Annotated in this window: 48 protein-coding genes and 1 pseudogene (2 of these 49 running past the window's edge); 30 read left to right on the forward strand and 19 right to left on the reverse strand. The window is 35.2% G+C overall.

The annotated features are described in order from the left end of the window. Positions 1 to 222: the start of a response regulator transcription factor gene (locus tag MKX31_RS01275; protein WP_064477129.1), read on the reverse strand. The gene continues 450 nt to the left of window position 1, outside the view; the window shows 222 of its 672 coding nt (coding positions 1–222); it begins with the start codon at positions 220 to 222; the stop codon falls past the left edge of the window. A gap of 329 nt (positions 223 to 551) precedes the next feature. Between MKX31_RS01275 and MKX31_RS01280 the strand changes: the two genes are divergently transcribed. Further along, complete coding sequence (locus MKX31_RS01280) at positions 552 to 674, forward strand: hypothetical protein (RefSeq protein ID WP_001068388.1); 123 nt, start codon at positions 552 to 554, stop codon at positions 672 to 674. A 355-nt stretch (positions 675 to 1,029) separates the two neighbouring features. Here the strand turns inward: MKX31_RS01280 and MKX31_RS01285 are convergent, their stop codons facing one another. Next, positions 1,030 to 1,536 carry a GNAT family N-acetyltransferase gene (locus MKX31_RS01285; RefSeq protein ID WP_000405878.1) on the reverse strand — a complete coding sequence of 169 codons (507 nt, stop codon included), beginning with the start codon at positions 1,534 to 1,536 and terminating at the stop codon, positions 1,030 to 1,032. Positions 1,537 to 1,766: 230 nt separating this feature from the next. Continuing rightward, a complete protein-coding gene (gene fdhD / locus MKX31_RS01290; protein WP_064477128.1) occupies positions 1,767 to 2,573 on the reverse strand; it encodes a formate dehydrogenase accessory sulfurtransferase FdhD in 807 nt (268 codons plus the stop codon). A gap of 300 nt (positions 2,574 to 2,873) precedes the next feature. Here fdhD and fdhF point away from each other — a divergent pair, with 300 nt between their 5' ends. From fdhF to MKX31_RS01325, 7 genes are all read left to right on the forward strand, one after another. After that, a complete protein-coding gene (fdhF, locus tag MKX31_RS01295) occupies positions 2,874 to 5,810 on the forward strand; it encodes a formate dehydrogenase subunit alpha (protein ID WP_064477127.1) in 2,937 nt (978 codons plus the stop codon). Positions 5,811 to 5,822: 12 nt separating this feature from the next. Further along, positions 5,823 to 6,305: a DUF1641 domain-containing protein gene (locus MKX31_RS01300; RefSeq protein ID WP_001040525.1), complete on the forward strand. Its 483-nt coding sequence runs from the start codon at positions 5,823 to 5,825 to the stop codon at positions 6,303 to 6,305. 155 nt (positions 6,306 to 6,460) lie between these two features. Then, complete coding sequence (locus MKX31_RS01305; RefSeq protein ID WP_340979754.1) at positions 6,461 to 8,332, forward strand: glycerophosphodiester phosphodiesterase; 1,872 nt, start codon at positions 6,461 to 6,463, stop codon at positions 8,330 to 8,332. A gap of 369 nt (positions 8,333 to 8,701) precedes the next feature. Beyond that, the gene (gene ald / locus MKX31_RS01310) at positions 8,702 to 9,835 is read left to right on the forward strand and encodes an alanine dehydrogenase (RefSeq protein WP_001219749.1); all 1,134 of its coding nucleotides are present in this window, start codon (positions 8,702 to 8,704) and stop codon (positions 9,833 to 9,835) included. A gap of 103 nt (positions 9,836 to 9,938) precedes the next feature. After that, positions 9,939 to 11,354 carry an amino acid permease gene (locus MKX31_RS01315; RefSeq protein ID WP_064477125.1) on the forward strand — a complete coding sequence of 472 codons (1,416 nt, stop codon included), beginning with the start codon at positions 9,939 to 9,941 and terminating at the stop codon, positions 11,352 to 11,354. 254 nt (positions 11,355 to 11,608) lie between these two features. Next, positions 11,609 to 11,986, forward strand: a complete 378-nt coding sequence (locus MKX31_RS01320) for an ArsR/SmtB family transcription factor (RefSeq protein WP_000918377.1) — start codon at positions 11,609 to 11,611, stop codon at positions 11,984 to 11,986. A gap of 23 nt (positions 11,987 to 12,009) precedes the next feature. Then, the gene (locus MKX31_RS01325; protein WP_088046992.1) at positions 12,010 to 14,376 is read left to right on the forward strand and encodes a heavy metal translocating P-type ATPase; all 2,367 of its coding nucleotides are present in this window, start codon (positions 12,010 to 12,012) and stop codon (positions 14,374 to 14,376) included. Between the two features lie 202 nt (positions 14,377 to 14,578). On the opposite strand, the gene MKX31_RS01330 is transcribed toward MKX31_RS01325, so the two are convergent. After that, positions 14,579 to 16,042 carry a nicotinate phosphoribosyltransferase gene (locus tag MKX31_RS01330; protein WP_064477123.1) on the reverse strand — a complete coding sequence of 488 codons (1,464 nt, stop codon included), beginning with the start codon at positions 16,040 to 16,042 and terminating at the stop codon, positions 14,579 to 14,581. Positions 16,043 to 16,240: 198 nt separating this feature from the next. Here MKX31_RS01330 and MKX31_RS01335 point away from each other — a divergent pair, with 198 nt between their 5' ends. The 3 genes from MKX31_RS01335 to MKX31_RS01345 all read left to right on the forward strand — a co-directional run bounded on the left by MKX31_RS01335 (position 16,241) and on the right by MKX31_RS01345 (position 19,643). Continuing rightward, positions 16,241 to 17,515, forward strand: coding sequence for a helix-turn-helix domain-containing protein (locus tag MKX31_RS01335; protein WP_064477122.1), 1,275 nt, complete (start codon positions 16,241 to 16,243; stop codon positions 17,513 to 17,515). Further along, positions 17,512 to 17,766, forward strand: coding sequence for a Phr family secreted Rap phosphatase inhibitor (locus MKX31_RS01340; RefSeq protein ID WP_064477121.1), 255 nt, complete (start codon positions 17,512 to 17,514; stop codon positions 17,764 to 17,766). Before MKX31_RS01335 ends, MKX31_RS01340 begins: the two co-directional genes overlap by 4 nt. Before the next feature lie 176 nt (positions 17,767 to 17,942). Further along, positions 17,943 to 19,643, forward strand: a complete 1,701-nt coding sequence (locus MKX31_RS01345) for a M4 family metallopeptidase (RefSeq protein WP_064477120.1) — start codon at positions 17,943 to 17,945, stop codon at positions 19,641 to 19,643. A 63-nt stretch (positions 19,644 to 19,706) separates the two neighbouring features. On the opposite strand, the gene MKX31_RS01350 is transcribed toward MKX31_RS01345, so the two are convergent. Beyond that, positions 19,707 to 20,255, reverse strand: coding sequence for a TVP38/TMEM64 family protein (locus MKX31_RS01350; RefSeq protein ID WP_088046990.1), 549 nt, complete (start codon positions 20,253 to 20,255; stop codon positions 19,707 to 19,709). Between the two features lie 399 nt (positions 20,256 to 20,654). Between MKX31_RS01350 and MKX31_RS01355 the strand changes: the two genes are divergently transcribed. Together MKX31_RS01355 and MKX31_RS01360 are read left to right on the forward strand one after the other, a co-directional pair. Beyond that, positions 20,655 to 21,173, forward strand: coding sequence for an RNase A-like domain-containing lipoprotein (locus tag MKX31_RS01355; RefSeq protein ID WP_064477118.1), 519 nt, complete (start codon positions 20,655 to 20,657; stop codon positions 21,171 to 21,173). A 15-nt stretch (positions 21,174 to 21,188) separates the two neighbouring features. Continuing rightward, positions 21,189 to 21,461, forward strand: a complete 273-nt coding sequence (locus MKX31_RS01360) for a hypothetical protein (protein ID WP_000288799.1) — start codon at positions 21,189 to 21,191, stop codon at positions 21,459 to 21,461. Positions 21,462 to 21,500: 39 nt separating this feature from the next. Here MKX31_RS01360 and MKX31_RS01365 read toward each other — a convergent pair whose 3' ends face one another. The 3 genes from MKX31_RS01365 to MKX31_RS01375 form a co-directional block, all read right to left on the reverse strand. After that, the gene (locus tag MKX31_RS01365; RefSeq protein WP_098103379.1) at positions 21,501 to 22,763 is read right to left on the reverse strand and encodes a VanW family protein; all 1,263 of its coding nucleotides are present in this window, start codon (positions 22,761 to 22,763) and stop codon (positions 21,501 to 21,503) included. Between the two features lie 234 nt (positions 22,764 to 22,997). Beyond that, positions 22,998 to 24,014, reverse strand: coding sequence for an LCP family protein (locus tag MKX31_RS01370; protein WP_304362739.1), 1,017 nt, complete (start codon positions 24,012 to 24,014; stop codon positions 22,998 to 23,000). Between the two features lie 185 nt (positions 24,015 to 24,199). Further along, the gene (locus tag MKX31_RS01375; protein WP_340979763.1) at positions 24,200 to 25,378 is read right to left on the reverse strand and encodes a NupC/NupG family nucleoside CNT transporter; all 1,179 of its coding nucleotides are present in this window, start codon (positions 25,376 to 25,378) and stop codon (positions 24,200 to 24,202) included. A 91-nt stretch (positions 25,379 to 25,469) separates the two neighbouring features. On the opposite strand from MKX31_RS01375, the gene gloA2 reads away from it, so the two are divergent. The 3 genes from gloA2 (at position 25,470) to aspA (ending at position 28,868) form a co-directional block, all read left to right on the forward strand. After that, complete coding sequence (gene gloA2, locus MKX31_RS01380; protein WP_340979764.1) at positions 25,470 to 25,856, forward strand: SMU1112c/YaeR family gloxylase I-like metalloprotein; 387 nt, start codon at positions 25,470 to 25,472, stop codon at positions 25,854 to 25,856. 107 nt (positions 25,857 to 25,963) lie between these two features. Then, positions 25,964 to 27,262 carry a hemolysin family protein gene (locus MKX31_RS01385; RefSeq protein WP_064477113.1) on the forward strand — a complete coding sequence of 433 codons (1,299 nt, stop codon included), beginning with the start codon at positions 25,964 to 25,966 and terminating at the stop codon, positions 27,260 to 27,262. A gap of 172 nt (positions 27,263 to 27,434) precedes the next feature. Then, positions 27,435 to 28,868 (forward strand): aspartate ammonia-lyase, encoded by a 1,434-nt coding sequence (gene aspA / locus MKX31_RS01390; protein ID WP_048562862.1) that lies wholly within the window; start codon positions 27,435 to 27,437, stop codon positions 28,866 to 28,868. Positions 28,869 to 28,908: 40 nt separating this feature from the next. On the opposite strand, the gene MKX31_RS01395 is transcribed toward aspA, so the two are convergent. Then, the gene (locus MKX31_RS01395) at positions 28,909 to 30,528 is read right to left on the reverse strand and encodes an L-lactate permease (protein ID WP_258125555.1); all 1,620 of its coding nucleotides are present in this window, start codon (positions 30,526 to 30,528) and stop codon (positions 28,909 to 28,911) included. Positions 30,529 to 31,351: 823 nt separating this feature from the next. Between MKX31_RS01395 and MKX31_RS01400 the strand changes: the two genes are divergently transcribed. Both MKX31_RS01400 and MKX31_RS01405 read left to right on the forward strand, forming a co-directional pair. Continuing rightward, positions 31,352 to 31,639, forward strand: a complete 288-nt coding sequence (locus MKX31_RS01400) for an ArsR/SmtB family transcription factor (protein WP_000081429.1) — start codon at positions 31,352 to 31,354, stop codon at positions 31,637 to 31,639. A gap of 191 nt (positions 31,640 to 31,830) precedes the next feature. After that, a pseudogene (locus tag MKX31_RS01405) lies at positions 31,831 to 32,009 on the forward strand (acid-soluble spore protein H). 43 nt (positions 32,010 to 32,052) lie between these two features. On the opposite strand, the gene MKX31_RS01410 reads toward MKX31_RS01405, so the two are convergent. Next, complete coding sequence (locus MKX31_RS01410; RefSeq protein WP_048562865.1) at positions 32,053 to 33,402, reverse strand: peptide MFS transporter; 1,350 nt, start codon at positions 33,400 to 33,402, stop codon at positions 32,053 to 32,055. A 382-nt stretch (positions 33,403 to 33,784) separates the two neighbouring features. Then, positions 33,785 to 34,750, reverse strand: a complete 966-nt coding sequence (locus MKX31_RS01415; RefSeq protein ID WP_088046988.1) for an ABC transporter substrate-binding protein — start codon at positions 34,748 to 34,750, stop codon at positions 33,785 to 33,787. A 172-nt stretch (positions 34,751 to 34,922) separates the two neighbouring features. On the opposite strand from MKX31_RS01415, the gene MKX31_RS01420 reads away from it, so the two are divergent. The 3 genes from MKX31_RS01420 to MKX31_RS01430 are packed head-to-tail and all read left to right on the forward strand — an operon-like array spanning position 34,923 to position 37,816. After that, the gene (locus MKX31_RS01420) at positions 34,923 to 35,927 is read left to right on the forward strand and encodes a FecCD family ABC transporter permease (protein WP_000925204.1); all 1,005 of its coding nucleotides are present in this window, start codon (positions 34,923 to 34,925) and stop codon (positions 35,925 to 35,927) included. Then, on the forward strand, positions 35,924 to 36,982 hold the full coding sequence (locus MKX31_RS01425; RefSeq protein ID WP_340979768.1) for a FecCD family ABC transporter permease: 1,059 nt from the start codon (positions 35,924 to 35,926) through the stop codon (positions 36,980 to 36,982). Before MKX31_RS01420 ends, MKX31_RS01425 begins: the two co-directional genes overlap by 4 nt. Before the next feature lie 12 nt (positions 36,983 to 36,994). Beyond that, complete coding sequence (locus MKX31_RS01430; RefSeq protein ID WP_001167945.1) at positions 36,995 to 37,816, forward strand: ABC transporter ATP-binding protein; 822 nt, start codon at positions 36,995 to 36,997, stop codon at positions 37,814 to 37,816. A gap of 32 nt (positions 37,817 to 37,848) precedes the next feature. On the opposite strand, the gene MKX31_RS01435 is transcribed toward MKX31_RS01430, so the two are convergent. Then, positions 37,849 to 38,580 (reverse strand): class I SAM-dependent methyltransferase, encoded by a 732-nt coding sequence (locus MKX31_RS01435; RefSeq protein WP_064477111.1) that lies wholly within the window; start codon positions 38,578 to 38,580, stop codon positions 37,849 to 37,851. A 213-nt stretch (positions 38,581 to 38,793) separates the two neighbouring features. Here MKX31_RS01435 and MKX31_RS01440 point away from each other — a divergent pair, with 213 nt between their 5' ends. From MKX31_RS01440 to MKX31_RS01455, 4 genes are all read left to right on the forward strand, one after another. Then, positions 38,794 to 39,984: a glycine C-acetyltransferase gene (locus tag MKX31_RS01440; RefSeq protein WP_000095903.1), complete on the forward strand. Its 1,191-nt coding sequence runs from the start codon at positions 38,794 to 38,796 to the stop codon at positions 39,982 to 39,984. 44 nt (positions 39,985 to 40,028) lie between these two features. Further along, entirely contained in the window at positions 40,029 to 40,994 is a 966-nt protein-coding gene (locus tag MKX31_RS01445; RefSeq protein WP_064477110.1) for an L-threonine 3-dehydrogenase, read from the forward strand. 111 nt (positions 40,995 to 41,105) lie between these two features. Beyond that, the gene (gene pyrE / locus MKX31_RS01450) at positions 41,106 to 41,648 is read left to right on the forward strand and encodes an orotate phosphoribosyltransferase (protein WP_142315095.1); all 543 of its coding nucleotides are present in this window, start codon (positions 41,106 to 41,108) and stop codon (positions 41,646 to 41,648) included. Next, positions 41,635 to 42,057 (forward strand): NUDIX hydrolase, encoded by a 423-nt coding sequence (locus MKX31_RS01455; protein WP_064477108.1) that lies wholly within the window; start codon positions 41,635 to 41,637, stop codon positions 42,055 to 42,057. The genes pyrE and MKX31_RS01455 overlap by 14 nt, the downstream gene beginning before the upstream one ends. 39 nt (positions 42,058 to 42,096) lie before the next feature. Here MKX31_RS01455 and MKX31_RS01460 read toward each other — a convergent pair whose 3' ends face one another. The 3 genes from MKX31_RS01460 to MKX31_RS01470 all read right to left on the reverse strand — a co-directional run bounded on the left by MKX31_RS01460 (position 42,097) and on the right by MKX31_RS01470 (position 46,534). Beyond that, complete coding sequence (locus tag MKX31_RS01460) at positions 42,097 to 43,980, reverse strand: vWA domain-containing protein (RefSeq protein WP_064477107.1); 1,884 nt, start codon at positions 43,978 to 43,980, stop codon at positions 42,097 to 42,099. A gap of 3 nt (positions 43,981 to 43,983) precedes the next feature. Next, on the reverse strand, positions 43,984 to 44,877 hold the full coding sequence (locus MKX31_RS01465) for an ATP-binding protein (RefSeq protein WP_064477106.1): 894 nt from the start codon (positions 44,875 to 44,877) through the stop codon (positions 43,984 to 43,986). Between the two features lie 127 nt (positions 44,878 to 45,004). Then, positions 45,005 to 46,534, reverse strand: coding sequence for a cardiolipin synthase (locus MKX31_RS01470; RefSeq protein ID WP_064477105.1), 1,530 nt, complete (start codon positions 46,532 to 46,534; stop codon positions 45,005 to 45,007). Positions 46,535 to 46,924: 390 nt separating this feature from the next. Between MKX31_RS01470 and MKX31_RS01475 the strand changes: the two genes are divergently transcribed. Continuing rightward, positions 46,925 to 47,266 carry a hypothetical protein gene (locus MKX31_RS01475; RefSeq protein ID WP_064477104.1) on the forward strand — a complete coding sequence of 114 codons (342 nt, stop codon included), beginning with the start codon at positions 46,925 to 46,927 and terminating at the stop codon, positions 47,264 to 47,266. Positions 47,267 to 47,759: 493 nt separating this feature from the next. Beyond that, positions 47,760 to 49,466: a putative bifunctional diguanylate cyclase/phosphodiesterase gene (locus MKX31_RS01480; RefSeq protein WP_064477103.1), complete on the forward strand. Its 1,707-nt coding sequence runs from the start codon at positions 47,760 to 47,762 to the stop codon at positions 49,464 to 49,466. 28 nt (positions 49,467 to 49,494) lie between these two features. Here the strand turns inward: MKX31_RS01480 and MKX31_RS01485 are convergent, their stop codons facing one another. After that, positions 49,495 to 50,892, reverse strand: coding sequence for an amino acid permease (locus tag MKX31_RS01485; protein WP_064477102.1), 1,398 nt, complete (start codon positions 50,890 to 50,892; stop codon positions 49,495 to 49,497). A 449-nt stretch (positions 50,893 to 51,341) separates the two neighbouring features. Between MKX31_RS01485 and treR the strand changes: the two genes are divergently transcribed. The 3 genes from treR (at position 51,342) to treC (ending at position 55,399) form a co-directional block, all read left to right on the forward strand. Continuing rightward, the gene (treR, locus tag MKX31_RS01490; protein ID WP_088046983.1) at positions 51,342 to 52,052 is read left to right on the forward strand and encodes a trehalose operon repressor; all 711 of its coding nucleotides are present in this window, start codon (positions 51,342 to 51,344) and stop codon (positions 52,050 to 52,052) included. Positions 52,053 to 52,296: 244 nt separating this feature from the next. Next, a complete protein-coding gene (treP, locus tag MKX31_RS01495; protein WP_088046982.1) occupies positions 52,297 to 53,724 on the forward strand; it encodes a PTS system trehalose-specific EIIBC component in 1,428 nt (475 codons plus the stop codon). Positions 53,725 to 53,737: 13 nt separating this feature from the next. After that, the gene (gene treC / locus MKX31_RS01500) at positions 53,738 to 55,399 is read left to right on the forward strand and encodes an alpha,alpha-phosphotrehalase (protein ID WP_088046981.1); all 1,662 of its coding nucleotides are present in this window, start codon (positions 53,738 to 53,740) and stop codon (positions 55,397 to 55,399) included. Between the two features lie 32 nt (positions 55,400 to 55,431). Here treC and gerKC read toward each other — a convergent pair whose 3' ends face one another. The 3 genes in view from gerKC to gerKA are tightly spaced (each overlapping or abutting the next) and all read right to left on the reverse strand, a layout consistent with a single transcriptional unit that may run on beyond the window. Continuing rightward, positions 55,432 to 56,556, reverse strand: a complete 1,125-nt coding sequence (gerKC, locus tag MKX31_RS01505) for a spore germination protein GerKC (protein ID WP_064477098.1) — start codon at positions 56,554 to 56,556, stop codon at positions 55,432 to 55,434. Continuing rightward, positions 56,537 to 57,643, reverse strand: coding sequence for a GerAB/ArcD/ProY family transporter (locus MKX31_RS01510; protein ID WP_088046980.1), 1,107 nt, complete (start codon positions 57,641 to 57,643; stop codon positions 56,537 to 56,539). Before MKX31_RS01510 ends, gerKC begins: the two co-directional genes overlap by 20 nt. After that, on the reverse strand, positions 57,624 to 57,671 hold the 3' end of the coding sequence (gene gerKA / locus MKX31_RS01515) for a spore germination protein GerKA (protein WP_340979780.1). Its footprint extends 1,455 nt past the window's final position; only the last 48 of its 1,503 coding nucleotides appear in the window; the start codon falls outside the window, past its right edge; the stop codon is at positions 57,624 to 57,626. The genes MKX31_RS01510 and gerKA overlap by 20 nt, the downstream gene beginning before the upstream one ends.

Below are 57,671 nucleotides of genomic sequence, written 5' to 3' on the forward strand. Positions count from 1 at the left end.
TGGAACGTTGGAAATTTGACGGATTTGATAGCAAGTATCCCATCCATCCATATTCGGCATCATAACATCTAACAAAATAATATCGAAGTCTTTTTGTTCTATTAACTTTAGTGCTTCAAGGCCAGAGGTAGCTTTCATACAGAAATAGCCACGAGGACTTAAGAACAGATCTAATAATCGTAACATGCGTTCTTCATCGTCTACTAATAAAATTTTTACCATAATCTTGTGCACCCCAAACTGTTCATTCTACTTGTATAGTTTACATGAAAATAATAAAAAACTCTTTTTATGTGATTGAGTGGAAGAGTTATTTTTCGCTCAGAGTAATTGACATAAAAAATGCACTAGTTTTGCACAACTATTTTTTATAATAGAAAACGTAGCGACACAAAATACCCTATGTTGCGACATAACGTCATGTCATTTTATTTATAAAATGACAATTCCATTCTATTGTGTATGTGAGATAGAGAGGGTTTTCGTATTCACCTCGCATCGGATAAGAAAAATTTCCTATCTCACACTTTTTTTAAAAGGAGATCATACACATGAATCCAAAAGAAGAAATTTCAAAAAAAGAAAAGCAAGATCGTAATACGGTTGTCATGTGCATTGCCGTATCTATGGTTATTATTATAAGTTGTGTAAATAAAATTTTGGGGATTTTATAATATAAAAAAGCTTATTGCTTCTTAAGAAGCAATAAGCTTTTTTCATTATTAGGGAAATAGTTCTATATAATAAACCAAGGTAAAATTGCTAACCCAGAAGTTACAATTGCTGTAGTAAATATTAAAAGCATAGCTCGTTTGTTTTGTTTCATGTCACATTCTCCTCTACCTATCAATTGAATGCTATACGTTCATTTCATAATTGATGCCTTACTAATTAAAGTTTCACTTTATACTTTTAGTATAATGAATGGAAAGGTTTGGTACGATCGATAAAGGTGACATGAAGATTACATTGTTGTAATGAAAAAAGCACCTTTCTTAATCAAAAGGTGCTTTTAACTATATTGGAGTATTAATCATTTAAGAATAGAACCATATGTTCCTCGTCCCAATATTGACCGTTATGTTTTAATGAACGTTCTTGTACGCCGTAAGTTTGGAAACCTAATGACTCATATAATTTTTTTGCCGCATCGTTACCAACTACAACATCGAGCATAAGTTGTTCTACATGTAGTTTATCGGCATTTTCAATAATTGCTTTAATTAGAGCTCGTCCTGCGCCAAGGCCACGCGCTTTTGGGGAAACAAAAACGGAACCGATTTTTGCTTTATGTTCTTGTTTAATGAAAGGCTTTGTTTCTAAAGTAGAAATGCCGATTAAATCGTTATCTTTGAAGACCCCTAGAGTATACTTATCCGGATTGCTTAATCGTTTTGCCATAGCAGCTACAGGATCCTCGTGTTTAAGAACATCTTCATAAGAAGAGCTAAAAGCTTCTGGGTTCTTCGTTAAACCTTCCATACAAACTTTTAAATATATTTCTGCGTCCTCTGTCGTTAATAAGCGAATTTCCATAGTTATAACCTCCTTGGTCGATTTCAAATAAAATAAATCCATTACTTCTATAAGATTGTGTATGCGTTTTGTTAGCAGTCTCTTTTAATTTGTAAAAGAATGAAAAGATATATGCTACAATGTTTTATTTTTAATATGTAATGAAATTATATATTAACTTCATTAACTATTCAAGTCTTTAATATATTACATTTTTATAACTAAAATAACTCCTCAACCGAGGAGTTATTTTAGTTATTCGATTGATAACCATCAATTCGATGTGGATGTGTGTAAATATTGCAAGATTCATTTCTAATAAATCCTACGACTGTAATGCCTAAATCATGAGCGAGTTGTAATGCTAATTTTGTTGGAGCGGATTTAGATAGAACCATTTCACATCCGATTTTTGAAACTTTTAGTAAAATTTCGGATGAAATACGCCCGCTAAATGCGATGATTTTTCCTTTAACGGATATATCGTTGCGTAAACAATGACCATATATTTTATCTAATGCATTATGTCTTCCAATATCCATTCTTGATAGGAGGATATTGTTTCGATCACATAGCGCGGTATTGTGAACCCCGCCGGTTTGGCGAAAGGTAGTGGAAGATTGTTGTAAAGTATTCATTAAGTAAAAGCATTCTTCAGGAGTAATTTTTACATGTATATCATGTAAATCTTTTGCTTTTGCTGCATCGTTAACGAAAATAAATCCTTGTCTACCTTTTCCGCAGCAAGAAGTGATGTATCGTTTATTATATAAAGTTTGATAGAGTGGATTTATTTTTGATGATGTTACATGGACAATTCCGTTATCTTTTTGCACCCATAGTTCTTCAACATCTTTATAGTAAGCAATAATTCCTTCAGAAATTAAAAAACCAATTACCATATCTTCAATATAATTTGGTGTGCATACAACTGTTACATATTCTTCACCATTTAATTTAATGGTAATAGGAGATTCTGTAACAATCTCATCCAGTTGTTTTGAAAATGTACCAGATTGATAGCGTACAATTGTAAAAGTCTCTTGCGTAGGCCCCATATTTAATTCCCCTTTTATATGTATTTCTCTCCCATATTTATCATAAAACAATGGGGAAATAAAAACACCTATTAGCAAGGAAATCACAGATTATTTTGGTTATTATTGTATATGTACGATATAATAGAACCGTAGAATAGTGATATTTTCAAGCTTTCGTAGTTATACCTTATAACATCTAGAATCGGCTTCATAAGAAAAGTATTCGGGCAGAGCGTTTCAAAAATATGTACAGTAATGCGATTTTGAAAACGGATTTATAATTGTGTTGTACAGTTGGTTGTAAGGAGAGGGGAAACTATGGCAGAACAGACAGTCCGTGTAACCGTGGATGGTAAAGAATTTTCCACATCGGGTGAAAAGACGATACTACAATTATTTAACGAGAGTAATTTGGAACATCCTCAAATTTGTCATGTACCAGAAGTAGATCCAATTCAAACTTGTGATACGTGTATTGTAGAAGTAAATGGGAAGTTATTACGTGCTTGTTCAACGAAATTAGAGAGCGGTATGCATATCGAAAGACAGTCCCAGCGTGCGAAAGAGGCACAGACTGAGGCAATGGATCGAATATTAGAGAATCATTTATTGTATTGTACCGTTTGTGATAACAATAATGGTAACTGTAAAGTCCATAACACGGTACATATGATGGAAATTGAAGAACAGAAATATCCGTATGAGCCCAAAGTAAGTGCTTGTGAAGTGGATATGTCACATCCGTTTTATCGGTATGATCCAAATCAATGTATTGCTTGTGGACAGTGTGTAGAAGTATGTCAAAACTTACAGGTTAATGAAACTATATCGATAGACTGGAACTTAGATCGTCCACGTGTTATATGGGATCATGGTGTAAGCATAAATGACTCATCTTGTGTAAGTTGTGGGCAGTGTGTAACAGTATGTCCATGTAATGCGTTAATGGAAAAAACAATGCTAGGTGAAGCTGGGTTTATGACTGGATTAAAATCAGATGTGTTAGATCCAATGATTGATTTTGTAAAGGATGTAGAGCCTGGATATAGTAGTATTTTAGCGGTTTCAGAAGTAGAGGCTGCGATGCGTAAGACGAAAGTTAATAAAACAAAAACAGTTTGTACATTTTGTGGTGTCGGTTGTTCCTTTGAAGTATGGACAAAAGATCGCCATATATTAAAAGTGCAACCTGTTTCAGATGCACCTGTTAATGGTATTTCCACATGTGTAAAAGGTAAATTTGGATGGGACTTTGTAAATAGTGAAGATCGAATTACGAAGCCATTAATTCGCCAAGGGGATATGTTTGTTGAAGCTTCATGGGAAGAAGCATTAGAAGTTGTTGCTTCTAACATGCAGCATATTAAATCTGAATATGGCAGCGATGCATTTGGGTTCATTTCTTCATCGAAAGTAACGAATGAAGAAAATTACCTTATGCAAAAACTAGCCCGACAAATATATGGAACGAATAATGTGGACAACTGTTCTCGTTATTGTCAATCTCCAGCGACAGACGGTTTATTTAAAACTGTCGGTATGGGCGGGGATGCTGGAACAGTGAAAGATATAGCTGAAGCAGGCCTTGTTATTATCGTTGGTGCGAATCCAACAGAAGGACACCCTGTACTTGCGACGAGAGTAAAACGTGCTCATAAATTACACGAGCAAAAACTGATTGTAGCAGACCTTCGTAAACATGAAATGGCAGAGCGTGCGGATTTATTTATTCATCCGCGCCAAGGTACGGATTACGTATGGCTTGCTGGTATTACGAAATATATTATTGATCAAGATTGGCACGATAAAAAGTTTTTAGCTGAAAATGTGAAGAACTTTGATGAATATAGCAAAATGTTAGAAAAGTATACGCTCGATTATACAGAAGAAATTACGGGGATTTCTAAAACTCAGTTAAAAGAAATGGCCCGTATGGTATATGAAGCAGATGGTACTTGTATACTTTGGGGAATGGGTGTAACGCAAAATACAGGAGGAAGTACGACATCAGCAGCAATTTCAAATTTACTACTTGTTACGGGTAACTATCGTCGTCCTGGTGCAGGTGCATACCCATTACGAGGACATAATAACGTACAAGGTGCTTGTGATATGGCAACATTACCAAACTGGCTTCCTGGTTATCAAGCAGTATCAGATGATACGCTGCGTGCGAAATTTGAAAAAGCATACGGTACAACTATTCCGAAAGCACCAGGATTAAATAATATTGCAATGTTACTTGCAGCGGAAGAAGGAAAACTACGCGGTATGTATGTCATGGGTGAAGAAATGGCTTTAGTCGATTCAAATGCGAACCATGTGCAACATATTTTATCGAATTTAGATTTCCTCGTTGTTCAAGATATGTTCTTATCAAAAACAGCTCGTTTTGCTGATGTTATTTTACCGGCAGCACCAAGTTTAGAAAAAGAAGGAACGTTTACGAATACAGAGCGCCGTATTCAAAGATTATATGAAGTATTGAAACCACTAGGTGATTCCAAACCAGACTGGTGGATTTTGCAAAAAGTTGCTCGTGCACTGGGCGGGGATTGGAATTACGAAAGTCCAAGTGAAATTATGGACGAAATCGCATCACTTGCACCGTTATACTCTCAAGCGACGTATGACCGTCTAGAAGGGTGGAATAGTTTATGTTGGGGTAGTCATGATGGTAGCGATACACCGCTATTATATGTAGACGGATTTAACTTCCCAGATAAACTTGCTCGTTTATCATTAGATGAATGGGTACCACCGGTTGTAGCGCCAGATGAGTATGATTTACTGTTAAATAATGGACGCATGCTAGAACATTTCCATGAAGGGAATATGACGAATAAATCAGCTGGTATTTTATCTAAAGTATCTGAAGTATTCGTTGAAATTTCACCTGAACTCGCTATAGAGCGCAATGTGAAAGATGGTGGTCTTGTAGAATTAGCATCACCATTTGGAAAAATTAAAGTACAAGCGCTTATTACTGACCGTGTAACGGGGAAAGAGCTATATTTACCGATGCATGCAACGATAAATGAAGAAGCGATTAATATTTTAACGGGGACGGCAACAGACCTTTATACGTGTACACCAGCATATAAACAAACGATGGTGAAAATGCGTGTGTTACGTGAAAAAGGAAATCGTCCGTTACCATCTTCAAACCCGCGAGATAAAAAGCGTAATCCGCAAAATGGTGTTGAAATCGAGCAAAAATGGCAAAGAAAACAATACGTATCACTTGTGGACTAGGGGGCGGAGATAGTGGCGAAAGAAATTACGTTAATAAAAAAGAAAGTTGTAACAGAGGAAGAGCAGAAACAGCAAGTAGCAGATGAACTTCTAAATGAGTTATCTAATAATCGTGAAGCAGTAGAAGAAACGATGCAGCTTTTAGCACAGTTGCAGAAGGCTGGTATATTAGATGCGGCGATTAGTTTACTTGCTGCGAAGGAAGATGTTTCAAAAATCGCTGTGGAGCAATTAAATCGTGAACCCGTTAAAAATGCACTCAACAATATGATGGGGGCGGGGGAAGCGCTATCCGCAGTTGACCCAGAAGTAACGAAGCAAATCACATCGAGTTTAGTCACTGGATTGCAATTTGCTACAGATGAATTAAATAGTGGTAAAAAAACAAAAGTGATGGATTTCTTTAAAGTGTTAAAAGATCCAGATATCAATAGAGCCATTACATTCGGTTTTAGCTTCTTGAAAGCATTTGGGCAAGGATTAGAGAAAAAATAGAGTAAATGAAAAAGTGATGGGAAGTAGCCATCACTTTTTTCATTGCATGTATAAGAGTGTTCATGTTAAGCGGAATATATTATTATTAAAAAGATGGATTGGAAATGGAAATATGGAATCCATCTCAAATATCGTTTTAGAATGTGGAGGAATATATGCAACACCGTAAAAGACTATCTATACCAGGGGTAATGGGACATTCCTTTCAAACAGTTAGGTTTGCTTTTTGGAATGTATTAACCTTTCAACTTGCTTATAAATTATTAGCAGCGATTGTATTTGTTCCGCTATTTGGGATTATTTTTAATAAGTTATTGTATTTTGGTGGTTATGCAAATGCGACGAATGATGAATTATTAGCGTTTTTAAAGACATCATACGGCATTTTGGCAATCGTAATTTTATCATTGTTAGCCCTGTTTCTTATCTTTACGGAATTTGCGGTACTTATTATTATTTCGTACTTCGCTCATAAAAGACAAAAGGTGAAATTACGTCCGATTTTATATAAAACTGTAACGTATTTACCTACTCTGTTCACATATTGCTTACCAGGATTTATTTTATATGCTGTCGTATTGTTACCTCTTTTAAATATCGGATATGAAACGGCGTTAATTCCGCAAATTCAAATTCCTAACTTTATTACAGGAGAACTGTTTAAGACAACGATGGGACAAGTTGGTTATTACACATTTTTTGCTGTAGTTACATATTTGAACCTTCGCTGGATTTTTGTTCTACCTATTGTTGTTTTAGAGCAAAAGCCGTTTCGCGCAGCAGCACGTAAAAGTGCAACGTTAGTAAAAGAAAGTTTTTTTAAAGTACTATTCTTTTTAGTAGGATTTTTTATTTCAATAGGGATTGTGTACGGCGTATTTTTTGGAATGTATTTATTGTGTCTATGGGGCATGTACGAATTTACAAATCCACAGGGAACATTTGCATTATTAGCGGAATCAACAATGTCTGTATTTTTAACGAGTACATTGTATTTATTTAGTTTTATCGTGACGCCATTTTATATTATGGCAATAACACGATTATATTTACAAAAGGTTCCGGTTGAAGATGTTTTATTAGAAGAAGGATTAGATTATTCGAAAACAAAAGCAGATAAATGTTTCTTCCAAAAACATCGTTGGAAATTTATTGGCGTATATATTGTAGGAATTATTACTGCTGGAATGGTTGTTGCCTTCATTGTTACCTTTATTACAAACACATATAAAGAACCAATTATTATGGCTCATCGTGGTTATATTTCAAAAGGTGTAGAGAATACGAAAGAAGCTGTGCAGGGGGCTATTGATGCGAAAGCAGACTATGCTGAAATTGATGTACTGCAAACGAAAGACGGTGAACTAGCAGTTATACATGATTTGAAGCTAAAACGTCTTGCAAATGCTAATGTTCATGTGTCAGAATTAACGATGGACGAGTTAAGACAGCTTACCCTTAGTCAAGATGGGTTTTCAGGACAAATCAGTACACTTGATGAGATCATTAAGCTATCAAAGAACAAAATCAAACTTAATATTGAAGTGAAGCTTCATGGTGGCGAAAAAGATTTCGTAAACAAAGTATTAAAAGTGATTAAAGATAATGAATTTGAGAAACAATGTGTCATTCAAACGTTACACTATCCGCTTATTAAAGAGTTTAAACGTGCAAATCCAAATATAAAAGTAGGATATATACTGTATGCAAGTAGAGCCAACTTAAAGAATGTGAAGGCTGATTTTTATGTAGCAGAAGAATACATGTTAAATAAGAAATTAGTAAAAGAGGCAAGAAAGTTAAACAAGCCGATTTACGTATGGACGGTAAATGATATGGAAAGTTTAAAGGGATATTATAAATTAAACGTAGATGGTATCATTACCGATTATCCTGAAGATGCACGTGAAACAATTAAGATGTTAAAAGAACAAGAAGCGGAAGAAAGTGATCTGTTTGATAAAATTAGTGAAACAACAGATGATTTATTTTCCAAGTTATTTATAAGTTACCCAGCTGTTGGCTAGATGCCCGCAGCTGTTTTTTTAGGAAAAGAATATATCTCTAAAGTATTGTACAAATTAAGAACTGTATATGTATACGGAATCACTCGGGTTTCTTACATTGTTACATTATTGTCGAATAATAAATGATTATTGCTTATTTTTAATGTGTATAATAAAAATAGAGTGATAGATAATGCAATGTAACGAAGATGCTAATAGAATCAATGTTCCATATATTTACACTATTCTAAATATATAAACTTTAAAAAAATTATATGTTAGCGTTTTCATAATTTTTAAGTTATGCTAGAATAAGGACATAAGTTATTAATTATTACAAAAAGAAAAAAGACTTTCTTTTTTCTGTTAATTATAAGGGGGCATTTCATTATGCGTATTGGGGTACCAGCAGAAATTAAAAACAACGAAAACCGTGTGGCAATGACACCAGCAGGTGTTGTACATTTAATTCGTAACAATCACGAAGTATTCATTCAAAAGGGTGCAGGTCTAGGATCTGGTTTCACAGATGCTCAGTATGTTGAAGCAGGAGCGAAAATTGTTGATACGGCTGAAGAAGCTTGGAACATGGAAATGGTTATGAAAGTTAAGGAACCAGTTGAAAGCGAATACAAACACTTCAGCGAAGGTTTAATCTTATTCACATACTTACACTTAGCTCCAGAACCAGAATTAACAAAAGCGTTAATTGAGAAGAAAGTTGTTGCGATTGCATACGAAACAGTACAATTAGAAAACCGTTCTCTACCATTACTTGCACCTATGAGTGAAGTAGCTGGTCGTATGGCTGCACAAATTGGTGCACAATTCCTTGAGAAAAACAAAGGCGGTAAAGGTATCTTACTTGCAGGTGTTCCAGGGGTTAAACGTGGTAAAGTAACAATCATCGGTGGTGGACAAGCTGGTACAAATGCTGCTAAAATTGCAGTTGGACTAGGTGCGGATGTAACAATCATCGATTTAAGTGCAGAACGTCTTCGTCAATTAGATGACATTTTCGGAAACCAAGTAAAAACTTTAATGTCTAATCCTTACAATATTGCAGAAGCTGTAAAAGAGTCTGATCTTGTAATCGGTGCAGTATTAATTCCAGGTGCAAAAGCGCCAAAACTTGTAACAGAAGAAATGATTCAATCAATGGAACCAGGTTCTGTTGTTGTAGATATCGCGATTGACCAAGGTGGTATTTTCGAAACAACTGACCGTATTACAACTCATGATAACCCAACTTACGAAAAACACGGCGTTGTTCATTATGCAGTTGCAAACATGCCAGGTGCGGTTCCACGTACATCAACTCTTGCATTAACAAACGTAACAGTACCATATGCAGTGCAAATTGCTAACAAAGGCTACAAAGAAGCTTGCCTAGGCAACTCTGCATTACTAAAAGGTATTAACACATTAGACGGCTATGTAACATTCGAAGCAGTTGCAGAAGCTCACGGTGTAGAGTACAAAGGTGCTAAAGAATTATTAGAAGCAGAAACAGTATCTTGCTAATAGAAGCATTATACAAAAAAAAATCGAACAATATATAAACCAACATGATAAGAGCTAAGAGTGAAGATCTCTTAGCTCTTCTTGGCAAAAGGGGGCATACATCGTGGCCAACCTATTTAAAAAGAAATCCGTTACGCAATTGTTAGGGGAAAGTAAAAGTAAAACTTTAACGAAAACGCTAGGGGCATTCGACCTAACAATGCTAGGGATTGGTGCGATAATCGGTACAGGAGTTCTAGTATTAACAGGATTAGTAGCAGCAAGAGATGCTGGTCCAGCAGTTATTTTTTCATTCATGATTGCAGCAATTGTTTGTGGATTTGCAGCTTTATGTTATGCAGAGGTTGCATCTACACTTCCTGTTTCAGGTAGTGTGTACACATATTCATATGCAACAATTGGTGAGTTTGTTGCCCATTTAATGGGATGGACATTGTTATCCGTATATGTCGTAACAACTGCCGCAGTAGCTGGCGGATGGACGGGTTATTTCAATAACTTAGTTAGTGGATTAGGACTTGAAATTCCTAAAGCCTTGTTAACGATTCCATCGCAAGGTGGTATGGTGAACTTACCCGCAATTATCGTTACGTTGGTGATAACTTGGTTATTATCACGAGGTACAAAAGAAAGTAAGCGTGTGAATAACATAATGGTATTAATTAAAATTGGTATTGTTGTTTTATTCATTGCAGTTGGTGTATTCTACGTGAAACCAGAAAACTGGATACCATTTGCACCGTACGGCATAAGTGGAGTTTTCGCCGGAGGAGCAGCAGTATTCTTCGCTTTCTTAGGATTTGATGCATTAGCAACTTCTGCTGAAGAAGTAAAAAATCCGCAACGTGATCTGCCGATTGGTATTATTGCTTCATTAGTCATTTGTACAATCATTTATGTTGTAGTTTGTCTCGTTATGACAGGTATGGTTTCTTATAAAGAATTAGATGTACCAGAAGCTATGGCATATGTGTTAGAAGTTGTAGGACAAGACAAAGTAGCAGGTATAATCGCAATTGGAGCTGTAATTGGTATTATGGCTGTAATTTTTGCTTACATTTATGCAACAACACGTGTATTCTTCGCGATGAGCCGTGACGGTTTATTGCCAAAATCATTTGCAAAAATTAATAAAAAGACAGAAGCACCAACATTTTCAGTTTGGTTAACAGGAATTGGTAGTGCATTAATTGCTGGATTTATCGATTTAAAAGAATTGTCAAATTTAGCGAATATTGGAGCGTTATTAACATTTGCGATGGTGGGTGTAACTGTCATCATTCTTCGTAAAACACATCCGAAATTACAACGCGGATTTATGGTACCACTTGTACCAATCTTACCGATTATTTCAGTTGCATGTTGTCTATTCTTAATGGTAAATTTACCGTTAAAAACATGGATATACTTCGGTGTTTGGTTAGCAATTGGAGTAGTTGTATACTTTGTATATTCGAAAAAGCACAGTCATCTAAAAGAAGATGGAAGTTCGCAAGATAATTTAGAAAAAGCTAATTAAAGGGATATAAGATAGTAAGCCTTGTGCGTCTAGGGAGCGCGCAAGGCTTTTTTCTTTTGTGCAAAATGTACATCCATTTTTCGTATGAGAATGTAATGGATGCAGAAAATATGTGTACGCCTTATTAAAATGTGAACAAAATGTTCGGAAAAATGTATGGGATTTCATTGACACATATGAATAGACGCTCATATAATAAGAGTATAAGATATATGAATGATTGTTCATATGTTCAAATAAAGAGGTGAGCTATAATGGCTGGAAATAAAGTAGAAACACCACAAGAGACATGTTCTCAAACGATAATTCATGAAGAAGTTGTTGATCAAGTAAAACAAACAATTCCAACTGATGAAAGTTTAAGTAAAGTAGCAGAATTATTTAAAGTATTAGGCGATCGTACACGGACGAGAATATTACATGCATTATTTGAAGCTGAAATGTGTGTTTGTGATTTAGCTTATTTATTAGGAATGACACAATCATCTATTTCGCATCAGCTTCGTGTGTTAAAGCAAGCGAAACTTGTAAAGAATCGTAAAGAAGGAAAGGTCGTTTATTATTCATTAGCTGACCAGCACGTAATTCATATCTTCGAGCAAGCGTTTGAACACGTAAACGAGGAAGAATAAAAAGAACGCGAGGAGGGAGAATGATGGCTGAAGCATTAGTGAAAAAGAAACTGGTGTTAGAAGGTTTAGATTGTGCGAACTGTGCAATGAAAATTGAAAAAGGCGTTGGGAATATAGAAGGAGTAAATTTTTGCTCTGTAAATTTCGCCACAAAAACAATGGTTTTAGAAACAGCACAAAATAAAGAAAGTGAAGTTGTTACAGAAGCAAAACAACTCGTTACAAAATTAGAACCGCATATTAAAGTACAAGAAGAACAAAAAAATAAAGTTGCAAAAGAAGTATTTATATTAGAAGGTTTAGATTGCGCGAATTGTGCGATGAAGATTGAAAATAAAGTGAAGGAAATGCCGGCTGTTTCAGCAGCAACTGTTGATTTCGTATCGAAGAAATTAAGAGTTGAAGTAGCGAATAAAAGAGAATTAGAAGCGACTGTAGCGAATATAACGAATGTCGTGCAAAAGTTAGAACCAGATGTGAAAGTTGTTCGTGAAGAAAAAGGTGGTCATGACCACGGACATAGTCACGACCATGGTGAAGCAAATGTGAAAAAGATGGTAGGACGATTAGTGGTCGGCGGAATTTTGACAGCAATTGCTGCATTAGCTGGCTTACCACAAATGATAACAATTCCGTTATTCGTCCTTGCGTATTTACTAATAGGCGGAGATATCGTTTGGAGAGCGGTAAGAAACATAACTCGCGGCCAAGTGTTCGATGAGAACTTCTTAATGGCAATTGCAACACTAGGAGCTTTTGCGATTCAACAATATTCAGAAGCTGTTGCGGTAATGTTATTCTATCAAGTAGGGGAACTATTCCAAAGTATTGCGGTCAATCGCTCCCGAAAGTCAATTACTTCATTAATGGATATCCGTCCTGATTATGCGAATGTGAAGGTTGGAAATGAAACGAAACAAGTATCACCAGAAGATGTACAAATCGGCGATTATATTATCGTGAAGCCTGGTGAGAAAGTACCATTAGACGGAAAAGTAGTTGAAGGAACATCAATGGTAGATACTTCAGCATTGACTGGTGAATCTGTACCACGTGAAGTCGAAGTTGGAAATGATGTATTAAGTGGTTTTGTGAACCAAAATGGTGTATTAACAATTGAAGTTACAAAAGAATTTGGTGAATCAACTGTATCAAAAATTTTAGATTTAGTTCAAAATGCAAGCAGTAAAAAAGCGCCAACAGAAAACTTTATTACGAAGTTCGCGCGTTACTATACTCCAGTTGTAGTTATTACAGCAGCGATTATGGCGTTTATTCCACCACTTATTTTAGAAGGAGCTACATTCTCAGAATGGATTTATAGAGCTTTAGTGTTCTTAGTAATCTCTTGTCCATGTGCGTTAGTTGTATCAATTCCTCTTGGATTCTTTGGAGGAATTGGTGGTGCATCTAAAAGTGGTGTGTTAATAAAAGGAAGTAACTATTTAGAAGCTTTAAATGATGTGAAATATATTGTTTTTGATAAAACGGGAACATTAACAAAAGGTGTCTTCAAAGTTACAAAAATGGAACCAAGCGAAGGCATTAAAAATGAAGAATTATTAGAGTATGCAGCATTTGCTGAAGTGTATTCTAATCATCCAATTGCACAATCGATTCGAAAAGCATATGGAAAATCAATTGATGAAAAAATAATCGATGAGTATAACGAAATTTCTGGTCATGGTACAGTCGTAAAAGTACAAGGAAAAGAAATTTTTGCAGGTAATGCTAAATTAATGAGAAAAGAAAACATTACATTTAAGCAACCAGAAACGGTAGGTACATTAGTTCACGTTGCCGTAGATGGGGAATATGCAGGTTATATCGTTATCTCTGATGAGGTAAAAGAAGATTCAAAACAAGCAATTCAAAAATTAAAAGAACTAGGTATTAAGAAGACAGTCATGTTAACTGGTGATGCAAAAGCAGTTGGTGAAGCTGTCGGTAGGGAATTAGGTTTAGATGAAGTCCACGCAGAACTATTACCGCAACAAAAAGTAGAAGAGATTGAAAAAATTGATGCGGCGAAGAGCGGAAAAGAAAAAGTTGCTTTCGTTGGTGATGGTATTAATGATACACCGGTATTAGCAAGAGCAGATGTTGGTATTGCGATGGGTGGTTTAGGATCAGATGCAGCGATTGAGGCAGCAGACATCGTTATTATGACTGATGAGCCTTCAAAAATTGCAACAGCCTTAAACATCGCAAAACGTACACGACGCATTGTATGGCAAAATATCATCTTTGCATTAGGGGTAAAAGGATTAGTTTTATTACTGGGTGCTTTTGGTATTGCAACAATGTGGGAAGCTGTCTTCTCAGATGTCGGTGTGACACTACTTGCAGTGTTAAATGCAATGCGTGTACTACGAGTGAAAGATTTATAAAAAAGAGGACGCAACTTGCGTCCTCTTTTTTAGGTTATTTTGTTGAAATTGACTCAATAAAATAATAACAAATATTATTTTATAAATAAATAACGTAATATTAAAATTTAAAAATAAAAAATATTTATCGTACTATTTTAATATATTTTTCACAAAGATACATATCGTATTGAAAAAACAGAGAAGGAGAAGCTTCTCTGTTTTATTTTTGTATATTTTTTTCAACTTGTTCTCGAACAGTTTGAATGTAATTCATTTTATGATCCCAACATTCTTGACTTAAATCGACAGGGTACTCTTCGGGATTTAAAGTTCGCATATACTCTTCCCAAAATAGTGCGAGACTCTGTTCATTATATTTTTGAATATCTAATATACCTGGTAGTTCATATGTTCTTTCGCCGTTAACGAAAATGTCTTTATGCAGTTCGCGAGCTTCAAAGTTTGTTACAAATTTACTTATATACGTGTGAACAGGATGAAACATTTTTAAACGTTCTTCTTTTCCAGGTTCTTCAGAATCTAATGCAATATAATCGCCTTCTGCATGATCATTAACTCGATTGATAATGCGATAAATTCGTTTCAGTCCTGGAGTCGTAATTTTTTCAGGGTTAGATGAAATTTTAATTGTATCATTTAACTTTCCATCCGTATCTTCAATCGCCACTAGTTTATAAACAGCCCCTAATGCCGGTTGCTCAAAGGATGTAATTAATTTTGTTCCAACACCCCATACATCAATTTTTGCTCCTTGAGATTTCAAATGCATAATTGTGTATTCATCTAAATCGCTAGAAGCAATAATTTTTGTATGTGTAAACCCAGCTTCGTCTAGTAGTTTTCTGGCCTTTTTAGATAAATAGGCCATATCACCACTATCAAGGCGAATGCCGTAAAAATCGATACGATCTCCAAACTCTTTCGCGACGCGAATTGCATTTGGAACACCTGATTTTAAAGTATCGTATGTATCAACGAGAAAGACACATTTTTTATGGGTTTCAGCGTATTTCTTAAACGCGACATATTCATCGCGATACGCTTGAACGAAAGAGTGAGCGTGTGTGCCGGCTACAGGTATCCCGAAGCGTTTTCCAGCACGAACGTTACTCGTAGACGAAAATCCACCAATAAAGGCAGCACGTGTGCCCCAAAGAGCTGCATCAAACTCGTGGGCTCGTCTTGTACCAAATTCTAAAAGTTCATCATTATTTGCAGCATGCTTCATACGAGCAGCTTTTGTTGCAATTAATGTTTGGTAATTCACAATGTTTAACAGGGCAGTTTCAATAATTTGTGCTTCACCGAGCGGTGCATCAACACGTAATAAAGGCTCGTTATTAAATACAACTTCACCTTCTTGCATACTTCGAACCGTCCCAGTGAATTTCATATTTTGTAAATAATGAAGGAATTCTTCTTCAAATTGTAATTCTGCTAAATAAGCGATATCGCTTTCGGTAAAGCTGAAGTTTTCTATGTACTCTACAATCTTTTCAAGGCCAGCAAAAACAGCATAACCGTTCTCGAATGGAAGTTTTCGAAAATATAAATCAAACACCGAGCGGCGATTATGAATACCATCTTTCCAATATGTATAAGCCATATTAATTTGATATAAATCTGTATGTAAGGCATAGCTATCGTCTTTATAATAAGTCATCGCGAAAACACCTCCATAATTTGGTTATAGTATATCAATTTTTCACCGCTCGTAGCAAAGAATGGATATGAAAGTATAGTCAAGAGGGAAAAAAATGAAATAATGCATATTTTTTAGAAAATTAACATTTATCAATTTATATTTCTCAAGATTTTATGTATTATTAGAGTAATGGGGTAATGAGAATGGAGGAGGACAATGCAACAAACATTAGAAAAAATAGGCAAACAAGTCTTTTATAAACGGCTACAGCAAAAAATGACACAAGAAGAATTATGTCAGGGCATTTGTTCTGTCTCATACTTAAGTAAAATCGAAAATGGAAAGATCGAGGCATCAGAAGAAATTCTACAATTGCTCTGCACAAGGTTAGAAATTGCCGTGACGGATTTGAGAGATGTAGAAGAAGATGTGAAGGGGAAGCTAGATGAATGGTTGAATGCACTAGTTCATTTGGACAAGCCACAAGTAGAGCGCATATATGAAGAGTTGCAAGGTGAAATGAAGCATGTTTTGGATTTTGAAATTATAAATTATTATAAACTGCTTTATACGCGTTATTTAATTATGAAACGAGATTTTCTTGCTGTTGAAGAAGAGTTGGAAAGATTGAAAAAAGTTTACAAGAAATATTCACCTTTTCAGAAGATGTTGTATACGTACAGTAAGGCATTGTTACTTAGTCTGCAATATAAGCATAAGGAAAGTTTGAAGTATTTAATTGAAACGGAAGAAATGGCTAAAGAGCAAGGGTATTATGAAACTGGTATATATTATAACTTGAGCCTTGCGTATAGTCACCTAAATATACCACATTTAGCCATGCACTTTGCTAACATTGCCATGGAAGGGTTCCGTAACGAATACAAATTCCGTTATGTAATAAATTGTCAAACGATTATTGCTTTAAGTTATGTGGAAAAAGCACAGTATGAAGAAGCTCTAAAGATTTATGAAAGTATATTAAGAGAAGTGGATTCTTTTGCGGAAAAAGACATGATTAAAGCTATGACTTTAAATAATATGGGAGAATTATACCATTATAAGAATGAGCATGATAAATCAAAAAACTATTTTCTTCAAAGTTTCCAATTACAGCAGACTGTCAATATGAATTATATTGAAACAATTTATGGTTTGGCTAAACAATCTATTCATCTTAAATGTTATGAAGAAGCACAGAAATGGATAGAAAAAGGGATTGAGTGTTCACGTAGTGATGAAAAATATAATAAAATGATTTATTCATTCTGTATATTTAAGTATAAATATTTTGGGGAATCCCAAGAGTTTAAGAGATTTTTAGAGAATGAGGCTATTCCATTCTTTAAGAGTGTGGGTAGTATGAAAGAATTAAAAAATGCCTATTTAGAATTAGCAATGTACTTAGAGAATGAATTTAAGTACGAGGAAAGCAATAAATATTATAAAGAAGTTATTAAAGTTTTGGAAGAAAGGGAGGAATTGAATTGAAAAAACGTATATATGGTGTAGTAGGATTGGGAATAGTAGCGATTCTTTCTTTAGGAGTTAATTATTCTAATCCAGACATATATGGAGTAAAATCCTTAAAAGAAGGATCAGTAAATTACTCTAATCCAGATATTTATGGATTGAAGTCTGTAAAAGAGGAGAATATACAATATTCTAATCCGGATATTTATGGCTTTAATTTTTCAGAAAAAAGTTTCATAAATTATTCTAATCCAGATATTTATGGTTAAGAAAATATTGAAAAACCCCTTTCCAATCGGAAAGGGGTTTTTCAATATTTGTTCTCCAAAATCCTACAAAACTTGAGAAAAAAATTATTTGAATTTTTAGTATATTAATAGTGGAAACATAGTGCTACGATAAAACTACTCTTTTTCAAAAAAAATTTTTATTAGGGGGAAGGTTCATGAAAAAGAAAAGTTTAGCGTTAGTGTTAGCGGCAGGAATGGCAGTTACAACGTTTGGAGGGACAGGCTCTGCGTTTGCAGATTCTAAAAATGTGCTCTCTACGAAGAAGTACAATGAGACAGTACAGTCACCGGAGTTTATTTCTGGTGATTTAACTGGAGCAACTGGTAAGAAAGCAGAATCTGTTGTGTTTGATTACTTAAACGCGGCAAAAGGTGATTACAAGTTAGGGGAAAAGAGTGCGCAAGATTCTTTCAAAGTGAAACAAGTGAAGAAAGATGCTGTAACTGATTCAACAGTAGTACGTATGCAACAAGTATACGAAGGAGTACCTGTATGGGGATCTACGCAAGTAGCTCACGTAAGTAAAGATGGTTCTTTAAAAGTATTGTCTGGAACAGTTGCGCCTGATTTAGACAAAAAGGAAAAGCTGAAAAATAAAAATAAGATTGAAGGCGCAAAAGCAATTGAAATCGCGCAGCAAGATTTAGGTGTAACACCGAAATATGAGGTAGAACCAAAAGCGGACTTATATGTATATCAAAATGGTGAAGAAACAACATATGCATACGTTGTAAATCTAAACTTCTTAGATCCAAATCCAGGAAACTACTATTATTTCATTGAAGCAGACAGCGGTAAAGTGTTAAATAAATATAATAAACTTGATCATGTAGCAAATGAAGATAAGTCACCAGTTAAGCAAGAAGCTCCTAAACAAGAAGCGAAGGCGGTTGTAAAGCCTGTAACAGGGACAAATAAAGTGGGAACTGGTAAAGGGGTATTAGGAGATACAAAGTCGCTTAATACAACGTTATCTGGATCATCTTACTACTTGCAAGATAATACGCGCGGAGCAACGATTTTTACATATGATGCGAAAAATCGTTCAACATTACCAGGAACATTATGGGCAGATGCAGATAATGTTTTCAATGCAGCGTATGATGCAGCGGCAGTAGATGCTCATTACTATGCAGGTAGAACATATGATTATTATAAAGCTACATTTAATAGAAACTCTATTAATGATGCAGGAGCTCCGTTAAAATCGACAGTTCATTACGGAAGTAAGTATAATAATGCGTTCTGGAATGGCTCACAAATGGTATACGGAGATGGAGATGGTGTAACGTTTACTTCATTATCTGGTGGAATTGATGTAATTGGTCACGAATTAACGCATGCTGTTACGGAAAACAGCTCAGATTTAATTTATCAAAATGAATCAGGAGCGCTAAATGAAGCAATTTCTGATATTTTTGGTACTTTAGTAGAATTCTATGATAACCGAAACCCAGATTGGGAGATTGGTGAAGATATTTATACGCCTGGTAAAGCAGGAGATTCGCTTCGTTCTATGAGTGATCCGGCGAAATATGGTGACCCAGACCATTATTCTAAGCGTTACACTGGTTCAAGTGATAACGGTGGAGTTCATACGAACAGTGGTATCATTAACAAACAAGCTTATTTATTAGCAAATGGCGGTACGCATTCTGGTGTAACTGTAACTGGTATTGGTAAAGATAAGTTAGGTGCAATTTATTACCGTGCAAACACACAATATTTCACGCAATCTACTACATTTAGCCAAGCTCGTGCTGGTGCAGTACAAGCTGCAGCTGATTTATATGGTGCGACTTCTGCGGAAGTAGCAGCAGTGAAGCAATCATTTAGTGCTGTTGGTGTAAACTAAGGGTTTAAGAGAGTATTATTAATAAAATACTTCAAAAATAAAGAAGGAGCCTATGCTCCTTCTTTATTTTTTTCTCCATTTTTTCCACAAATAAAACAATCCAACACACCCTGCGATTGTTACAATCCACTTTGCTTCATTCGTTCCATTTATGACGTGGTAGGCAGAATATACTTCAATCAATAAGGCCGGTATTTTCCCTATTGTGCTGGCAATACTGAAAGAGAGTAGTGACATTTTGCCTAGAGCGGCAAATAAGGTAACGATACTTGATGGGATGAAAGGTATGAATCGAAACGATAGAACGAGTAGAAAGGCCTCTCTACCTTCTACATAAAGTAGGCGTTCTACCTTTGGATACTTATTTACTTTGTTGTGAGTGAATTTCTGAAGGCCTATACGATAAATATAAAACGAGATAATAGCCCCTAATGCCTCACCTGCGATCGAAATAATAGTTCCGTTTGTTACACCAAAGAGCTGTATGTTAATAGCGGTCAAAAAAATACTAGGGATAAAACCTAAAAGACTGATGATGATGTTAATTAAGATACTAAGTGGAATTGCGATTGAATAATAGTCTGTTAAGAAGTTTTGAATTGTTTCAGCCATTGTTTAAAATCCTTTATCTTTTTTTGCATTACACCATATTTCTATTGTGTAGGCAAGTGCAAATTTACATAATGTAGGAAACTGTTGATAAAACACTGTTTATATACCTTATATAGGTATTGGGTATATAAAATGAGGGGTATATTTTTCTGGTTTGGAAAACACTAAACAAACCCTGTATTTACAGGGTTTTCTCGGTTTTTTAAGTGGTGTTTTAAGTCGGGAAATAATCGGTAAAATATAGGGGTATATTTCGGAGAAGTTCCAAAATAGTGGTTTGATGAAATTAGGGTGGTAATATGGCAAAATTGATGAGGAATTTTAAAAATGTATATGTTTTTTCGTTGTGAAATTGACTTTTAGTGAAGTTGCGATAATAATCATGGAAGAGGTGATATGATGAAACGAATAAGTAGTCTTCTCTTGAGTAGTTTATTGGCATTAATGCTGATCTTAAGTGGATGTGCAGGAAAAGAACAAAAAACAGAGAAACAAACAGGGAATCAATCGACATCAGTAGAAAAAATTAGTGATAATATTTTAGATGAAATGGAAGGGCCACCTAAAAATGGTCATACGATTGAAAGACATGTAGGAAAATCAGAAGAGGATTTGAAGAATCGCTTGAAGACAGATAAAGTATCAGCGGCAAGTACATACTATGATAAGGAAACAGCGACGAAAGCTGTAAAAGATAGTTTGAAGCAGCATGATAAGGAAATTCAAGATTGGTTAAAAAATTCTAAAGAGGCTCGTCTCGTATTAAATACAACTCATTCATTCCCAGTTGGAAAAACGGTAATAAAGAAAAATATGAATGTAAAAGACAAGTTAGTAAAAACTGTTACTGTTTTGGCGAGAGATAAGTCAGGAGATTTAGGATATAAGATCATTACTTCTTATCCATCTGATAAATAAGAAGGGGGAGTAAATATGTATACGACATTACAATATTTTCTCAAATCGTATTGTACGTTAAGTATCCATGAGGATGAAATAGTAGGCGTGATGGAAGAGTTTATAGAGCAAGAAGATGAAGAAATTGTTTTGAAATTACGCGATGAATTATTATATATGAAGAAAAAGAACGCTTGGGAAGAGGCGTGCGTATTAGCTGCGAAGCAAGGAAATCGCATGTGGTCTTTAGAAGAAACGAAAGACCATCTTGAAGCTTTTTTACTATTATTGCAAAAGAAAAAGGCGTGAATAGATCACGCCTTTTTTGTTTGCCAATTTGATGGTGTCTCATTGTGTTGGGGCACTTTTATATACGCTTTTTGAAATTTGTCCATTTGATACTACTTCACCGTTTTGTGTTACCTTTTTATACGTAACCGCTGTTATTTTATCACCAGTTCTACTAACTACTTGAGAAGAAACTTCAACATTTTTACCAGTATTTGTACCAAAAATGCGAGTAGTAATACTACCGCCATTTGAAAATGCTTGAATATAAATATGATTGCCTGTATTGTTTTTAAATTTTAAATCCGGACCATAATCTGCCACTGCTGCATCTTGCCCAAGTGGTAAATAATTTACGGGCATAGAATGATTGCTTCGAGAAACAATTCCTAAATCTGCTCTTAAAGCAGCGCTATATAAAGTGCTACTAACTTGGCAAACGCCTCCGCCTGCACTTTGTATAACTTTACCTTGTGAAAATACTGCTGCGGATTTATAACCATGGGCAGCATCCGTTACGCCAACGCGGCCATTAAAACTAAACGTTTCATCAGGTGCGACAATAACTCCACTTAAAGTATTAGCTGACTTATTTACGTTATAGGACTGGTTTCCATTCCGACCAGCCATTGGAGTTGAATATTCAGCAATTACTTCTTTAATCCCCATTTTTTGTATATCTTCTGTAGAACGCTCAGGTTTTAAGAGTGTAACTGGTAATGTAACGTCCGATGAGCCAGAAGTAATGGCCTGCTGCGTTAAATCAGTTAATTTTCCTTTATCAATTTTTTCTCCATTTTGACTTTGGCTAATATGTACTGTAGAGCCTTCAACACTTAATTCTGCATTAACAGGATTTTTTAATGTGTCATTATATTTATCCTTCATAAAGCTTTCATAAGCAGTTGTATTTAATTGAGCTGTTAATTTATAGTCACGTTTTAATTCACCGTTTTCGGCCTGCTTCCGCATTTGGTAACGATTCATTGCGTTTCCTTCTTGTTCTTTAAAGATTTTGTCAATAATATCTTTTTCCTTATAATTTATCCCTAAATCTTTCCATGTGTACGTTTGTTTATCATTTTGGAATATGTAGGTAAGAGATTTTTGGTCTAATTCAGTTACCTTTTGATTAATAATTGCTTGAATATCTTTTTTATTTTTTCCATCGAGAGAAATACCTTCAAATGTAGTATTTGGTAATGCAGTAGTATCTAATTGATTATTTAGTTTGGATACATATTGATATCCACCAACACCGCCTACACAAAGTAATATGCCTCCAGTAATTGCAGAACCGATCAGTATTTTACTTAGCTTCATGTATTTCCCCCCAGAAATTTTTGTATAAATATATGTATTACATTTTTTGTATAAAAATGATGAAAATAACATTATGTACGTACTAGTATACTATTATTTCCACTATGTGTGTAATGTTTTTATAAAAAACGTTACACTGTTGTAATAATTGTCTCTTTTTGTCACAATATGCACGAGAAATATGTTGAAAATTATAATAAAAAGGCTGACTAGAAAGATCTAGCAGCCTTTTTATTATAATTTTTTATGTTCATTTTTATTCGTAACACCGAGGTGTTCTTGTAGTGTTGTCGAAATATTATTGACGCTTGTTTCATTTGGAACGTAATAATAAATACCACCTATATATTTATCAGTACCTTCTACTTGCAGTTTGTCCATTTTTAAATTGGAATCCATTGAATTTTTGGCAATTGTCATCATGTCATCAAAAGTTAAATTTGTTTTTAGGTCTTTATCGACAGCGTCTAATAGGCCACCGATTTTATTAATAGAATTAAGAGAAAGTGCTTTTGCAGCAATAGCTTCTAAAACAAGCTGTTGTCGTTGACCGCGCATATAATCACTGTCGATATGACGAGTTCTAGCTAATGCTAATGCCTCTTCTCCATTTAAATGTTGACGTCCTTTTTTCAGATGAATAGCATCTGCTTCGTCTTTACTATTTTGTTCTGTAAACTCAACCGGAACATCGACAGTAATACCACCAAGAGAATCGACAATTTTGATAAATGATTTAAAGTTGAATTTTACATAGTAATCAACTGGAACATCTAAAAATTTCTCCACGGTATCAATTGTGCTATCCACACCACCGAATACGTGCGCATGTGTAATTTTATCGTATTTATCACGTGATTTAATGTAGACACGTGAGTCACGTGGAATGCTGACAAGTTTAACAGATTTATCGTTTTTATTAATTGTTGCAAGTAATAGCGCATCCGTACGAGTTGCTTTTCCGTAATTCTTGTCCCTAATATCACTTTCATCAACACCCATAATAAGTACGGAAATGTTGTCAGTCATAGGTTTCACGGCTTTTTCACGTTTGCTGGATTTATCCCCGCGGCCCAGTTCGGAATAGGCATTACTTAATACAGACTTTGCTTTACTGTATATATGGAAGGAGTAACCTCCTGTTCCAAGTGCTATAATCAGTAATGGAATAAGAAGGAACCAGAGTAGGCGTTTTTTCTTTGAGTGTCCTTTTTTGGCTCGGGTGTCTTTGTTCATATCGGATTTCATCATTTTTCTCCTTTAAAGCTATCAAAGTGTATACATCTAGAAGCACATTCAAACACATAAAAAATATTGTACGCTAAAAAAAAGCGATTGTACATGTATAAAAAATAGATGTCTTGATTATTTATAAGACATCTATTCGTTATTGTATACAAAAGATAGGGATAAGAAAATGATAAAATTTTACCTAATTACAACATAATGCTTACGATAATTGCAGATAAAATGCTAACGAGGGTAGCTCCATATAGTAATTTAAGGCCAAATCTGGCAACGACGTTTCCTTGTTCTTCGTTTAATCCTTTTACTGCACCTGAAATAATGCCGATAGAAGAAAAGTTGGCAAAAGAAACGAGAAAAACAGAAATGATTCCCACTGTACGGGGAGAAAGGCTATTAGAAATTTTACTAAGGTCCATCATTGCTACAAATTCATTCGTTACAAGCTTCGTTGCCATAATGCTACCAGCTGTGACAATTTCAGAACTTGGTACACCGATAAGGAATGCAACAGGTGCAAATACGTAGCCGATTAATTGCTGGAAAGTAATACTGAATATAATGAGGAATAGGTCATTAATGCAGCTAATTAATGCGACGAATCCGATGAGCATAGCGCCGACAACGATGGCTACGCGAAAGCCATCTAGAATGTATTCTCCAAGCATTTCAAAAAAGCTTTGCTTTTCGCCTTTAATTTCTAAAATATCTTCGTCATCTTTAACGTCGTAAGGATTGATGATGAGTACGATAATAAAACCACTAAATAAATTGAGAACGAGTGCGGTTACTACATATTTAGGCTCGATCATTGTCATATAGGCACCTACGATAGACATAGATACGGTTGACATGGCAGAAGCACAAAGTGTATAAAGACGGTGTTTTGGAATTTGAGCTAATTGCTTTTTAACTGTAATAAAAACTTCTGATTGGCCGACAATGGCAGAGGCGATAGCGTTGTAAGATTCTAATTTCCCAAGACCATTTATTTTGCTAAGGAAGTAACCGATCCAATGAATAAAAAATGGTAGTATTTTGAAATGTTGTAGTATACCAATTAAGACGGAAATGAAGACAATTGGTAATAATACAGTAAGGAAAAATGACATTTCACCTTTATTTGCAAGACCGCCAAATACAAAGTTTATACCATTAGCAGCATACTCGAGTAGCTTTGTAAACAGACTGGAAATGACCCGAATAAGTATGAGGCCGATTTCTGTATTTAATAATAAATAGGTTAAAATCAACTGTATAATAAGCATGATGAAAATTGGTTTAAATTTAATATGTTTCTTATTGTTGCTAGCAATATAAGCAAGGAAGAAAACAACGATAAGTCCCACGAAAAAAGTAATAAATTTCATAGTAAGCCCCCTAAAAGAGATATTCTGCTATATATGTTTTTCATTTCAAGGGAGAATATGCATCTTTGGTAAAGAAAGGAATAGAGAGAGCATGAAAATATGTAGAGTGCACCACGTTGCAATTATTTGTTCGAATTATGAACTGTCAAAGGATTTTTATACTCGGATATTAGGTTTTAAAGCGATAAATGAAGTATATAGAAAAGAACGAGATTCTTATAAGTTAGATTTATGTGTAGGGGAAGAGTATCAAATTGAATTATTTTCATTTCCTAGTCCACCTGAGCGCCCAAGTTTTCCAGAAGCAGCTGGACTTAGACATTTAGCATTTGCTGTTACAAATATAGAAGAAGCTGTAAACCATTTAAAACAATGCGGTGTGGAGACTGAAGCGATACGTATGGATGAAATTACGGATAAAAAATTTGTCTTTTTCCAAGATCCTGATGGCTTGCCTTTAGAATTTTATGAGGCTTGAAATTGGTGAATTTTATATAGGGTTGCTTTCAAATAAATGAAGAAACTAAAGTGAAACTTCTTTTTTAAAGGAGGTGTAACTTTAGCTAAGAAAGCTAAAGGACATATGTGGATATTTTAAAATTATTGATGGTAGCCATCCTTATTGCGTTAACAGCATTTTTTGTGGCTGTTGAGTTTGCAATTATTAAGGTGCGTAGCAGTCGTATTGATCAACTCGTTAGTGAGAAACGACGAGGAGCATTAGCAGCAAAAAAAGTAACTTCGAATTTAGATGAGTATTTATCAGCATGTCAGTTAGGTATTACAATTACTGCTTTAGGGCTTGGGTGGTTAGGCGAGCCGACTATAAAACATTTACTCGAGCCGTTGTTTTTAAAACTACACCTATCTCCTGCAATTGCAAGTACAGTTTCATTTATTATTGCCTTTGCAGTTATTACGTTTTTACATGTTGTCATTGGTGAACTTGCTCCGAAGACGCTCGCTATACAAAGGGCAGAGCAAGTTAGCTTATTATTATCGAAGCCAATTATTTACTTTTACCGAGTAATGTATCCGTTTATTTGGGCTTTAAATGGTTCTGCAAGGCTTGTGACAGGGTTATTCGGATTACATCCGGCTTCTGAACATGAAGTTGCTCATTCGGAGGAAGAATTACGATTAATCTTATCCGAGAGTTATGAGAGCGGAGAGATTAATCAAAGGGAATTTAAATATGTAAATAATATTTTTGAATTTGATAATAGAGTAGCAAAGGAAATTATGGTACCTCGTACGGAAGTTGTAGGTTTATATGAGGACGAACCATTTGAAACACATATTAAAATAATCGCACAAGAAAAGTACACGAGATATCCCGTATTTGGTGAAGATAAAGATGAAATTATCGGGATGGTGAATGTAAAGGATTTATTTATTCGTTATATGGATGGTAATCGAGCCGAGGGGTGCTCGATTACGCCATATACAAGGCCAGTTATTGAAGTGTTAGAAAATATCCCTATTCATGATTTGCTATTACAAATGCAAAGAAAACGAATTCCATTAGCTGTATTATATGATGAATATGGTGGTACAGCGGGAATCGTTACACTAGAAGATATTTTAGAAGAAATTGTTGGAGAAATCCGAGATGAATACGATGAAGATGAACACCCGCCTATAGAGCATATAAGTGAAGGGTGTAAAATCGTAGAGGGAAAAGTGCTTATTAGTGAAGTGAATGATTTATTTGGCATACACTTAATCGCTGATGATGTAGATACAATCGGTGGCTGGATTATGGTACAAAAGCAAATCGTTGCTGAAGGAGATAATATTGAAAAACACGGCTTTTCTTTTAAAGTTCTTGAAAAGGATATGCATCAAATTAAACGAGTGGAAATAAAGAAGGTAGAAGAATGATTTTCTATAAATTTTTATAAAAGATATATATAGAAAAATAAATGTTTGCGCTTTCAAAAAAGGTGCTATATAGTGAAGGTGGATACTGAAAAATTCTTCTAAATGATACTCGTATTTTTAGAGGGCGGATTTTTTAGATAAGGATTTAGAATGAAAAGTATAGGTGATGAAAATGATAGCAACGAAGGATATACGTATAGAAAAAGATTTTTTAGGCGAAAAGGAAGTACCGAGTATAGCTTATTATGGGGTACAAACATTACGTGCTGTAGAAAACTTCCCGATTACAGGATATCGTATTCATCCGTCACTCATTACGGCAATGGCAATTGTGAAAAAAGCGGCGGCACTTGCAAATATGGATACTGGTTACTTAGCTAAAGACATTGGACATGAAATTGCAGAAGCAGCGCAAGAAATTGTTGATGGAAAATTCCATGATCAATTTATCGTGGATCCAATCCAAGGCGGTGCTGGAACTTCTATTAATATGAATACAAATGAAGTAATTGCTAATCGAGCGTTAGAACGTATGGGATATGAAAAAGGCGAGTATGCGAAAATTAGCCCAAACACGCATGTAAACATGGCTCAATCAACGAATGATGCGTTTCCAACGGGAATTCATATTGCAACTCTTATGATGTTAGAAGAACTTCTTATTACAATGGAAGAACTTCATGCTGCTTTCCGTGCAAAAGCAAAAGAGTTCGACCACGTCATTAAAATGGGGCGTACACATTTACAAGATGCTGTTCCGATTCGTCTTGGACAAGAATTTGAAGCGTATAGCCGAGTGCTTGAACGTGATATAAAAAGAATTAAACAGTCTCGCCAACATTTATATGAAGTGAACATGGGGGCGACAGCTGTTGGTACGGGATTAAATGCAAACCCTACGTACATTGAACAAGTAGTTAAACATTTACGAACATTTAGCGGATTCCCACTTGTTGGTGCAGAGCATTTAGTTGATGCAACGCAAAACACAGATGCATATACAGAAGTATCTGCGGCATTAAAAGTATGTATGATGAATATGTCTAAAATTGCGAATGACCTTCGTATTATGGCATCTGGTCCACGTGTTGGATTGGCAGAAATTCAATTACCAGCTCGTCAACCAGGTTCATCTATTATGCCAGGTAAAGTAAATCCTGTTATGGCAGAAGTAATTAATCAAGTTGCTTTCCAAGTAATTGGTAATGATCATACAATTTGCTTAGCATCAGAAGCAGGCCAATTAGAGTTAAACGTAATGGAGCCTGTACTTGTATTTAATTTAATTCAATCTATTAGTATTATGAATAACGGATTCCGTGTATTCCGTGAATATTGTATTAAAGGAATTACAGCAAATGAAGAATTGCTGAAGCAATATGTTGAGAAAAGTGTTGGAATTATTACAGCAGTTAATCCTCATATTGGTTATGAAGCAGCATCTCGTATTGCACGTGAAGCAATTGAAACAGGAAAATCTGTTAGGGAGTTATGTTTAGAACATGGTGTACTGACAGAAGAAGAATTGGATATTATTTTAGATCCATTCGAAATGACGCATCCTGAAATTGCTGGAGCTTCTTTATTAAAGAATAAGAAGATGTAATGTGAAAAAACACCGATCCATTTGGATCGGTGTTTTTTTTTTAAAAGATATTAAATACAGAGTTTAATTGAAGTAAGCTAATAATAGCTAGGAAGATTAAACTGTATTTCATTGCTGTTTTAAATAGGGCAGATTCTTTACCAACTAGTCCAACTGCTGCACAAGCAACTGCCACAGATTGTGGTGAAACCATTTTTGCCATTGTACCACCTACTACGTTTAATGCAACAAGTGTAGAAGGAACGATGTTTAATTGATCTGCAGTTACTGCTTGAAGCGGTGCGAATAATGAACCACTTGATACTACTGATCCTGTAATGAATACGCCAATCCATCCTAAGATTGGAGAAAGAACTGGGAATGCATTACCAGTAGAAGAGAATGCAAGTCCAAGTGTAGATGACATACCAGAGTAGTTCTCTACGTAAGCTAAAGCGATAACGCTACAGATTGTATATACTGGAGCTTTTAGTTCTTTCATTGTTTCTACTACTAATTCTTTAACCATTTTACCTTTTACGCGGTACACGATAAGTGAAACGATAATTGCCAATACGATTGCAGTAGTTGTAGAAGAGAATACATCGAACTTGAAAACAGCTGCGAAAGGTGTATCAGCTTTTGTAATTGGTGTAGTTTTCATAACAGCATTATGAAGACCAGGGAACTGAATGTTAAATACTAAGTTTGCTAGTGCACCATCTGGAGCAAATAAAGCTTTAATTGGTTTTAAATTAAAGATTGTTACGAATGCAGTTAAGAATACGAATGGAGACCAAGCATATAAAATTTGATTGAATGTATGAGATTCTTGTTTTTCTTGTTTTTCTTCTTTAGTAGAAGATTTTGGTTGCCAAACACGTAAGAATAATGCTAGAGAAACCATACTTACAACGGCTGCGAAAATATTAGTAAGTTCTGCACCTAAGAAGTAAGTCACAAGGAACTGAGTAATAGCGAAAGAAGAACCACTTACAAGAATACCTTGCCAAGTTTCTTTAATACCTTTAATTCCATCAACCATTGAAACAAGTAAGAAAGGTAAAACAATACTAATGAATGGTAAAATAAGAACAGTTTGACGACCGATAGTTAATGCGTCTAGCTCAGTTAATTGTGCTGGTACTGTAACTGGGATACCCATGGCACCCATAGCACCACCAGCGATGTTAGCTACTAAACAAATACCCGCTGCTTTTAATGGATTAAAGCCCATACCTACAAGTAATGCAGCTGTAATAGCAACTGGAACCCCTAGACCAGCTGCGCCTTCTAAGAAAGCACCGAAAGAATAAGCGATTAATAATACTTGTAAACGTTGATCATTTGTAATGCTTGAAATACTATCACGAATGATGTTGAATTGCTCTGTTTTAACAGTTAATTTGTAAAGGAAAATTGCTGCGATAACGATAGTACAAATTGGATAAAATCCAGATAAAACACCGAATCCGGCAGATGCTACAGCTACGGTTGCTGGCATTTTATAAACGAATATAGCAAGAATAATAGCGACAATCACACTGTAAAGACCAGCCATGTAACTTTTCATTTTCAGTCCCATTAAACAAATGATGAAGCAGAAAATTGGAAGTGCTGCGATTAGTGCAGATAACCAAATATTGTTTAATGGGTCATAAATTTGTGTCCAAGTACTCATAATAATGACAACTCCTATCTATTTTATGTGAAGAAATTCACATTATTTGTGAAACAATTCACAATCAACTTACATGCTTAGTATATTCTCCTTCAACACTATTGTCAACGTAAAAAAGTATAATTATTCCATAATAGTGTTAAAAGAATGCTTTGTTCATAAAGTAGACAAAAAGCACACTCAAATAGATTTGAGTGTGCTTTTTGAAGTTATTTCGATATTATTTTGTTTGTTCGTATATCATTGATTCTATATATTAGATGACGTCTTTACATCAAGTATATAGGGTGTTGGAATACTTAAGCTTTGATAGGTGGTCACATGCTCGCCCGAGTTGATCTAGTAAGGCAGAGAAAGCAAATGCATTTAATAGGAAGGATTTCATCACAGTCCAAGCTATTGAATACGAATTTAAAAAGAAATAAGTTAATTTTTAATGTTACAGTATCTCTTTTTACTGAAAATTCCTTTTAGAATAACAAAGAGGTTAAATATAACCCAAATACGTTACGATAGGTTATCAATTATAGACAGTATTTTACAATATCATTACTGTACGTTGCAGTGAGGTGAAAATATAACAAAAAGCCTGATAAAACAACGTTTGTAAGCAAAGTATTCATAGCCCTTACTTTTGCTTTTTCATTATATCATATAGTATAATATTCAAAATCAGCAAGGAATTTTTCCTGAATTCTTTTCTGATAAAGATGGAAAAAATTTTCAGCTTTATAGGTTGATAAAGTTATGTCGTAACAGGAAATATAAGAACAGATATATAAATAAATAAAAAGAAAATAAAAACGAAAATGAGGGGAACTTTATGAGCCAAAATCAATTCGAATGTCGTATTTCAGAAGAAGATGTACAAATGTTAAGAGCGTTAGCGCATCCGTTACGTTTACGCCTAGTAATGGAACTAATGCAACGTGGAACTTGTAACGTAACACAATTACAGGAAGTGTTAGAAATTCCACAATCAACGGTTTCGCAACATTTAACGAAATTAAAACAAAATAAAGTAGTGCGCTTTGAAAGACGAGGACTAGAAGTGTATTATCAAATTCATAATGATAAAGTAAGTGAAGTTGTAAAAACATTATTTTCTTAAAATTTGAATATTATGGAAAAAGACGTATGGGATCTACGTCTTTTTTTATTTGTAAGAAAGGTGATATGAGAGTAAATGTTAGCATGTAAGGAAGAAAAGGCTATCAATTAACATGTTGTTATATGGAATATATTCTAAAGGGAAAAGAAAAGATAGAAGGGAGTGTAGTAAGGAAAAGGAGGAATAGTAGTATGGATGTAAAACGTGTGAAACAAATCTTATCTTCTTCAAGTAGCATTGACGTTACATATGAGGGCGTACCAGTATGGATTGAGAGCTGTGACGAGCAGAGTGGAGTTGCTCAAGTAATGATGTATCTAATCCTGGAGAAAGCGTTCACGTGAACGTGACGGCTTTAGAGGAGAAGTAATAGAAAAGACGCTTCTAAAGGTTTAGAAGCGTCTTTTTATTTCTTATTCCATCATATGTGCAATTTTCTTAGAGAACATAAGAAGTACTAATCCTAGCACGATTACGATAACACCGATGCTTGCGAATACTTCTAAATATCCTAAAGATTGAGTGAAAGCAGCTAATTGTCCTGCTAATAAGTTTGCGAAGCCAGTACCAGCTAACCATACACCCATTAATAATGATGCTAATTTAACAGGAGCGATTGCACTTACCATAGAAAGTCCGATTGGTGATAAGAATAATTCACCGATTGTATGGAACATGTAAGTGAATACAATGAATAGTAAGTTTGCTTTCATTGCAATGTTACCTTCATCGCTACCAGTTTTTAATACAGCTAAAGTTAGTACTAAATATCCAATCCCTAGTAAGATCATACCAAATGCCATTTTTGTTGGGATTTTTAAGTCACCATTTTTCGTTTTTGAAAGTTTAATCCATAATGCAGAAACCGGTAATGCTAGTAAGATAATGAATAGTGGGTTTACAGATTGGAACCAAGGTGTTGGAATTGTAAATCCACCAATTGTACGATCCACGAACTTATCTGTGTAAAGTGTTAAAGAACTACCAGCTTGTTCAAATCCTGCCCAGAAGAATACAACGAAACAAGTTAAAATTAAAATCGCAGTTGTACGCTTTTTCTCTTGTGTTGTTAAAGGTTTTTTCTCAATTGCTTTTGCATTTTTTTCTTTAGATTGTTTACCGACAACAGTTGTTCCGATAGATCCTAAGTAACGAGGTGCTAAGAAATTAAAAGCAAGCTGTCCAATGATCATACCGATACAAGCTGTTAAGAAACCGTATCTATAATCTGCGAAGTAACCGCAAATGAATGGAGCGATAAGAGCCCCTAAGTTGATTCCCATGTAGAAGATAGTGAAGGCACTATCACGACGAGAATCGTTTTCGCTATATAATTGACCTAATAAAGTCGAAATATTTGGTTTGAAGAATCCGTTACCGATAACTAATAATCCTAATCCTAAAAATAGTCCAGTTTTCGTATTCATTGAAAATAGTACAAAGTTACCAATTGCCATAATGATACCACCAATAGTAATGGCATGGCGTTTCGTAATGAAGTGGTCAGTTAACCAACCACCGATAATTGGTGTGAAGTATACTAACATTGTGAAAATACCGTATATTTGTACAGCAACTGCTTTATCAAATCCTAAACCGCCGCTTACTAAGCTCGTTGTTAAATAAAGAACTAATAAGCCACGCATTCCGTAATAACTAAATCTTTCCCATGCCTCTGTAAAGAACAACAAATATAATCCTGGTGGATGTTTTTTTGGTGATTGTTGCTCTCCAGCTTTGTCTAATTTTAAAGCTGCATCCATGTTTGTTTCCCCCTAATTCTGTATAACGGATATTTATGTAATTATTTTAATTCACAAAATATTTAGAAGTCAATAGAATTATATGGAAATAGAAAGAAAATTTCTGAAAAAAGTTCTATTTTTCTTCGACCGTTACTGTATTTTGCCCTGAAAACGAGATGATAAGCGTTTTCAAATGTAATAATTGAATTCTAAAAGAAAATAAAATAGTGATTAATCAGAAAATTTAGATTAAAATATTTATTCTGATATAGAGAAAATATATTCTATTTACTTTTATAATATAACATATTGGGAATAAAAATACAAAATGAAATAATGTGACATTTAAGTGAATTGAAAAATAACCAGCTCCATAGAAGAGGAGCTGGTTAAGGAAATATTATTTAACAAAGCGTTTTTCGATATCATCTAATAGTAGGTTAGCAGCCATTACACCACCGGCTGTATTCCAAATAACGTCGTCAACTTTGTATGCTTTACCGTTTTTCACTGCATTTAAATTTTTAAATAGAGGATCATTGATATATTCTTTTTCTAATTCAGAACCTTTTTTCTCGTTTCCTTTATCGAATGTGAAGTAGAATAATACATCGCCGTCCATTGCTGAAATACGTTCTTTAGATACGTTACGCTCTGCAAAGTCATCTTTATTTTGATCTCCAGGACGTTTAAATCCAAGTTCTTTTAAAATAACACCAGAGAATGTATCACCGTGATAAATACGAACATCACCAGGCATAAACCGAACCATAGAGATTTCTTGATTTACTTTATCGCCTAGTTTAGTTTTTAAATCTTTCATACGTTTATCGTAATCAGCTAAAACCTTTTGACCTTCTTTTTCTTTATTTAATGCTTTTGCATAAAATTTGAAGTTATCTTTCCATTCACCACGTAGCGTTTCAGAGAACACAGTAGGTGCAATTGCCTTTAGTTGCTCGTACACTTTTTCGTGACGCATTTTGTTACCGATAATTAAGTCTGGTTTTAAGGAAGCGATTGTTTCCACGTTCACTTGCCCTTCATCACCAACAACCTTTACATCTTTCATTTTATCTTTAATATGTGGATACCATGGATCACCAGTCCAAGATTTCACAGCCCCAACTGGTTTTACACCTAACTCGAGTAAAGCTTCAGTGCCTTCATTTGTTAAAATAACTACACGTTTTGGACTAGCGGGAACTTCTGTTTTACCCATTGCATGTTCCACAGTAATCATTTCTTTTTTCGTATCTTCTTTTGATTCTTCTTTCGTATTTGATTTTCCACAAGCACTTAAAAGTAGTGAAAAGGCTAGTAAAAATACAAATACTGTAAACGATTTCTTTTGCGCGAATTTCATTATGTACCCCCTACATACTGAGAAGTTTTTTCAATAGCAAGCATGATATTAAGCTTTTATCTTTTGATTGTCAATACATATCAATGAAAATAGTTCTCATTATCGTTGACAATGAGAATTAAGTTGAAATACACTTACAACGTATCATTATACATTGAAGGGGAAACGCTGCATGTTATTAAAAACAAATCAAGCAAAATGGATTGGGTTATTTGTTGGAATCATTGCAGTCATTATTTGTATTTGGGGAAGTATTATTTTCGGATATACAAATACGAGTTGGAAATTAGCGTTAGATGCTTTTTTCCATTTTAATGGTTCCAATGAACATATTATTATTCAAAATGTGCGTCTACCAAGGGCACTAATTGCAGCTAGTGTTGGTGCTAGTTTAGCCATTGCTGGTTGTCTTATGCAAACTTTAACGAAGAATCCACTTGCTTCTCCAGATTTTATTGGATTAAATTCAGGCGCTGCGTTTTTCATAGTTGTAGCAATTGTGGTTTTTTCTGTTACATCATTGTCAGCTTTTACTTGGATTGCCTTTTTAGGGGCAGCAGTTGCTGCAATCCTTGTATTCGCTTCTAGTTCTTTAGGAAAAGAAGGGACAACGCCTCTTAAGTTAACATTAGCAGGGGTCGCAATTAGTGCGTTATTTTCATCATTAACACAAGGATTACTTGTGTTAAATGAAAAGGCGCTTGAAGAAGTATTATTTTGGCTTGCCGGATCTGTGCAAGGAAGAAAGTTAGAAATTTTACAATCTGTATTCCCATATTTATTAATAGGCTGGATCGCATCTATTATGATGGCAGGAAAAGTAAATACATTGATGATGGGGGAAGACGTCGCGAAGGGGCTTGGACAACGAACAATTTTAATGAAATCATTCGTGTTACTTATTATTGTCCTGTTGTCTGGTGGTTCAGTTGCAGTCGCTGGTCCGATTGGATTTATTGGTATTATTACTCCGCATTTTGCCAGATTTCTTGTTGGAGTAGATCACAGGTGGAGAGTACCGTATAGCGGGTTGTTAGGTGCAATACTATTAATCTTAGCTGATATAGCAGCAAGATATGTCATTATGCCACAAGAAGTACCGGTAGGGGTTATGACAGCATTTATCGGGGCACCATTCTTTATTTATATTGCACGTAAGAGAGGGCTTAGCAAATGAAGAAGTATATTCCGTTTCGTATAGGAAAAGGCGGGCTCTCGTTTTTAATGTATAAACGAGCTTGTCTCGTCTTATTCAGTTTACTAGTTGTTTTAATAGGATTATTTTTTGCGAGTGCAGGTATGGGAGACATGAAAATTGCTCCTTATGATGTATGGCAAGCAATCACTGGAAATGGCGATGCGATGTCTAATATGGTTGTAAATAAGTTTCGTATGCCGCGTATTTTAATTGCCATCCTTGTAGGAATCGCACTTGCAGTAGCAGGATGTATTTTACAGGGTCTCGTTCGAAATCCACTGGCTTCTCCTGATATCATTGGGATTACAGGTGGTGCAAGTGTTGCAGTTGTATTATTTTTAGCTATATTTAGTGATAAAAATAATGCGCTAACCGTAAGCATTCATTATATGCCGTTAGCAGCCTTCGCTGGGGCAACGATTGTAGCGCTTTTTGTATATTTATTTGCATGGAGAAATGACGGATTATCACCGATTAGTCTTGTTTTAATTGGTGTTGGTTTTTGGGCATTAACGAAAGCGGCAACGACTTTGTTTATGTTGTTAGCGCCAATTTATCAAGCGAGTCAAGCGAATGTATGGATTACAGGTACTGTTTACGGTTCTTCATGGCAAAACGTTATGGTGCTTGCGCCGTGGGTTCTCATTTTAACGGTAATAGCATTTATAGCTGCTAGGCATTTAAATGCGCAAGAGCTAGGGGATGATATTGCGGTAGGACTTGGTGTTCCTTTAACGAAGTCACGCGTATTCATGTTATTACTGAGTACAGCTTTAATTGGTGGCGCAGTTGCCTTCGCCGGAGGAATTGGGTTTGTCGGTTTAATGGCACCTCATATTTCACGAAGACTAGTTGGTTCTTTATACGGTGCATTACTCCCAGTTGCGGCTATTGTTGGTGCAATTTTAGTACTTGCTGCAGATTTAATCGGGCGTACAGTTTTCACACCACTTGAAATTCCAGCAGGGGTATTTACATCAGCAATTGGTGCACCTTATTTTATTTATTTACTTTATAAAAGTCGGAATTCATAAAGGGAGATGAATATGCAAAAAGCATTGGAGACGAAACGTTTGACGCTGTCTTATGGTGAAGCAATTATTATTGATGAGTTGAATTTAGAAATTCCAAAAGGCGAAATTACAATCTTTATCGGTTCTAACGGTTGTGGAAAATCAACTTTATTACGTTCACTAGCTAGATTATTAAAGCCAACAACTGGTGACATTTTGCTAGATAATCAAGCCATTCAAAGTATGCAAACGAAGCAAATCGCTCGTCAAATGGCAATTTTACCGCAAGGACCGCAAGCGCCAGAAGGGCTTACAGTATTGCAACTTGTAAAGCAAGGGCGTTATCCATATCAAACGTGGCTGAAGCAATGGTCAGAAAAAGATGAGGAAATGGTACAAAAAGCACTCGCAGCAACAGGTATGACAGAATTTGCTGAGCGTGATGTGCATGCTCTTTCAGGTGGACAACGACAACGTGCTTGGATTGCAATGACGCTTGCACAAGATACAGATATTATTTTACTGGATGAGCCTACTACATATTTAGATATGACTCACCAAATTGAAGTGCTAGATTTATTATTCGAATTAAATGAAACAGAACAAAGAACAATTGTTATGGTATTACACGATTTAAATTTAGCATGCCGTTATGCAGATAATATTGTAGCCATTCAAGATAAACAAATATATGCACAAGGTAAGCCGGAAGAAGTAGTAGATGAGAAGCTAGTACGTGATGTATTCCGAATGGAATGTCAAATCAGTACGGATCCGTTATTTGGGACACCACTTTGCATCCCGCATGGAAAAGGAAGACGTGTACGTAAAGAGGTTGCTCAAGTAATGAGTTAAATAAAAAAGGCGATGAGGATTCATCGTCTTTTTTATTTGCGGCAAGAAAATAAAAGGAAGAGGGGAATTCGTAAACGTCGTTCATATTCTTCTTCACTCTGAAAATAAGTTTGATTTGGTGTGGCTTCTTTTATGTTTGTAATCGTAAACCCGGCTTGTTGTAACAATGTAAAATACTCTTCTGTTGTACGATGGTATTTAATAACTTCTTGGTCAATCCATGGCTCAACCCGTTCGCCAATTTTAAAATAATCATCGACGAGCCAGCTCGTTCTTTTCCCGCTCGTTTGCAAGCTTTCAAATGAAGAGGTAATAACAGGGTGTTGAACACTAAAAGTAAAGGTTCCATTTGTTTTTAAAGCTTCGTACACATTTTGAAAAATGATAGGAAGATGTTCAATATAATGTAAGGCGAGTCTAGACGTTACTAAATCAAAAGTAGAAGGAGGGTATGTGTAGTCTTTGAGGTTTAAACAATGGACGGTTCCATTTTTATTTTCTAGTTGTTTTTTAGCTTTTTCATACATAAGTTCGGAGCCCTCAATACCAGTGTAAGAGTGGCAGCCATTCTCTAATAATTCCTCGCCAAACTTGGCGTCACCGCAGCCTAAATCGAGGATTTTCTTTCCTTTCACATCACCAATGAGTTGAAAGAAGGCTGGTTTTTCAAGTGATTCATTTGGGCTATTTTCTCGGTATCTTCGTTTCATATATTGTTCAAAAAATGCTTCGTTATTATATACATCAGATTCAGTAAATGCCATGATTGAAGCCCCCTTAAATATTTTTTTTATTCTACCAAATATGAAAAGTAAATGATAGATTTCTTGTAATGAATCATATATAATCTAGAATTGTAAGCGGTTACTTTAAACTATTTTTCTATAATAAATCCTGAAAACGTGTTAAGCTAGTAGAGGGATTATTAGAACTATTAAGACAATAATTCGCTTACATGAACGATGGGAGGCTTCACAATGTCTAGTAAAACACTTGCGAAATTTTTAGAAGAAAATTTAGAGGATTTAAAATCAAAGGGGCTTTATAACGTAATTGATCCGCTTGAGAGTTCAAATGGACCGATCATTACAATTGGCGGAAAAGAATATATTAACTTATCTTCAAACAACTATCTTGGATTAGCAACAGATAGTCGTTTGCAAGAAGCAGCAATTGGTGCAATTCATAAGTACGGCGTTGGAGCAGGAGCTGTTCGTACAATTAACGGTACTTTAGATTTGCATATTAAATTAGAAGAGACAATTGCAAAGTTTAAACATACAGAAGCAGCAATTGCTTACCAATCAGGATTTAACTGTAATATGGCAGCGATTTCAGCCGTTATGGATAAAAATGATGCGATTCTTTCAGACGAATTAAACCATGCTTCTATTATTGATGGTAGTCGTCTATCAAAAGCAAAAATTATTGTTTATAAACATTCTGATATGGAAGATTTACGCCAAAAAGCAATCGCGGCGAAAGAATCAGGTCTTTACAATAAATTAATGGTAATTACAGACGGTGTCTTCTCAATGGATGGAGATGTTGCAAAATTACCAGAAATTGTTGAGATTGCAGAAGAATTAGATTTAATGACATATGTAGACGATGCACACGGTTCAGGTGTACTTGGAAAAGGTGCAGGAACTGTAAAGCATTTCGGTCTATCTGATAAAGTTGATTTTCAAATTGGTACATTATCAAAAGCAATTGGGGTAATTGGTGGATATGTAGCAGGGAAACAAAACTTAATTGACTGGTTAAAAGTTCGTTCACGTCCATTCTTATTCTCTACAGCATTAACACCGGCTGATGCAGCTGCATGTATGCGATCAATTGAAATTTTAATGGAAAGCACAGAGTTACATGATCGTTTATGGGAAAATGGCCGCTATTTAAAACAAGGGTTAAAAGAACTTGGCTTTAACATTGGAGAAAGTGAAACGCCAATTACACCTTGTATTATTGGTGACGAAGTATTAACACAAGAATTTAGTAAACGTTTAAATGAAGAAGGCGTATATGCAAAATCTATCGTGTTCCCAACTGTAGCTAAAGGAAAAGGACGCGTTCGTAATATGCCTACAGCAGCTCATACGAAAGAAATGTTAGATGAAGCAATTCGTAAGTATGAAAAAGTAGGGAAAGAAATGGGCATCATTTAAGTAACGACATCTTTTGAATAGCTTGCAAATGAGGAGTGGGGAAAATGAAAAAAATTCTAGTAACCGGTTCTTTAGGGCAAATTGGTTCTGAACTAGTAATGAAACTTCGTGATGTATACGGTGCATCAAATGTTATTGCAACAGATATTCGTGAAACAGATAGTGAAGTAGTAACGTCTGGTCCATTTGAAACGTTAGATGTAACAGATGGACAAAAACTACATGATATTGCAAAGCGTAATGAAGTAGATACAATTATTCATTTAGCAGCTTTACTTTCAGCAACAGCAGAAAAAAATCCGTTATTTGCTTGGAATTTAAATATGGGTGGACTTGTAAATGCATTAGAAGCAGCTCGTGAATTAAACTGTAAGTTTTTCACGCCCAGTTCTATCGGTGCATTCGGTCCATCAACACCGAAAGATAATACGCCACAAGATACAATTCAGCGTCCTACTACGATGTATGGGGTAAACAAAGTAGCAGGAGAATTACTATGTGATTATTATCATCAAAAGTTTGGCGTTGATACGCGCGGTGTACGTTTCCCAGGTTTAATTTCTTACGTAGCTCCTCCAGGAGGCGGAACAACTGATTATGCGGTTGAAATTTATTATGAGGCGATTAAAAAAGGCACATACACCTCATACATTGCAGAAGGAACATACATGGATATGATGTACATGCCGGATGCTTTACAAGCGATCATTTCATTAATGGAAGCTGATCCAAGTAAACTTGTGCATAGAAACGCGTTCAATATTACAGCGATGAGCTTTGAACCAGAGCAAATCGCAGCATCAATTCGTAAACACATCCCGACGTTTACAATGGATTACGCTGTAGATCCTGCTCGTCAAACAATCGCTGATAGCTGGCCAAACTCTATTGATGCAACAGCAGCAATGAAAGAGTGGGACTTTAAAGCAGAATATGATTTAGACAAAATGACAACGGACATGTTGGCTAAGTTAAAAAAAAAGCTCACAGCTGAGTTAGTGATGAATTAATAGGAAGGGTCGATTCTTAGGAATTGACCCTTTTATTTGTAATTTGGGAATATAGAAATAATTGCAAATGTGATAGAATGAGTTAATTTGTGCATAAAGGGGAGAGATACAATGGAGAAATGGGAGTTAGCAAAGGAAATTTATAATACGTCACGTTTAACGGGAACATTTAAGCTTCGATCAGGACAAGTATCAAATCAATACTTTGATAAGTACTTATTTGAATCTAATCCAGTACTGTTATTAGAAATTGCTAAACAATTGAAAGAGCTCATTCCTCCTGAGACAGAAGTACTCGCGGGTTTAGAGATGGGAGGAATTCCAGTAGCGACAGCATTATCTTTACAAACAGGTATACCTGTTGTATTTGTAAGAAAAGAAGCGAAGAAGTATGGTACATGTAAGTTAGCAGAAGGCGTTAATATTGCTGGGAAAAATGTTTGTGTCGTTGAGGATGTTATTACGACAGGTGGTCAAATATTATTAAGTACGAAAGATTTAAGAGAATTAGGTGCGAAAGTACATCATGTTCTAGGCGTCATTGAACGAACGAAAGAGGGAAGCGATAACTTATTAGAAGATGGCTTACAGCTACATTCTTTATTTACAATGGATGAGTTAATTGAAGGAGAAAAGCAACATGCAAAGAGTTGACGTCGTATATGCACTAATACATGATGAAGAAACAGATAAAATATTAATGGTACATAATGTAGAACAAAATGTTTGGTCATTGCCAGGCGGGGCTGTGGAAAAAGGTGAAATATTAGAGGAAGCACTAATAAGAGAAGTAAAAGAAGAGACAGGTTTAACTGCTGTGGCAGGTGGACTTGTTGCGATTAATGAAAAATTCTTTGAAGAATCAGGGAATCATGCGCTATTTTTTACATTCCGAGCAAATGTAGTAAAGGGTGAATTGATTGCGGAAGATGACGAAGAAATTTCCGCAATAGAGTGGGTGGATCGAACGATCGCAAATGAACGATTCCCATTCTATGATGGCGGATTCGAGGCATTATTAGAAGTAGCTATTCCATACAAGTTTCAACCAGAAACAAAGTGATTGAAAGGAAAAAACAGGAGCGACAACGCTCCTGTTTTTCTATTCAATCGTCTTCAGTAATAACTTTTTCAATAGTGGTTTAATCTTCAGACGTAAATCTTCAGCATGATTTGCAACTAAGAAGTGATGGTTATAAATATTCTTCATTAATTGATAAGTTGCTTCTTTTGCTTCGCCTTCTTCGATGAAGATTCCGATTACTTCCATACCACTTTTACGAGCAAGTTTGACAGCTTCATGCGTATCTAAAATACCGTCTTGTTGATAGTCTAGCGCAGAAGGCTCACCGTCTGTAAAGACAAGTAAGAATTTATGCTTTTCTGGTCTTTTTGCAAGTTTTTCAGAAACGATACGAATAATATATCCGTCGCGGTTATCTTCTTCTTCGCGAAGCTGCATAATTTCTGGACCAACGTTTGGTAACGTTGAGTTTTTATACGTTACAACTTCATGGATAACGTTTGGCTTATCTTCAGGCTTAGCACTAGAAGCATCTTCCCAAAATCCGCTAATAGCGTGCGGGATTTTTAAAGATTTCAACGCTTCATGGAATAGGACCACACTCTTTTTCGTTTCTTCCATTTTGTTATACATAGAACCAGAGCAGTCCACTAGTAATTGGAATGCAACGTCAAGTTCTTGTGATTCCTGGCCTTTTTTATAAAACATGCGCGGCTGCTTTTCAGTATAAATACGAAGGAATTTCTTACGAAGTCTTCCGTAATATTTATCACTATTTGCATTCGTTTTATTTTCAATCGTTTTTTCGATAATTTTCTTTAATTCTTTTACATCTTTATTAACAACTGATTTGATAGCTTGGTAATCCTTTTTTTCATCAGGATTTGATTTGCGAGCTTCTTTAAATATATGAGAAGCACCAACGTTATACTTACCGTATGCACCCTCGTTTTGGCTAGAAGCGTGTGAAGCTCTTGCTTCTTCTGTATCAGCGCCATCAAAGTTGGATTGTGTACTTTTTTGAGAAGTACCTTGTACAGAACCAAGTGCTTGGTCGCCATCTTCTGATTCACGAGCAGTATCACCCATCATATTTGTTTTCGTTCCGCTTTCTAAATCAAAGCGTAAAAAGTTCTCGTTTTCATTGTTTTTATTTTCACGGTGCCATGTGGAGAAACTTTCATCCATTTTATTTTTGCTATCATCGTCATCTATGAGCTGCGTATCATCATTTGCTAATTTTTCAGCGCGACTGTCTTTCTCATCTGTAATAACAGATAAATAAAGCGGTGCATGTCCGAAATAATTATTAAGCATATCACTTTCAAGAAGTCCTTCTAAACGATAGCGAATTTTTTCAACGATATACATAATGTCTTCTGTATTACGAGCTTGGAATGTTTCATGCAAAATTGCTTCAATTTGCTCGAAATATTCATTATTAAACATTTCATATTTATCGCTCGTTAATGAAAGATAGCAGAGACAAAATAGACGATCACCGTGATAGTTACGAACACGATTGATTTCATTTTGTGAACCAAAGTAATTGCGATACATTTCTTTTCTTCTTTTAAAAACATGCTTTGTGCCAGGGCGTAAGTTTTTTACGATTTCCTCAACACGTAAATCTTCTAATAGAACAAATAATTGTGTTAAAAACTTTTTTAAGGGTGATTCTTGTAATTCAATCGCATAAGAACGAATTAAAGTCATGTCCGAGTAATGTTTATTACCAAGTGCTTTTAAAAACACTTCGCTTTTTAATCCGATTACTGTATCCTCTTCTTTTCGATCATCCCAAAAGTGACTAATGACAACCTTTTTTTCAATTTCGTCGTAGTATGCTTTATAGCCATACTCAAGGTAGGCATCGTCTTCTTTTAGAAGAGCATACATTAAGTTTTCCATTTGTAGAAACAGCGACGCATCAATTTTTTTGTCACTAAAAATTTGTCTCATGAATTATCCCTCAAAGAAATAACTTTCTGCTAATTCACGGACAGTCATTTGTTCTGTTTCATCGTTTAATTTTGCGATAATACTACGTTCAATTGCACGCATAACAGGAATATATACACCTAAATCACATGCGTCGATAATGCCACGAATACTTGCTGCTTCTTCACTTACACGCCCATCACGAGCTAAAGGCATAAGGTCGCTTGCAAATGCAACGAACTTTTCAATTGTTGCAACATCATTTAATTTTGATTCAGATAGTAATAGTTCTTTTAATGTGTCACCTTGAATGTATGGAACTTCAATAATAACGAAACGGTTTTTTAATGCTTCGTTTAGTTCACTTGTTCCAACGTAACCTTCATTAATTGCTGCAATTACACGATACTCCTCATCGCCATATACAACTTCTTGTGTAAACGGATTTGTAATCATTTTACGGTAATCTAATGCACCGTGAAGAAGTGGTAACGTTTCAGGTTTTGCCATATTGATTTCATCAATATATAGGAAATGACCGTTCTTCATTGCTTTCATAAGAGGGCCGTTAACGAATGTAACTTCAGATGCACCATCTTTCGTTTGTAGTGTGTTGTATCCTAAAATACCTTCTACATCTAGGTCAACAGAACAGTTAATGCTATGCATTGGTTTTTGGAATAAAGAAGAAAGAGTTTCAGCTAGTACTGTTTTACCACTACCAGTCGGCCCTTTTAATAGAATGTTTTTGCCAAGAAGAAGCGCTGTAATAGCATCTTCAATAATGCTGTTATCAGATGCTTTATATATTTTCTTTCCAATTAAATGTGCATTTTCACCAGCTTCTTGTTTATTTTTTTCGTGAATGGTTGAGAGCTGTTGTTTTAAATCAGCATGTATATGAAATTGTTCTAACATGTATTTCCCACCTAACATTATTTTCATAAAGTAATACATCTTATGATAACTTGTTTTAATATGGTATGCAAAGAAAAGGAGAGAGGGGAAATGGAAAAGAAAAAGCAATCAATATTACATTGATTGCTTACAGTAAAGGAGAAATGAGTCGCATGAAAGACTCTAATATTCGTTTTTTGATACTTCTTTTTTGGAATGCGTTCCATTTAATTTCAGTGGAATGCTTAAAGTCGTCTTCAAAATCATGTTTAATATCATGAACGGTTTCTGATTCATATAGTACGCTAATAAGTTCATAATTTAATTCAAAGCTGCGTACGTCCATATTTGCCGTTCCAATTGTCGCGATCTTATCATCAACGAGTACAATTTTTGCATGCATAAAACCATCTTTATAACTATAAATGGAAGCACCAGCTTTTAAAAGCGGAGTGAAGTAGGACTGAGATGCTTGATCACTAATAATACTATCACTTTTACCAGGATATAAAATGCGTACATCTATGCCAGATATTGCACTTAAACGTAATAATGTTAAAGTTTCTTGATCTGGAATAAAGTAAGGTGTAGCGATCCAAATCGATTTTTTTGCAGATCCCATAACAGCTAATAATGTATTGCGAATGCTTTTATCATCTGAGCTAGGCCCGCTGGCTACAATTTGCACAGCACCTTCTGCACTTGAAATTTCTTTACCTGGGAAGTATTGTCTATTCATAAATTGATCCCAAGAATAAGTATTCAATCCACTAGAGGCATAGAGCCAATCTTCTAGAAAAATTGCTTGTAATTTATATAACGCTTTTCCTTCTATTTTTAAATGACTATCACGCCAAATGGGAAATTTTTTTGAACGGCCAAGATATTCATCACCGACGTTGAGTCCACCAGTAAAACCGATTTCTCCATCTACAATAACGATTTTTCGATGGTTACGATAATTGACAGTTTCAAGTAACCAAGCTGAAAAAATAGGGTCAAATTCTACAATTTCAATACCAGCTTCTTTCATAGGTTTTAAAAAGCGTCTTCTTAAAGTGTTACTTCCGAGTCCATCATAAAGAAAGCGTACAATAACACCAGATTTTGCTTTTTTTATTAAAGCATCTCGAACTTTCGTACCAATCTCATCAGATTTATAAATATAGTATTGAATATGTATGTGATGTTTTGCTTGCTCGATAGCTTGCAAAATTTCTGAAAAGGTTTGATCGCCATTTGTTAAAAGTTTTGTAGTTGTTTTATCTGCGGCAGGTCCGCCTCCAAATTTTTGTACGACTTTTGTTAAATGCATAGAACGTTCATGTAAGGGGACTGTGAGTGACAATTCTACTCGTCTTCCTTCTAATATTTCACGGAATAATTTTCTTTGCTCTTCTGAACGATGTAGATGTTTTTTTCTTCTCCAACGGCTACGTCCGAAAAGCGCATATAAAAGCACACCAACAACAGGGAGAAGTGCTAGTACTAAAAACCATGCTAAAGTGCTTTGTGGGGATCTATTTTCAATAAAAATAACGAAAGATATCCCTATGATTGTAAGAGACCATAATGCACCGACAAAGGTATATAGTGAGAGGATAGACGTATCTAAAAGTAAGAGTACGATAGATATAATTGTAAATACCAATAATAATTGAACGATAGGCTTCTTCATTTTTATAAAATTCCTCTAATCTTTCTTAAATATAGACTTCTTATATAAAAAGGTATAATCCGACATTCTTATTATAAAGTGTTTTGTTTTTTTTACAAAATATAGACATTTTCCCCATGCTTTCCGCATTTGTCCTACATACAGTATATTGTTACGCTATTATCCTGCTATTTGCTGGTTAATAAACAGTGTAGGGGGGGACAAAACATTTGTCCTTTATATAGGAACGGGGATAACCATATCATGGATTTGTAACAGGTACATGATGAAGCCGAGGATATGGTTATTCGTATTATACGGATTCTTTCTTATTATATAGGTTACTAACAAGGTCCGTACTATTCATACAATACCTATTAAGATGAGAAAATGGAAAAGGAGAGGGGAATAATGAATTATATAGAAAATAACGGATTGTATTATCGTAATCATCATCCTCATGGAGGGCACAACCATAACGGCGGACATCACCACCATGGAGGGCACAATCACCATGATCATCACCACCATCACGGAGGTGGATGGGGCTGGGGTGGCGGCTCATGGGGCGGTGGATTTTTCCCAGGAAGTTTTGCTGGAGGCGTGTTAGGTGGACTTACAGCTGGCGCATTAACGGGTGCAGCAAGTGGAGGCTACTATCCAGCACCGTACCCAGTAACTTATCCAGCGCCATACCCAGCACCATATCCAACTCCATATCCGGGGTATCAGCAAATACCATATCCGTATTAAACTAAAAAAGAGGCTTTCCTCTTTTTTAGTTTAATAAAGTAATTATTTATAAAATATTTCCAAAATAAAGGTGAAAATATGTTAATATTTTATTATTGTAATTCAAAAACATATATACTAATTTTAACTTTTATATTATTATCCGTGAATAGTTGTATAGTGTGCTCGAACTTCTATTTCGCTAGTAAAGTAAAGAGGTTAGATATGAGCGGGATTAATAGGGAATAGGCATTGTATAGAGCTAGCTATAAAGGAATGTAAGAGAATGAATAATGTATAATAAAGTAAGCTAATTATAGCGATAAGAAACCACTATTTATAATTGAAACGGTATTATATTGCTTTTTATTACAAATAATATTATGTTATTTTAATCGGCATATTTCAAAATGTGATGAATGCAAATAGCCATTATTAAGAAATGAAATATCTCTATTTCTATGAAGAGAAACAAGTTGTGTTTTAGTCAGATAGGAAGCAAGGAGAGATGCGCATGCTAGAACAAAGAGGTCATGCATTATATGACTCTTCATTGCGAGATTTAAAGTTAGCATTAGATGAGTCTTCAATTGTTGCAATTACAGACCGAAATGGTCTTATTACATATGTAAATGATAAGTTTTGTGAAATCTCCAAATATACACGAGAAGAGTTAATAGGAAAAGATCATCGTATTTTAAATTCAGGATATCACCCGAAAACATTTTTTCAAATTCTATGGAAGCGTATTTTGAACGGAAAAGTATGGAGAGGTGAGATTCGAAATCAAGCAAAAGATGGGACGTATTATTGGGTTAAAACAACAATTGTTCCGTTTTTAAATGAAAAAGGAGAGCCATATCAATTTATCGCGATCCGAAATGATATTAGTAGTAGGAAAGAAGCAGAACAGAGGTTGCGGTTAAGTGAAAGTCGTTATAGGGAGCTTGCGTATCATGATGCTTTAACGAGTTTACCGAACCGATTGCAGCTAATAACGACTGTAAACGAGATGATTGCAGGAAAAAAAGAATTTGGTATGATTTACTTTGATTTGGATCGTTTTAAATTAGTAAACGATACGCTAGGTCATATGATAGGGGATTTACTTTTAAGCGAAGTTGCTTCACGGTTGCATTATGTGCTAGGAGAGAAAGACGTTCTGGCTAGGCTGGGTGGCGACGAATTTGTGCTGTTAACAAAAAGTCATACACAAGATGCGATGAGGCAGCTAGCGACATCTGTGTTGTCATGTTTTCAGGCACCATTTATGCTTGAAGGTCATGAAGTATACATTTCAGCTAGTCTAGGACTGTGCGCATATCCGCAAGATGGTCAAGATGTAGAAACTCTATTAAAGAATTCGGATTTAGCTATGTATAGCGCGAAAGAACAAGGCAGAAATGCCGCGTGTTTCTTTACAGATGAGTTACGTGCGAAAATAAATCGTAGAATGAAAATTGAATTCGCTTTGCAAAAGGCAATTCGTGATGAAGAGTTAGACGTGGCACTGCAGCCTATTATTGATTTGAAAACGAAGAAATATACTGGTATTGAGGCTTTAGCACGTTGTTCGATAGAAGAAGGGCCTATTTCACCAGGCGAATTTATTCCAGTAGCTGAAGAATCTGGACTTATTATAAAATTAGGAGACTGGGTATTAGAAAAGTCATGTCGCTTGTTTAAAACATTGCCAGATTACGAAGAAGGATTAAGGTTATCTGTGAATTTATCCATACAACAATTAATGCAAAAGCGTTTTATTTTATCTGTACGTAGCATTTTAAGGAGAACGGGCTTTCCACCGAATCGTTTAATTTTAGAAATAACGGAAAGTATCGCTGTTCGCCATTTTGATTATATTATTGCTACATTACAAGAATTAAGAAATATGGGTATTTTAATTGCTTTAGATGACTTCGGAACGGGCTATTCTTCCTTATATTATTTAAAACAACTACCACTGGATATAGTGAAAATTGATCGTAATTTTATTCGTGAATTTCATTATGATCATGCACAGCCAGAGCGAACGATTGTAAAATCTGTTATTGAAATTGCCCATAGCTTAAATTTAGCAGTAGTTGCTGAAGGGGTAGAAACAGTAGAGCAAGAAAGTTTATTACAATCTATGGGTTGTGATTATGTACAAGGATTTTATTATGCGAAACCTTTATCTGTAGGAGAGTTAAAAGAAAAGTTAATTACAGATTTTGAATAAAAAAGAGAAGCCGGTAGCTTCTCTTTTTTTAATTCGTTTTTTGTGAGTCTTTCATTAATACTGGGTAAAGAATAAGACCTAGTACGAACAATCCGATTCCTAAGAAGAACGTTTTTAAATCAGCAGTTCCCGTTTTGATAACCCAAATAGAGTATACAAATGCTAATGTAGTAATGACCCCATCCTTTATTCGAGAACCAGGCATTATATCATACGTTTCTCCTGTAATAACCAATTTGAATTGGTACAGCGTAGAAACAAGGTATGGAATTAAATAAGCTAATGTTGCTACAACGATAGCGAAATTATAAGCTTCTGATACGGTACCAGAAATCGTTGAGAATAAGAAAATTTGCGTCATCACATTTGTAATAAATAATGATTTTGAAGGACTACCTTTTTTATTTGTTTTCGCGAAAAACTTAGGGAAAAGTCCATTCTTGGCTGCCTGATAAGGTACTTCTGAACTAACAACGATCCAGCCAACTGTAGAGCCAAATAAAGATACAAGTGCAAGTAAAGCCATGATATAGGCTCCTTTATTGCCAATTGCTAAATTTAATGCGTCTACTAATGGTTTTTGAGACTCTTTTAAAGCATCTTGCGAGAGAGCTCCCATTGTAAGTAAAGTAATTGACATGTAAATAAGAAGAGCGATAATTAATCCGAAAATGGTAGCTTTTTTTACATCGCGCTGAGATTTAGCACGGTTAGAAAGCATTACAGCAGATTCAATACCGATAAACGCCCAAAGTGTTGCGATAGCAGCTGAATTGATTTGTCCACCTAACGAAATGGATTGTCCTGCTTCATTCATAAATGTTTGACCGTCTCCAAAATTAGAGGCATTGAAAATGAATAATGTGATTACAATAAACATTGTAAATCCGATAATTTTTGCAATGGTAGCAAGAAGATTCATATTTCCAGCCTGGTCAATATTTTGAGAAAGAATATATTGAATTCCCCATAGCATAAGGCTACATACGAGGAAAGTTAGTCCTTTTCCGAGTTCTAGTGAAAATCCGTTCGTAGAAAAGAGAATTTGCTTACTTTGTAAAACTGGAAAGAATGTTGATAAATATCCAGCAAAGGAAATAATAACAGATGCGGTTGCAGCCCAGTTCGCAGCCCAATATCCCCATGCCATACTATATCCTGCAACTTTGCCCGCTTTTTTTGAAGGGAACATTGCTTGAGCGTAACTTTGTGGTCCTGCCTTTAATTCTGGTTTGCGAACTGCTAAATTTCCAAATACGAGTGCAATCATAAATACGCCAAGACCTGTAATACTCCATGCAAGTGTAGAACCCATTGGACCTGATACGTGTGCTAAATTTGCTGGGAGCATAAATACGCCACCGCCAACCATATTTCCAATCACAAAAGCTGTTAAAATCCATAATCCCCATTTTTTCGTTTCCATTTTTGTTAACTCCTTTGTAGTAAGTTTTGCTTAAACATCATTTTTTACTAGCTTTTTGGCAATAAAAAAAGAGCCATGTAGATAAAAAATACCTACATGGCTCTTCGCCTGACGTAGGTACAACGGGAATAACCCTTGTACCTACGCGTAATTTTTCCGCTAGGTTTCAAGGGTTACGTATGATGATGATGTTTTTGTGCAAATGTAACTACAATTGTTGTATAAGTAAGCATAGTTCTTTGCTCCCTTTCTCCTCTGATTTTGAAGTTAGTATACTACATGTTTTTTTGAATGAAAAGAAAAATATAAAAATTTTTATAAAAATAAGTTTTAGAGATTAAATATTTACCTGTATTTTTCCTATACTGGAAAATAAGTGAGAGATTGGCAGAAGAGTGTAGCATGGTATAATACATATAGAATTAGAAGGTGACAAGGGGCTATTGTAGATGATGAGTAAGTATGAACAAATTTATACAGCAATCAGCAAGTCTATTGATAATAAACAATTAAAAGAGGGATGCAAAATCCCATCAGAAACTGAATTAATGAAGCAATATGAAGCGAGCCGAGGTACGGTAAGAAAAGCTGTAGATTTATTACAAGAGCGTGGATATGTTCAAAAAATACATGGAAAAGGTGTCTTTGTTTTAAAGCGAAAAAACATTGAATTCAACTTTGGTGGTATTGTAAGCTTCCAGGAAGAAAATGAACGTTTAGGACGCCATTGTATTACAGAAGTCGTGGAAATAGAGAAAGTAAAAGCGACAAAAGAGGTTGCAAAGCTATTGAATGTGAAAGAGAAAACAGAAATAGATCATATTAAACGCGTACGAAATATTGATGGAGAAAAAGTAATTTTGGATATTAATCATTTTGTATCGGAATATATTCCTGGGCTAACGAGTGAAATTGCAGCAAAGTCCATTTATAAATACATTGAGAAAGAATTAGGTCTTCATATTAGTTACTCACAGAGGGTAATTGAAGTGCAGCCATGTACAGAGGACGATAGAAAGTATTTAGATTTAAATGGAACAGACTATGTTGTCGTTGTGAAAAACTTTACGCATTTTTATGATGGAAGTCAGTTCGAATATACAGAATCACGCCATCGTTTAGATATTTTTCATTTTTCGGATGTGGCGCGGAGAAAATAAGGAGATGGAACGAAATAACGTTTCATCTCTTTTTTTTATCCTGCTATTTGTGGGAGGCGTGCTGTCCGTAAACGCCCGATTGGTGAGGGCTGATAATCAGTGCGGGATGAACAAAACCCCACTGATTAAAGTTTCACTTTATAAAAAAATTATAAACTCGTATATACGAGTGTTGACTAACTTATATATACGAGTTAATATGTAATTGTAAACGGTATCAAAAAAAGAAAAGAGGGACGGGAATATGGGGAAAGACTATCGTAAAACAGCAGAGGAAGTGTTGCAGTATATTGGTGGGAAAGACAATATTGAACAAGCTGCGCACTGTGTCACGAGGCTCCGTATCGCTTTAAAAGATGAAAGTAAAATAGATAACGATAAATTGCAGTCTGTTTCATTAGTGAAGGGAGCGTTTCATAACGCTGGAGTATTTCAAATTGTAATCGGTCCAGGAGATGTTGATCGAGTATATGCTGAATTGATAACGCTTGCAGGTATGAAGGAAGCGACAGTAGCTGACGTGAAAGACTCTGGAAACCAAAAGTTAAACCCAGTTCAAAAGTTTGTAAAAGTATTTTCAGATGTATTTATGCCGATATTACCAGCGATCGTAACAGCTGGTTTACTAATGGGAATTAACAATCTATTAGGGGCGAAGGACTTATTTTTTGAAGGTAAAAATTTATTAGATGTATATCCAAACTTAAGTGGGCTTTGGGATTTAATTAATATGATGGCGAATACAGCATTCGTATTCTTACCAGCACTTGTCGGTTGGTCAGCAACGAAGCGTTTTGGTGGTAGTCCGATATTAGGGATCGTTATGGGATTAATGCTTGTGCATCCAGCCTTATTAAACGCGTGGGATTATGGTAAAGCAGCAACTGGTTTAGATGGACAAAAGATTGAGTACTTCGATATTTTAGGATTATTTCAAATTGAAAAGGTAGGGTATCAAGGTCAAATTCTACCCGTTTTAGTAGCAGCATTCGTACTAAGTAAAGTGGAAATCTTCTTAAAGAAACATGTACCAAATGCAATTCAATTATTAGTTGTACCAATTACAACGATTGTCGTAACAGGTGTGTTAGCATTAGGAATTATTGGTCCAGTTACACGTCATATTGGAGATTTATTAACAGTTGGATTAGTAGGTGTATATGAAACAGTACCAGTAGTTGGAGCAGTATTGTTTGGAGCATTATATGCACCGCTTGTAATTACAGGTATGCATCATATGTTTATTGCTATCGACTTACAATTAATTGCACAGCACGGTGGTACATTCATTTGGCCAATGATTGCTCTTTCTAACATTGCGCAAGGTAGTGCGGCACTTGCGATGTTCTGGATTTCTAAAAATCAAAATGATAAAAGTATGGCATCTACATCAGCAATTTCAGCATATTTCGGTATTACAGAGCCAGCTATGTTTGGTGTGAACTTACGAAATAAATTTCCGTTCTATGCAGCGATTATAGGATCAGCTACTGCAGCTATATTTATTACGTTAAATGGTGTATTAGCACCTGCTATCGGAATTGGCGGATTACCAGCATTTATTTCTATCATTCCGAAATCGATTCCAATATTTATTGTAGGAATGATTATCGCTGTTGTAATCCCATTTACGTTAACATGGTTATTTGCAAAACGAGTAAAACAGAAGTAGGAGGAAGTTAAACATGAAGGATTGGCATAAAAGTGTAGTTTATCAAATTTATCCGAAGAGCTTTAATAGCTATTACAATAAAGAAACCGGTGATATAAAAGGGGTTACAGAGAAACTAGATTATTTAAAAGAACTCGGAGTAGATTATATTTGGTTAACACCGATATACCAATCACCACAAAATGATAATGGATACGATGTAAGTGATTACTACAGTATTGATCCATCTTACGGAACGATGGAAGAGTTTGAAGAGCTTTTAGAAGAAGCAAGGGCACGTAATATTGAAATTATGCTGGATATCGTGGTAAATCATAGTTCGACGGAGCATAAGTGGTTTAAGGAAGCGAAGGAAGATAAAAATAGTCCATATCGTAATTACTATATTTGGCGTGATGAAAAAAATAATTGGCAATCTAAGTTTGGCGGGTCTGCTTGGAAATATGATGAGAAGACAGAGCAATATTTTTTACATCTATTTGATGAGACGCAAGCGGATTTAAATTGGGAAAATGAAAAACTTCGTGAAGAAGTATATGATATGATGCGTTTTTGGCTTGATAAAGGGGTAACTGGATTCCGATTAGATGTTATTAATTTAATTTCAAAAGATCAACAGTTCTTAAATGATGATGGAAGTACGGCGACAAGCGATGGGCGTAAATATTATACAGATGGCCCGCGCGTTCATGAATATTTACAAGAGATGAGCCGAAATGTTTTTGAAGGGAAAGATGTAATTACAGTTGGAGAAATGTCATCTACGACAATTGATAATTGTATTAAATATTCAAACCCTGAGTGTAATGAATTAAGTATGACGTTTAGTTTCCATCATTTAAAAGTGGATTATCCGAATGGAGATAAGTGGACGCAAGCTGATTTTGATTTCATTAAATTAAAAGAGATTATGTCTAATTGGCAAATTGAAATGCAAAAGGGCGGAGGCTGGAATGCGTTGTTCTGGTGTAATCATGACCAACCTCGCATAGTGTCACGCTTCGGTGATGATAGAAAGTACCGAAATGAATCTGCGAAAATGTTAGCGACAGCTATGCATATGTTGCAAGGAACACCTTACATTTATCAAGGCGAAGAAATCGGTATGACGAATCCTAAATTCGAGTCCATCGAGCAATATCGCGATGTGGAATCGTTAAATATACACGATATAAAGCGAGAAGAAGGATTATCAAAAGAAGAGATTATCGGGATTTTAAAACAAAAATCTCGTGACAACTCTCGTACTCCGATGCAGTGGAATGAAGAGATGAACAGTGGTTTTACAACAAGTACACCTTGGATTTCAGTGGCTGAAAACTTTACAGAAATAAACGTAGAGAAGGCATTAGAAGATAAAGAGTCTGTATTTTATCATTATAAAAAGTTAATAGAACTTAGAAAAACGTATGATGTAATTACAGAAGGAGAATATGCTATTTTAGATGAAAATCATCTTAAAGTTTGGGCATATACACGTACTGTAAATGAAGAGGTATTACTTGTTATCAACAACTTCTATGGAGAAGAAATAACGTATTCTGCACCAGTGGATGTTCAATTGGATGGAATGAAACAAGAAGTATTATTATCAAATTACAAAGATTCAAGTAAAGAGATTACCAATCTTAACTTAAGACCGTATGAGTCAATTGTATATCGTTATATGAAATAAAAAGGTTGGATGCCGGCGGGTATCCAACCTTTTTATTTTAAAACGCCGCTATATAAAATCTTTACTTCTACTTCCGGTTTGAATTTTACTTTTGCATAATCTTTATTCCAATTTTTTTTCTTCCATAAGTCAGGATGATATGCGATAAGATGTCTTCCGATACCGAAAGCATCACAATTTGCTTTTTGTAACCTGTTCGTTATTTGTTTTGCTTCTTTTGTAAGTTGTTTAGATAATTTTTCATTTAATTTTTTTCTTTCTTCCATTTTGTAAATATTATCTCTTGGAGCCTCAAGGGCTATAACTTTTAGTTGAAGCTTAATGTGAGCATATACATTTCCTTTTCTATCTGTTGTTATTTTTAAGTCTCGCTTTAACTTTCGATTACTAACTTCCATTGTTAAATAATCAGATGTCTTCTCTGATTCATCGCTAGTAAGTTTTTGGGTTATACGGGCACTTGTTCCCATTTTTCCGGTTAATAATACGAATAAAATAGATTGTTTCAAAGGTAAATGCCCAGTTAATTTATCATTGTTAAATAAAGCTAACCCGTTTGTAATTACTTCTTTTCCTTTTATTTTTATAGAAGGGAGGGTAAAGTCTTTACCGGGATCTAACATTTTTGTAGCAGCTGTTTCTAAAGTTTCTTTTGGAAATACACTCATATCTTCTAAGCTTTTCACTTTTTTCTTTAGAAAATCTCCAATTAGTAAATTTCCTACCTTCTTTTTTTCTAGTATCTCGGATGTTTCACCATCTACTGCAATAAGTTTTACTAAAGCAGTTGGGTTTGTTGGGTCCCGAAAGCTGACATCTAAATAGGGGAGTATACCTTTTTTTAGAATTTTGGTTCCTAGTAATTGAACACCATATTTAAAATAGCGAATATTCCCAGTCACATTTTTTTTTAGGGCATCGCTTGTATCCCTTATGTTATGCCCGTTTGCTGAATGTATTTCATTCTCGAATGAAGATTGCTCTCCGCTTGAACTTTTTACGAGTTCAAGCGTTTGCTGAAGTTTATTTTCTTCCGTAATATCATATCCAATGCTATAAGCTAATCTCGCTTCTCTTAATGGTTCTTGATCCCAACAGCCAGAAAGGAATGCACTAGTACATAATATAAAAAGTAATTTAACTCTTTTTTGGAACATACTGTTCTCCTTTCTTATTCCTTATTACTGAATAAAGTAGAAATAAAAGAGGGAGGACAACTATGAAAATATACGTGAACTTATCAGTAAAAGTTGCAATTACTTTTAATTCTTCAGGTGTATCTATAAATAGGGCTACACTAAAAGCAATAATACCAACGATTGGAACAGCCTTTTTATGATTAGCCAGATTGAAGATATGTCCAATTCCTATAGAAGCAGCACAGTAATAACTAGCAATAGAAGCTACAACAGTTATCATCCATATTGGGATGAATAGTAAATCGGTTCGGTCTATAATCCCAATATGTAGAGAACGCAATAAGTAAGCAACTGGCTCTGGAATAAGTTCAACTTGTTTTGGACTAAATACGATAAAGCAAATCCAAACAGTAAAAGTATAAAAAAGAGTTACAAATCCATTAGCGATAGAAATTGCTTTCAGTTTTGCCACAGAACTCCCGTTTACTTTTGGGAAAGCGATAAGAATAATCTCAAAACCATACATAGCTGTAATGGTTTCTTTTGATGCTTGAATAATATTCCACCATCCGGCTTCTGTAATTGGAAAAATGTAAGAAAAATCAGCTCGTGTAAGCCCTAGGGCAATTAAAAGAGCCATTGGTAAAATGAGAATAGAAGCCATGACGTAAAACCGTACGATGACTTTGAACGTATTATAAGCTATGTAACAACAAGCTATTGTAAATAGCATGAGGGTGGCATACCAAGGAGTTGCTTGTAATATCCAAACTTTAATGACATTACAAGCATTTAACATAACCGTCATACCGATAAGGGTAAAATAAAAAACATAAGCAAAACCTAATAGTTTTCCAAACTTATTCCCAAATAGCATACAAACACTTTCATACATATCTGCATCAGGAAATCGTTTTAAGAAAAGCCACATAAGTAAAATAATAAGTTGAATTGCAAGACCAGCGATGAGAGCAGAAATCAATCCGCCACCTTTCGCTATTGGGTGAAGACGGTTTGGTAGAGAAAGTATACCAACTCCGATTTGGCATTGAATAACGAAAAAGGTAAATTGAACAAGTGAAATTTTACTTTGCGTGTTTGTCACCGTTCTCATCCTCTCTCGTTACATGTTG

It is taken from the genome of Bacillus sp. FSL M8-0063, from assembly GCF_038005545.1.
GTDB classification, from domain to species: Bacteria; Bacillota; Bacilli; order Bacillales; family Bacillaceae_G; genus Bacillus_A; species Bacillus_A wiedmannii.

Coding starts and splice junctions, on each gene's coding strand:
- MKX31_RS01360 (WP_000288799.1), top strand. CDS start 21,189: ATGTATACGACATTACAATATTTTCTCAAATCGTATTGTACGTTAAGT.
- MKX31_RS01280 (WP_001068388.1), top strand. CDS start 552: ATGAATCCAAAAGAAGAAATTTCAAAAAAAGAAAAGCAAGATCGTAAT.
- MKX31_RS01365 (WP_098103379.1), bottom strand. CDS start 22,763: ATGAAGCTAAGTAAAATACTGATCGGTTCTGCAATTACTGGAGGCATA.
- gerKC (WP_064477098.1), bottom strand. CDS start 56,556: ATGTTCCAAAAAAGAGTTAAATTACTTTTTATATTATGTACTAGTGCA.
- fdhF (WP_064477127.1), top strand. CDS start 2,874: ATGGCAGAACAGACAGTCCGTGTAACCGTGGATGGTAAAGAATTTTCC.
- MKX31_RS01370 (WP_304362739.1), bottom strand. CDS start 24,014: ATGATGAAATCCGATATGAACAAAGACACCCGAGCCAAAAAAGGACAC.
- treC (WP_088046981.1), top strand. CDS start 53,738: ATGAAGGATTGGCATAAAAGTGTAGTTTATCAAATTTATCCGAAGAGC.
- MKX31_RS01415 (WP_088046988.1), bottom strand. CDS start 34,750: ATGAAATTCGCGCAAAAGAAATCGTTTACAGTATTTGTATTTTTACTA.
- MKX31_RS01400 (WP_000081429.1), top strand. CDS start 31,352: ATGAGCCAAAATCAATTCGAATGTCGTATTTCAGAAGAAGATGTACAA.
- MKX31_RS01420 (WP_000925204.1), top strand. CDS start 34,923: ATGTTATTAAAAACAAATCAAGCAAAATGGATTGGGTTATTTGTTGGA.
- pyrE (WP_142315095.1), top strand. CDS start 41,106: ATGGAGAAATGGGAGTTAGCAAAGGAAATTTATAATACGTCACGTTTA.
- MKX31_RS01465 (WP_064477106.1), bottom strand. CDS start 44,877: ATGTTAGAACAATTTCATATACATGCTGATTTAAAACAACAGCTCTCA.
- aspA (WP_048562862.1), top strand. CDS start 27,435: ATGATAGCAACGAAGGATATACGTATAGAAAAAGATTTTTTAGGCGAA.
- MKX31_RS01425 (WP_340979768.1), top strand. CDS start 35,924: ATGAAGAAGTATATTCCGTTTCGTATAGGAAAAGGCGGGCTCTCGTTT.
- ald (WP_001219749.1), top strand. CDS start 8,702: ATGCGTATTGGGGTACCAGCAGAAATTAAAAACAACGAAAACCGTGTG.
- MKX31_RS01305 (WP_340979754.1), top strand. CDS start 6,461: ATGCAACACCGTAAAAGACTATCTATACCAGGGGTAATGGGACATTCC.
- treP (WP_088046982.1), top strand. CDS start 52,297: ATGGGGAAAGACTATCGTAAAACAGCAGAGGAAGTGTTGCAGTATATT.
- gloA2 (WP_340979764.1), top strand. CDS start 25,470: ATGAAAATATGTAGAGTGCACCACGTTGCAATTATTTGTTCGAATTAT.
- MKX31_RS01435 (WP_064477111.1), bottom strand. CDS start 38,580: ATGGCATTTACTGAATCTGATGTATATAATAACGAAGCATTTTTTGAA.
- MKX31_RS01440 (WP_000095903.1), top strand. CDS start 38,794: ATGTCTAGTAAAACACTTGCGAAATTTTTAGAAGAAAATTTAGAGGAT.
- treR (WP_088046983.1), top strand. CDS start 51,342: ATGATGAGTAAGTATGAACAAATTTATACAGCAATCAGCAAGTCTATT.
- MKX31_RS01485 (WP_064477102.1), bottom strand. CDS start 50,892: ATGGAAACGAAAAAATGGGGATTATGGATTTTAACAGCTTTTGTGATT.
- MKX31_RS01350 (WP_088046990.1), bottom strand. CDS start 20,255: ATGGCTGAAACAATTCAAAACTTCTTAACAGACTATTATTCAATCGCA.
- MKX31_RS01285 (WP_000405878.1), bottom strand. CDS start 1,536: ATGGAAATTCGCTTATTAACGACAGAGGACGCAGAAATATATTTAAAA.
- MKX31_RS01470 (WP_064477105.1), bottom strand. CDS start 46,534: ATGAAGAAGCCTATCGTTCAATTATTATTGGTATTTACAATTATATCT.
- MKX31_RS01325 (WP_088046992.1), top strand. CDS start 12,010: ATGGCTGAAGCATTAGTGAAAAAGAAACTGGTGTTAGAAGGTTTAGAT.
- MKX31_RS01375 (WP_340979763.1), bottom strand. CDS start 25,378: ATGAAATTTATTACTTTTTTCGTGGGACTTATCGTTGTTTTCTTCCTT.
- MKX31_RS01430 (WP_001167945.1), top strand. CDS start 36,995: ATGCAAAAAGCATTGGAGACGAAACGTTTGACGCTGTCTTATGGTGAA.
- MKX31_RS01320 (WP_000918377.1), top strand. CDS start 11,609: ATGGCTGGAAATAAAGTAGAAACACCACAAGAGACATGTTCTCAAACG.
- MKX31_RS01455 (WP_064477108.1), top strand. CDS start 41,635: ATGCAAAGAGTTGACGTCGTATATGCACTAATACATGATGAAGAAACA.
- MKX31_RS01335 (WP_064477122.1), top strand. CDS start 16,241: ATGCAACAAACATTAGAAAAAATAGGCAAACAAGTCTTTTATAAACGG.
- MKX31_RS01345 (WP_064477120.1), top strand. CDS start 17,943: ATGAAAAAGAAAAGTTTAGCGTTAGTGTTAGCGGCAGGAATGGCAGTT.
- MKX31_RS01395 (WP_258125555.1), bottom strand. CDS start 30,528: ATGAGTACTTGGACACAAATTTATGACCCATTAAACAATATTTGGTTA.
- MKX31_RS01445 (WP_064477110.1), top strand. CDS start 40,029: ATGAAAAAAATTCTAGTAACCGGTTCTTTAGGGCAAATTGGTTCTGAA.
- fdhD (WP_064477128.1), bottom strand. CDS start 2,573: ATGGGGCCTACGCAAGAGACTTTTACAATTGTACGCTATCAATCTGGT.
- MKX31_RS01480 (WP_064477103.1), top strand. CDS start 47,760: ATGCTAGAACAAAGAGGTCATGCATTATATGACTCTTCATTGCGAGAT.
- MKX31_RS01330 (WP_064477123.1), bottom strand. CDS start 16,042: ATGACTTATTATAAAGACGATAGCTATGCCTTACATACAGATTTATAT.
- MKX31_RS01475 (WP_064477104.1), top strand. CDS start 46,925: ATGAATTATATAGAAAATAACGGATTGTATTATCGTAATCATCATCCT.
- MKX31_RS01410 (WP_048562865.1), bottom strand. CDS start 33,402: ATGGATGCAGCTTTAAAATTAGACAAAGCTGGAGAGCAACAATCACCA.
- MKX31_RS01460 (WP_064477107.1), bottom strand. CDS start 43,980: ATGAGACAAATTTTTAGTGACAAAAAAATTGATGCGTCGCTGTTTCTA.
- MKX31_RS01355 (WP_064477118.1), top strand. CDS start 20,655: ATGAAACGAATAAGTAGTCTTCTCTTGAGTAGTTTATTGGCATTAATG.